The organism is Synechococcus sp. CS-1328 (assembly GCF_025128095.1).
In the GTDB taxonomy this organism is placed as follows: Bacteria; Cyanobacteriota; Cyanobacteriia; order PCC-6307; family Cyanobiaceae; genus CBW1002.
Genome location: NZ_JAHLYT010000072.1, coordinates 1 through 55,884, shown reverse-complemented (window position 1 = coordinate 55,884; position 55,884 = coordinate 1). Strand labels below are relative to the sequence as shown.

The following is a 55,884-nucleotide window of genomic DNA, read 5'->3' as shown; positions in this document are numbered from 1 at the left end:
GGGACCCCCGCAGCTGGCTCGCCTGCTGGTGCGCTGTTGCCTGGCCGATGCCACCCCCGTGGGGTTGCCGGTCCGCTGGCCGGCGGACTCGCCCCTGCCTCGGGCCGATCAGTGGCTCGCTCTCGAAGGGCGCATGGCCCTGGAAGGCCAGAACAGCGGCGAACGTCTGGTGGTGGTGCCCACCCGGATTCGAGCGATTCCAAGGCCAGCCCGGCCCCTGGAGCCATGAGGCACCTGCTGCTCGCCCTTGGGGTCCCGGCAGCCCTGGCGCTGGTGCAGCAGCAATGGCTGTTACGTCAGCCGCCTCGGCTGGAGGCCCTGGAACCTGCGCCCGCCAGCTCCGGGCCTGCGGCGCTGCGCAGCCGCTTCAGCCGGCCGATGGACAGCGCCAGCATCGCCAGCTCCAGTCGGCTGCGACCGCCCCTGCAGCACCGCTGGCTGGGGGAGGGCGATGGCCTGCTTCTGAACCTTTCAGCGGGGCAACGTCTGAGCGAGCCCCTGCGCCTGGAGCTGGCGGGGCGCGATCGGCGCGGCCTGGCCCTGCGGCCTGGTGCCTGGTGGTGGGATCCACGGCCGCGGGTGCTGGCCGTGGTGCCGGTGCCTGGGGGCGAACAGCTCCAGCTGCGGGAGCGGGACGGACGCTGGCATCCCCTCTCGCCGGTGTGGCACCGAATCCTGCAGGTCCAGCCCACCGGCGGCGGCCGGTCGCTGGCACTGGTGAGCCGTTCGCCGGAGGGGGAGCACCGGGTCTGGCGGCTGCCGCTGCGCCAACGCAACCTCGCGCCGGCCGGGCAGGGGCTGGGGCCGGTACAACCGGGCCACCTGGAACCCCTGCTGCCCGACAGTCTCACGTTTGCCCATCTCAGCGGCAACCAGCGTGGCGATCTGCTGGTCCAGTCCGCTACCGGCATGCCGGGGGAATCGGAGCTGCGCCTCTGGTCAGCGGAGGGGGGCTCACGCACGCTCGATCTGGCGGCCTCCGGGGGGGTGCAGTTGCTGCCGGAAGGGGGGGCAGCGGTGGTGCCCCTGCCCGAGGGACTGGCCCTGGTGGATCTGCCGCCCCGGGCTGCCCGGCGCCAGATCCTGCCGGGTAGCCGGGATCTGAGCAGCTTCTGCCCCCAGGCCGGCCGGGCCCTGCTGGTGCGCCACTGGCCCGATTTCCGCCGATCTCTGGAACTGGTGGAGCCCGGCCAGGCACCGCGCCAGCTCTGGGTGGGTTCGCAAGCCCTGATGGCCAGTGCCTGTGATCGGGGCGGCCAGCGGGTCTGGGTGCTGCTGCTGGACGCCACCGGGGCCCAACGTCTCACCCTGCTCTCCCTCGATCGTCAGGGCCGGGTGCTGCGCCGCCGCTCCCTGACGGGCTGGGAACTGGAGCCCGGCACGCCGTTGCAGTACGACCCCAGCACCGACCGCCTGCTGGCGACACTCCGGCCGATCGCAGCGGCAGGCAGCACCCCGGGTTCGACGCAGACCGTGGCGGCGGCGCGGGCCGTGCTGATCGACGCCACTCGCCTGGAACTGGATCCCCTCGATCAGTCCGTGCTGCAGGCGCAATGGCTACCGGCGGGGTAGAACGAACCCCCTCGCCTGTCGCTTCGCGTTCCATGGGTCCGCCCCCCACCACTGATCGGCTTCCGCCTCGCCAGCAGGGTCTGCTGGAGGAACTTGGCCGGGCCGATGCGGAACTGTCCGGCCAGGAGCTCCACGCCCGCCTGCGGGGAGGTCCCCAGGCCATGGGGCTGGCCACGGTCTACCGGCATCTGCGCCAGCTGCAGCAGCGGGGGCTGGTGCGTTGCCGCCATCTGCCCACGGGCGAAGCGTTGTTCGCCCCCACCGAGCGGGATGAACACCACCTCACCTGCGTCGACTGCGGCACCTCCCTGGTGCTGCACCACTGCCCCGTCCATGGCCTGGCCCTGCCGGACGGGGACCTGGCAGGCTTCCAACCCCTGTTCCACACCCTCGAATTCTTCGGGCTGTGCCGCGACTGCCGGCAGCGGCAGGAGAGCGAGGCGGATCAGAAGATGAAGGAGGTCTTGACCAGGCCGCCGAACTGATGAAAGGTGCGGCCGTCCGGGGTGTCCTGCCCGAGCGGGCGGCTGAGGTAGAAGAGCGCCGGCGTCACCGAAATGTTGTCAGTGACCTGCACTTTGTACCACCACTCCCAGACGAAGTTGCCGTCGCGGGGTGTGTCGCCACCCTCGAGACTGGTGGCGAAGGTGGGCTGTCCCACAGCCATGCCGGCGGCATGGCCGCTGGCGAAGGCGTCGAGCCACTGCAGGCCCACGCTCCACGACTGGCTGGTGCGCACACTGCCCGCCGGGGCATCGTCGTAGCGGCTGCGGTTGATGCCCCAGCCGGCGCTGATTGAGGGAATCCAGCCCGTCGTCTGCGGTTGCCAGTAGCCGCTCAGCCCGAAGGCATCGGTGCTCCCAGGCAACCGGTAACTGTCGAGGGTGAAGGGGGTGCCGTAAACCACGAGGTCGTTGCCGTTCTGGATACGTGACCAGATCGCGGCCACGCCCCAGGTCTCCTGGCCGTAGCCGATCTGCACCGTGCCGGTGCCCCCGGCGCCATCGGTGGCGATGCCGCCCTGAGCCGGATTTCCTCCCTGCCCATTGGCCGCCACGTAGCTGGCACTGAGGCTCAGCCCACCGTCGCCCTGCCACCAGAGGCCGGCACCGGCGCCGAGGTTCTTGTTGTAGGCCGCCGGCGCCCCATTCAGGGTGAGCACGTCCAGGACGGTGGAGTCGGGATAGACACTGGGCCAGAGAGCCAGCATGTCTTCCTGGCCCACACGGCCGCCGATGGTGGCGGTGAAGCCGGCCCCGAGCGGCACCTGATAGAAGAGCCGATCGATCCCCACGACATTGGGACCGGCCTCCTCCTGGAAGGCGGTCTCCAGCTGGGAGAGGTTGGTCGGACCGGCACCGCCGAAGCTGTTGCTGTCACCATCGAAGTTGCCGGCCCGCAGGGTGGTGCGCAGCAGGTCCTTGCCGGTGAAGGAGGTGTCGAAATTGAGCTGGACGTCGTAGTTGAACGTGGTGGCACCGAAGCGGCGGCGGCTGTCCTCCACCAGCGCCGAGGCGCTGCCGCCAAAGGCATTGCCCCCCAGCACGAAGGTGGCCAGGCCCGAGAGTTTGGTGGTGGTGGAGAACTGAGTCGACTCCAGCTCCCCCACCTTGGCCTCGAGGCCGTCGACGCGCCCTCGGAGCACAGCGAGCTCCTTCTCGAACTCCTTGATCAGGCGCTTGAGCTCGTCGGTCACCTCGGTGATCCGGTCGAGGCAGGCATTCAGGAGGGCCGCCGCTTCGTAGCGGGTCATGGCCTGGCCGCCCCTGTAGGTGCCGTTGGGGTAGCCGGCGACGCAGCCGTAGCGCTCGATCAGGTTGCTGAGGGCCTGGTAGGCCCAGTCCGTGGGGCGAACATCGGAGAACTGATTGATGCTGGTGACCTGCGCCTGGCTCTCCAGTCCGGCGGCACCGGCGTAGTGGTTCATCTCCTCGAGATTCAGCTCGGTCGCCCCGGCGGCCAGGGGGCTGAGCAGCAGCGTTGCCGCCAGGGGGGCGAGGCTGGCGCGGCGGCGAGCGGCGACGGGGCTGGCCATCGGACGGGTCGGAGGGACTGGAGGGATCGGGGCCATCGGCAGAATCAGGGGGAAGGGCAGCGGAGTGCAGCCTGTCTTGCGAGCGAGAATCATTCTCACCGATCAAGCAGTTTGATGGATCAGGCGGATGTCTCAGTCGCGGCTCCGCCCTGTTGGACGAGTGGTCCAGATGGAGTGGCTCGGCGCAGCCTGTCTCAGAGGGCAGCGGTGCGTTGCTGCACTTCCTGAGCCGTGAGCACCGGTCGTTTGGGCGGCAGCAGATCGGGCCAGGCCGGCTTCAGGCCTGCGAAGGTGGACGCCAGCTTCCGCTCCAGCGCAGGGTCGCTGACTGCCAGTTGCGGCGCGATGCCACGGAAGAGCTGCTCGGCGTAGAGCACGAATCCCCTGGAGTCCTGGTATTCCACCGTTTCGGCGATCCGGCCATCCGTGATAGCCGCCGCGTACTCGCTGGCGGCGGTGTTGAGCAACTCCCGGATCACCTTGGCCACGAAGGCCGGATCGCGTCGCTCCCATTCCGGCAATACGGCCAGGGCCTGATCGATCGAGCGGCGAGCCTCTTTCACGGCTTGCGCCGTGGCCGGTGCCGTGGGAGCTGTGCGGATCAGGTCCTGCAGAACCGAGAGCTTGGATTGGAAGGGCGGCGCCCCCCGGCGGCTGAGTTCCGGTTCCAGGTCACCGTAGAGCTCGTCGGCGGGGTGAGCCAGGTGGGGTTCGGCATCCGCGGCCCGGCCCCGCTGCATCAGCTCGCCGGCCACCAGCAGGTGCCCCTGCATCAGGCCCAGCACGGTGGCATACGTGAGCGGTGAGCCCGGATCCGAGGTCTCGCCATGGCTGGTGCCGCCATGGCCGGTGTCCCCATGGCTGGCCTCGCCCCCCTCGCCGCCTTCTCCACCCTCGTGGTGGCCTGCGCCGGTGCCAGTGGACGTGGCCATGGCGGTAGTGCGGCCGCTCTCGAGCCCCGCCGCGCCGTTTTGATGGGGCAGACCGCAGCCCACAGCCAGGCCCGCCGTGGCGCCGAGGGCGAGAAACAGTTCAATGGCGCGGCGCCCCTGGGCCATGGGATCGGCATCAGATGAATGGGGCGATCCTCCGCCGGCCTCGGCCACGGGCGCTGCCTTCGGTCACACTGAACTGTGACCAAGGTGACCCAGCCGGGTTATCAACCGCTGACCGAGCGCGGCACCACGTTGAAATGCCCCATGCAGCCGCGCTCGGCGATCTGATCCTGGTGGGGATGAAACATGTAGAGACCGGGGTAGCGGTAGCTGAACTCCAGAATGTGACGCTCCGCCATGCCCATGGTGATCACATCACTCACCTCATCCGGAGTGGAGGAGAGGCCGGTGCGGTAGACCTTGAAGAGATTGGCATGGAGATGGAAGGTGAGCGGCCCATCCCACTCGACCATGTTGAGAACATAAAGGCGAATCAGATCATTCTGATAGAGATCGATCGGATGGTCCCGGTAGTAATTCGGGATGCCATTAAAGGCATACAGATCATTGTGACCCTGGCCCTTCAGGTCATAGCCTCCCATCACCAGCACCAGTTCGTCGGCGGGCGGTCGTGGCGTGGCGGGATCCACGATCAACAGGCCATACAACCCTTTGCTCACGTGGCGGGTCACCGGGGCCACGTGGCAGTGGTAGGGATGGATGCCGTGGGGTTCGGCATCGAATTCATAGACAGTGCTGCGGCCGTGGCGCACGGGCCGGATCCCATCCATTGCCGCCGGATGAATGCCATGAAAGTGAAGGCTGTGGGAGGTGCTGTCCTGGTTGCGGAACACGATCCGCAAGCGATCGCCTGCATTGGCGCGCAGGGTCGGACCGGGTACCCGTCCATTCAGGGCCCAGGCCTTGAAGGTCACGGCCGGGTTGAGCGGCAGCAGGGTGGAGTTGGCCGTGAGATCAAATTCCCTCACGATGCGGCCATCTTCCCGGCGAACGGTGCCCGTGTTGAACTCCCGCAGCACTGCCATCGGGTCGTAGGGAAATGCCCCATTGCCGGCAGGAGGCAGCGGTGGATGGCGTTGACCTGTCTGAGGCTGGCGCCCAACAACCCCGCCGGCCCGCTGCAGCAGCAGACCCCCCAGGCCCAGACCCAGGGCTCCGGCCGCAAGGGGAAGCACCTGGCGCCGGCTCCATCGCACCGGTTGGCTGGAAGCCAGCGGACTGGACGACGGCTGACTGAAAGGCAGCTCACCGGAAGGAGGTGGGTCTGAATCGGGTGGGCCTTGCATGCAGGTGCAAAACAATGCCGGGTGGGTGGGACGAGAACACTGAATCCTCTGCGGTGCCCATCCGAGCGCAGAGCGATGATGCTAAGACGCCGTTCCAGTCAGACCGAATGGGAGCCCTGGCCCCCTGACCGGCAGGCTTCTCAGCGCATTCGCGTCGCCGCTTGGCCCTGGATGAGGCCTGCCTGGCTCACGGAAACGTTTCCAATGCCACAAGTCGGCGACCCTTGAGATGATCTTCTGCAAAATGAATGATCTGCGCTGACCACTCGGAGGGCTCGGCAATGGGGCCCACAGGCACTGAGATCGGGTCCACAACCAGCGGCTCCTCGGTGCCTGGACCCAACCTTGAGCCAGTGGCAGGAGCCAACCTTGAGCCAGTGGAGAGATCCAGCTCCGGGCCAGTAGAGCGCTCCAGCCCCGAGCCGGCGGAGCGTTCGTCAGACAGCGACGAAGAGATCCCCGGCGTGATTCTGCGGCAGGACGATTTCTCTGCCGGCCTGGAACCTTTTCTGCTGCTTCCCGGCGATGGCCTGATCCTGGTCAGGGGCCTTGACCCGCAGAGCGATCCCATCGATCAGACCGGCCTGGAGATCCTCTACGCCGATCGCGAGGCCCATGCCCGTCTTGGAGAGGGGCTGAGCGCAGCAATCGGTGGCGCCCTTCTGCCGTTCTGGCCGGCCTTGGCCGAAGCGATTCAGCAGCACGCCCCGGCGGTGACCCACCAGGGACCTCGTGATCTTTGGCTGCCCTGGCAGGACACATCTCTTCTGGTGAGACTGTTTCACACCGACGATGGCGTGGGGGTCGGGCTGCTCGCCGTTGAGGACGGCTTCGCTGGCCCCGACCTGCTCCATGCACAGCGCGGCATGGAGGCGATGGTGCGCCAGCGTGTGGAACTGTTTGAGCGGTTGCTGCATGCGGTGGGCGACGTGGTGCTGGTGACCACGGCTGAGCCCTTTGCCGCTCCTGGTCCCGTGATTCTGTATGCCAATGCCGCACTGCTCTCCCAGACCGGCTACTCCTACCGCGAAGTCCTGGGGCGCAGTCCAAGGATGTTCCAGGGAGCCGAGACCGATGCCAAGGTGCTTGCCGGCATGCGCAAGGCCCTGGAAAGCTGGCGGAGTTTCAATGCCGAGCTGTTCAATTACCGCAAGGACGGCAGCACCTATTGGGTGGACATCGCGATCTCCCCACTGCGGGATGCCAGCGGCTGGTTCACCCACTGGGTTTCGGTCCAGCGGGATGTGACCTCCCGTCATCACAACCTGGAACGACTCCATAACCAGGCCTACCAGGATCCCCTCACCGCCCTGCCCAACCGGCGCAGCCTTGGCAACCACCTCCAGACAGCCATCGATCGCCTGCACGGCGGCTCAGCTCAGGCGGTGGTGATGTTCTGTGATCTCAACCGCTTCAAGGAGGTGAACGACACCTATGGGCACACCATCGGTGACCGCCTGCTGGTGGCCATCACGAAACGGCTGCAGGACGCACTGCGCCCCAACGACGTGTTGGTCCGCTTCGCTGGGGACGAATTCGTCGTGCTCCTGGAGCATTGCGGCAGCCGCCAGCAGGCGCTCTCCATGGCCCATCGGCTGCAGGAGCAGGTGGGCCAGCCGCTGCAGATCGATGGCACTGTGCTGAAACCATGCATCAGCATCGGCATCGCCATGAGCTCCGATCCCCTCACAGCTGCTGCAGATCTCCTGCATCGGGCCGATCTGGCCATGTACCACGCCAAGCGACAGGAGGGTGGTTCCGTGGCGTTCTATGACCCGAGTCTCGAGGGTTGAAACCCTGGGCCGATCAGCGCTGAGAGGTCAGTCGTGATCAGCTCAGAGATGAATAGACAGCAGGACGACGTCAGCAGCAAAAAGTCAGCAGTGCCAATCCTGTCCAGACTGAAGCGACAGAGGCCCCGGGTCGCTCGTCCCCGGCTGCGTTGATGCTCCCCGCGATCGATTACGCCCTGCGGCTGCGCAGCCTCTGGATCTGCTGGTTGCTGGCCACCCTCTTCCACGTCGAGCTGGGCCTGATGCCCCTGTTTCACGGCCAGTCCCCGGAGATCGAGAGCCATGTGGATCCTGCCCAGCTGCCCCTGCTGTTCGGCGCGATGCTGGGCTACTTCCTGCTGCCACTTCTGGCCGTGTTGCTGATCGCCTATGCGGCCAGTGATCCCACGGGATCTCGGCGGTGGCGGCCCTGGCGGCGTGTCCATTTCTGGTTCAGCATTGTTTACACCATCACCAACATTCCCCACCTGATCGCCGACATCGTCGTCCCGGATTCGCGGCTGGATCAAGTGGTGCTGATGGTCGTGCTGGTGCTGCTGGGGCTGGCGATCAACCTGGAGGGCTGGCGCTGGTGGCGGCAGGCACTGCCGACCTGATTCGAGCCGCAGCCACCAGCCCTCCGCGCCCGCTTACCCTGAACGCAGGCTCTGCTTCCCCACCGCGCATGTCTCCCGCCCCAGGCCGTGTCGCCGCCAGCGAAGCCACACCGCCCCTGCAGGATCCGGCGTCCGTAGCGACGATGGAGCCGCTGCCCTCAGGGCTGCCTGTCACGATCTTGACCGGCTTCCTGGGCGCCGGCAAAACCACCTTGTTGAATCACATCCTCTCCAATCAGCAGGGGGTGAAGACGGCCGTTCTGGTGAACGAGTTCGGCGAAATCGGTATTGATAATGATCTCGTCGTCGCCACCGGTGAAGACATGGTCGAGCTCAGCAACGGTTGCATCTGCTGCTCGATCAATGGTGAACTGCTCGACGCTGTGTACCGCATCCTCGATCGTCCCGACCCCGTCGATTACCTGGTGGTTGAAACCACGGGACTGGCCGATCCTCTGCCGGTGGCGATGACCTTCCTCGGCAGCGATCTGCGCGAGCAGACCCGCCTCGATTCGATCATCACCCTGGTGGATGCCGAGAACTTCGGAGAAGAGGTTCTGGCCGGCGAGGTGGGTCGCGCCCAGATCGTTTACAGCGACATGCTGCTGCTGAACAAATGCGATCTGGTGGAGGAGGAGCGGCTCACCGAGCTGGAGCGACAACTGCGCGCCATCAAGGCCGATGCCCGGATTCTCCGGTCGGTAAAGGGGGAGGTGCCGCTGCCGCTGCTGCTCAGCGTGGGCCTGTTCGAAAGCGACAAGGTTGCGACCAGCCAGCAGGCGGAGCAAGAGCGGGCCGCCGCTGCAGCGGATCACGGCTCCTGTGATCATGAGCACGGCCATTGCGTACACGACCACACCCAGCACGAAAACACCGAGCACGATCACAGCGATCACAGTCACGCTGAGCACGACCATGCCGGCCACGGGCATGATCACAGCCATGGGCATCACCACGATCACGGCGCCCACCCCGATCATCTGGCGATTGAAGGGTTCACCTCCCTTTCCTTCGCCGCCGATGGCCCGTTTGCCCTGCGCAAGTTCCAGAACTTTCTCGACAACCAGTTGCCTGGCAGCGTGTTTCGCGCCAAAGGGATCCTCTGGTTCAACGAAAGCGAACGGCGCCATGTGTTCCACCTGGCCGGCAAGCGCTTTTCAATCGATGACAGCGACTGGCCCAGTGGGGAGCGCAAGAATCAGATCGTGCTGATTGGCCGTGATCTTGACCACGCCCGCCTGCGCCAGCAACTCCAGGCCTGCGTGGCCAAACATGCCGGCAAGGGCTTCGCCTGAGACCAGCAACCAGGTCGGCAGAGTCGGGGCTGACTCCATGGCGCTCTCAGCACCACTGTCTCCATTGCTGCGATGCCCTGTCACAGCAGGCGAGATACTGGTGCAGTCAATACTCATGAGGTGCTGTCCCTTGGCAGCCATCTCCGGCCCTGATTCCTGCCGGCACTAAATTCCTGCCGGCACTAGGCCCTGCAGAGATACATCTGCCGGCCCGATCCATGCAGGCCATGGATGGGTCCAGCCTCCCTGAACACCGCTCGCCCTCCCGAACCGCGCTGGCGCGGACCGATTCAGCCATGCCCCTGCCCCCCTCCATCCACCGTTCCCTGCTACCTGCCGCAGCGGCTGGCCTTGGCCTCAGCCTGCTTTCGGCCCTGCCCGCTTCCGCCCACGGCGTCGCCGATGCGGGCTTCGGCAGTGGTTTCGCCCATCCCCTGCTCGGTTTCGACCATCTCCTCCTGCTGCTGGGAGTTGGGGCGGCAGCCTCCTGCATCGGCCCAAGTCTGTTGCTGTTCGCCCTGGTCGGCGCGGTGATCGGTGCAGTGATCGGCGCTGGCGGCGCCCAGTTGCCGCTGGCTGAATCCCTGGCGGCCCTGGCCGTTTCCGGAGTGGGTGCGCTGATCCTGCAGGCGCAGCGTCGCTCCCAGCCGCTCGGCCTGGCAATGGTCGGAGCTCCGGTGGCTCTGGCCGTGGCCATCCATGCGCTGCTGCACGGCCAGGAGGCCGGCGGAGCCCTGACCTGGTGGTTGGGGGTGGGACTCGCCTCCAGCGCGGTCGTGGCCTGCTCCTTCCTGGCTGTCCGCCGTCTTCCTGAAGCCTGGACGGCGCGTCTGGCCCTGCTGCTCACCCTGGCGGGCGGCGTGCTGGCCCTGGCACCCCTGAGCTGAGATCCCAGGGCAGGGAAACCGCCATGTCGGCTACACCCACCCTGTTCAGCGTGGCTACGCTGAGCCGAACTCGCACCGGATGTCATGGCCGAACTGCTTGTCTTCACCGGAGTGCTTGCGCTGTTCGGTCTTGCCTTCTGGCTCACGGCTGACTCAGACGACGACAGCGGCGGCGGCGGTCTGATGCAGCCAGTGCTCATCCCCATCCCTGTGCGTCGCCAACGCTGATCCCAGCTCGGACGACACCATTTCTGCAGATCCCTGAGGCCCGATGTGACCAATGTCACGTCGGGCCGCTTCATTTCTGCCGCGGCCTCTGCTGAACCGCTGCGTAGGGTCCGGCAGCAGCTTCCGGATCTCCAGCGCCGGGCCCCATCTCCATGCCTCGCAGCGATCAACCCCGCCGTCCGGTTTCCATCCCTGTGATCGCCGGGCTTGTGGCCCTGCTGGCCGTGGCGGCGGGGGCCGCCGTGGTGGTCAGCCGGATGGGCCGCACTCCGGTGCAGGAACTCGGGGTCTACTCCGGCCGCCACTACAACACCGACAAGGAGCTCTACCGCCGCTTCACCGAGCAGACCGGCATCCGGGTGCGCCTGCTTGAGGGCAAGGACGATGCCCTGATCGAACGGGTTCGCACCGAAGGTGCCAACAGTCCGGCCGATGTGCTGGTGCTTGTGGATGCTGCCCGCCTCGACAAGGCCGCGGGCATGGATCTGTTCCAGCCGGTGAGCTCCAAGCAGCTGGATCGCGATGTGCCCGCCAACCTCCGCGACCCGCAGGGCCGCTGGTTCGCGCTCACCCGTCGGGTGCGCATGCTCGTGGTGAATCCAGCCATGGTGGATCCAGCCACGATGCGCACCTATGCCGATCTGGCCAAGCCCGCCCTCAAAGGCAAGCTCTGCCTGCGCAACAACCGCAGCGTCTACAACCAATCCCTGGTGGCCGATCAGCTCATCCAACATGGTGAACCGGCCACCGTCAGCTGGATCAAGGGCATGGTGGCCAACATCAACCAACCCTTTTACACCTCAGACACCCCCCTAGCCCGGGCGGTGGCCAAGGGTGAATGTGGCGTGGCCCTGGTGAACAGCTACTACGTGGCCCGCATGATCGCCGGCCTCAGCGGCGAAGCGGATCAGACCCTGGCCAAGCAGCTGAAGGTCGTGTTTCCCGATCCGTCCCATGTGAACGTCAGCGGTGCCGGCGTCACCCGCTATTCGCGCAAGGCCGAGGCCGCCACCCGTCTGATCGAGTTCCTGGCGTCGCCCAGCGGCGGGGATGGCTACGCCGAGGCCAATTATGAATATCCGCTCAAGGGTTACGGCAGCAGCCCGATTCTGAGGGGCTTCGGCTCCTTCCGCGATGATGGGGTGTCGGTGCAACAGATGGGCGAGAACAATCAACGGGCTGTGGAGTTGATGCAGGCCAACGGCTGGTCATGATTACTGGCGCCTGAGGATTGCGTGGCTTCGTCTTTGCCTGTGGTTGCACCCGGCTCTTTGCCCCCCAAAGCCGCGTTGGGCCCAGGTCCGCCATCGCCTGGCGAGCGCCTGGCGAGCAGACCGCCGCGGCGCCTGCTGCTCGCGCTGGCGGTCTGGCTGATCTGCCTGCTGGCCCTGGCCCCCCTGGTGGGGCTTGCCCTGTACGCCTTCTCCGGTGCCGCCGCAGAACCTCTGGATCTCGGCCCTGGCGGTCTGCTGCAGCTCGGGAACACCCTGGCGCTGCTGCTGCTGGTCGGCGTGCTTGGCGCCATCCTCGGCACCACCACCGGTTGGCTCACGGCCAGTTGCAGCTTTCCAGGGCGCCGCTGGCTGGCCATTGCCCAGCTGTTACCCCTGGCAACGCCGGCCTACCTGCTGGCCGCGACCCTGGTCGATCTAGGCAGCCGCAACGGTCTGCGCGTGCATGGGCTGGCCTGGTCTGTGCTGGTGCTCACCCTGAGCACCTACAGCTACGTCTTCCTGCTCGGCAGTGAGAGCTTTGCCGTGAGTGGGCGCCGCCAGATCGAGGCGGCCCGCAGTCTTGGCGTGGGCCCGTGGGGCAGCTTCCGCCGGGTGGCGCTGCCGATGGCCCTGCCGTCGATCGGGGCGGGCATCGCCCTGAGCGGCATGGAGGTGGTGAATGAGCTGGGAGCTGTGGAACTGCTGGGCGTTCCCACCCTCTCGGTGGGCATCCTGCAGCGCTGGCAGAACGATGGTGATCCGCAGGGGGCCGTGGGGCTGGCCCTGGCCGCGCTGGTGATCGTGAGTGTGCTGGTGGCGGCCGAACGTCAGCTCCGCCACCGCAGCCGTCGCTGGGGGATGGGATCACCGGGGGATCGGCTGCAGCCCTGGCCCCTGTCCGGCTGGCGGGCCGCTCTGGCCCAGGTGATCACCCTGTCGCCTCCCCTGCTGGCCCTCGGCTTTCCACTGCTGTGGGCCGTGTCGAGCTGGGATCAGATGCGCGGCGAGTCGATCGACGACCTGATCGCCCTGACCTTGCGCAGCTTCGCGCTGGCCCTGCTGGCGGCCCTGCTCACGGTGGCGGCAGGGCTGGTGCTGGCGATCTCCAAACGCTGGATTCCCCAGGTGCTGCTGCGCCGGATCACCTTTCTGGCCGGGATGGGCTATGCCGTGCCGGGGGCCGTGCTGGCCCTGGCCCTGATGCTGCTGGGCGGTCCCTGGGCCTTGAGTCCCCTGTTGCTGCTGGTGTGGGGCTATGCCGATCGCTTTCTGGCGGTGGCCAAGGGTGGACTGGATGCGGGGCTTGAGCGCATTCCCCCCAGTGTCGATGAGGCGGCCACCGGCCTCGGCTGCAGCTGGCTGAAGGTGCTGCAGCGGGTCCACCTGCCCCTGCTGCGTGGTCCGCTGTTGGTGGGAGCCCTGCTGGTGTTCGTGGACACGGTGAAGGAATTGCCCCTCACCTTTGCGCTACGACCCTTCGATTTCGACACCCTCTCGGTGCGGGTGTATCAATATGCCAGCGATGAACGGGTGGGGGCGGCCATGCTGCCGGCCCTGCTGATCCTGCTGCTCGGGCTGGCGGCAGCGATGGCGCTGGTCCCCACCCTCGAACGGCAGAGGGGCCCGCACTAATCGCGGCCGCAGCGGCACTGGCCGCCCTTCCATTTGGAGCATTTCGACTTCTTGCAGCCTTTCTTCTTGGCGACACAGAGATTGGCGACACGCGCAACCGGCTCTCGGGCCTGCATGCATGGATCGTCACTGGGGCCGAGGGGCTGGGACATGGCAGGAAATGGCGGAAAGGAGAGGGAAAAAAAGGGGGGACAAGCAGAACGTGTTTCAGGTCAGGAGTGTTCCGACAAGCGTGTTCTGAAAACCTGTTTCTGAAAACCTGTTTCTAAAAACCGTGTCTTAAAAACCGTGTCCTGAAAACGGGATGTCTGACCGCCATCGTAGGAACGATTCCAGGGCAATTCACCACTGGCCAGGCCTGATCACCTGGCCGCGTGACCAATGGCACAGGGCGGGCCATGGCCGGTCTCTGCCTGGTCTGGGTACGCTGAACTCCACTGAACGACGATGCATGGGACCAGCCGAGACCAGCCTTTCCGCCGCCGCAGACGCGAGCCTGCCAGCCATCGGCATCGGGGCCTTCCGAAGACCCGTGGCCCAGGCCATGGAGCCCTCCTTGCTGGAGGCTCTGCAGGAGCATCTCATGTTGGAACTGCAGGCCAGCCTGTCCTACTGGGCCCTGGCGATCTGGTTCGGCGAGCGGGATCTGCGCGGCTTTTCCAGCTACTTCAAGCTGGAATCCGAGAGTGAGCGCCAGCACGCGGCCCAGTTTGCCGACTATCTCGTCGCCCGCGGCCAGGCGGTGCCCCTGGGCGCCATCCCCGCCCCCCGGCAGGGATGGATCGGGCTTGAGGAGATCCTCACGGCCGTCTTCCAGATGGAAGCCGATCTCACCACATCGCTGCAACAGATCTATGCGATGGCTGAACGAGCCGGCGATACACGCACCACCGTGTTTCTCGATCCCCTGATTCAGGGCCAGACCAACGCGGAAAACGACGTTGCCCATCTGCTGGGCCGGGTGCGGCTCAGCCAGAACCAGCCGGCTGCCGTGCTGCTGATTGATGGAGAACTCGCTGCGGGCCATCACAGCCCGGCGCAGCTGGCCTGAGCGGATCTGAGCTGGGGGTCGGGTCAGCTGCAGAGGGGACGACTGCAAAGTTCCAGCAGCAAAGCCAGGCTGATCGACTCCCTCAGTCCCTGGCGGCGGAGCACCAGGCCGGTGGCGCGCAGATCCTGCAGCCGCTGCAGCAGCAGCGTTCGCTCCCGCTCCAGGCGAAGGATCAGCCGCTGCTCCTGCGTGGAGCCGAGCGCTGCGATCACCTGACGGCAGCGTTGGCGCACGCCATCGGCTTCGCGGCAGAGGTTGGCGATCAGGCTGTCGCTGCAGCAATCGACTGAGGTCATGCTCAGGCGGCCGCCAGGGGTGCCGATTCCACCAGCTCAGGTGCCAGGCGCAGCACCGATTCGCCACTGGGCACCTCCAACAGCCGGGCCTGGCGGATGCGCGAGATCAGGCGGGTGGTGGTGACACGGGTGGTGCCGATCAGTTCGGCAATGCGCTCGTGGGTGAGGCGAAAGGGCAGATCACACCAGTTGCCGCAGCGCCGCCCCAGACGCCGTACCAGCAGCGACAACAGGGCATGCAGACGCTGTTCGGCGTTACCGAGATGGCGGATGCGCAGCAATTGCAAGGTCCATTCATTCACCGGATCGAAACCGCTGTCGGCGGCTTCGGTGTCGGTGCGGAACACCAGGGGGGTCAGGGCTTCGACGCAGACCCCTTCGCTGCAGAGACGATCCGTGCAGAGCTGGTCGCCGGGCTGGAGAAAGGCGAGGGTCATGCCTTCGGTTTCCTCGCAGGGGCAGTAGACGCGGGCAATCCCTTCCAGCACCTCGATGCAGCTGCCTTCGGCGCGCAGACCGGGATCGAGCAGCACGGTCTGGCCGATGGAGACCCTCACGCTGGAGGCAGGAGCGTCGGGCAGGAAACGAAAGCTCATGAATGGGAGTGGCCACAGGGAGCGCCAGGCGACCTGCGGGCTTAATGCGAATGACTCGCAACCTAAACAACAACGCTCCCTTTTTGCAAGCGATTCTCAATAACAACTGCTAGTTGCAAGGGCTTCGGGTCATGGGGTCCGTGCAGCGGGGCCTCGCCATGGGTTCCTCGTAAGGAGTCCTTGCCATGGGTTCCTCGTAAGGAGTCCTTGCCATGCGTTCCGGCCTGGCAGCGGGATCCGTGCGTGGGATGCGCGCAACGGTGCCATCGGTTGCCCGACGCCGTCGCATCCGTACCACCTGAGCCGCACTGCCCTTCCAGGCTGAACCCGACCAACGCACCGCACCGATGTTTCGTCTTCGTGGCGACCGGGCCAGCCTGCTGGCCGCACTCACGGCCCAGTGGGCCGAACAACAGTTGCAGCTTCCCGGGGCCTCTCCTCTCTCGGAGGCGTGGCTCTCCGCCCCAGGCTCCCCCAACGGTTCAACCAGCAGGGCCGCCTTCAGGTCGACTCGGCGGCGCAGCTCGGACAGAGGGCTCGCACGTTGAGCACGCACTCCAACATTCGAAAACCCTGCAACGTGGCTGCCGCCTCGCCGGCCGCCAGCACGGCACCGTTCTCGAACTCCTCGGTGCGGCCGCAGCGGATACAGACCAGATGGTGATGATCCCGATGCGTATCGCCGGTCAGCTCGAAGCGGCGTCCCCCCTCCGGCAGCTCCAGCTCCTGAAGCAGCCCCATCGAACTGAGCAACCGCAGGGTTCGGTAGACGGTGGCCAGGGAGACGCGCTCCTTGGCCCGCAGCAGGCTCTGGTGCACGTCTTCGGCGCTGAGGTGGGTTCCCTCACCGATCCGCTCGAACAGGGAGAGCACGCGCTGGCGCTGGGGGGTGAGGCGCTGGCCGCGGTCGTGCAGGCTGCTGCGCAGGCCCACCGTGCTGGGATCGAGGCCGGCGGGGCTGCCAAGGCCTGTGACGGAACGGGAGGGCACCGGAACTCGACAGATCTTCTCAACAATAGGCCCTGTTGAGAACAGCGGGTCCTGTTGAAACGTCGCGAGTCGATCAGGAGCGGCTGAAGCGCCCATAGCGCGCCACCAGGCCCAGGGCGCTGAGGCCATGGGCCACGATGCTGAGCAACACGGTGGATGCCGCAATGGAGGCGATCGTGCTGGCGTGGGGAAGCTCGCTGTCGAGCACCAGCAGACCGAACACCGTGCTGGCCAGGCCGCGCGGACCGCACCAGCCCACGAACCGGGTGGTCCAGAGTCCGATCCGTAGACCAACGGTCGCCAAAGCCACTGGCACCATCCGCACCAGCGTCAGGCTGAGCAGGCCATACAGCAGGGTGATGCTTGAAAGCTGACGGAAGCTCAGGGCCACCACCGCGCAGCCGAAGGCCACCCAGGTGAGCAGGGAAAGCACATCTGCCGTGGCTTCGGCGGCCATCAGGTCCTCCTGCTTACGCTCTTGCGGCGTCAGACCACCGAAGGTGAGACCGCCGCAGAAACAGGCGATGAAGCCGCTGCCTCCAAGCTGCTGGGCCAGGGCGAAACAGCAGACCGGCAGCGCGATCGCCAGAACCGGCTGCCAGTCGCTGGTGATCCAGCGACGCCTGAGGCAGAGATCGCGGCACCGGGCGGCAACGAAGGCCAGACCGCAACCCAGCAACAGCCCCAGTCCCACCTGCTCCAGGAACAGCCAACCCAACAGCACCACCCCATCGCCGGCGCCACTGCCCTTCTGCGCCATGGCCAGAAGGGAGAGCAGCACAGGCACGGGGGCACCGCCGGATTGGTCACCACCGATTGACCGAGGGCGGCATCGGTGGGGGCGAGCACAACTGACAGAATCGCCGCCTCAACCGGGCTGAGCTGAGGCAGCAGCCACTGGGCCATGCCCATGCCCATCAGGATGGTCAGGGGCAATCCAAGCGCCAGCAGGCGGATCGGCAGGCGCCGGCTGTCACGCAGAACCTGCAGATTGGCGCTCGCGGCATCGGTGAACAGGATCGACGCCAGGGTGAGTTCGGCGATGGTCCGCAGGTTTTCCGACGACACATTGATGCCCAGCCAGCCAAGACCCGCCGGCCCCAGGATCAGACCGGTCAACAGAAACACCACCGCTCCGGAGATCAGGGTCTGCTTCAGCCGCCCGGCCACCAGGCCGTAGGCATACACCAGGATCGCCAGAATCGCCCAGTCGAGAGACGACGTGATCATCGAAACCGGATCGTCGAAGCCGGATCATCGAAAGCGTGCTGGCTGGATTGCCAGCAGGCCACCTGGATCAACCCAGGTAACCCGTGGGAGCAGCAGAAGCGAAAGTCGAAGGTCCATCGACGTTACTCAGTTGCACCCCTGAACGGAGATGCGATAGCTGAAGCCGAGTGCGCCGGGATCACTGCTGGCACCCACCTTGAAGTTCATCTGGCTGGCCTGCTTGCCAGGAACCGCCTTGAAGGGGCCGAACATGCGACCGGTACCGATCGGCGGGTTCATGGATTCGTTGATCACCTGCAGGGAAGTGCCATCAGTGAACTTCATAAATCCCTCCACCGGATACTTTGCATTCGGATCAGAGGAATTGGCTGTAAAGAAGAACTTGAAGCTGCTGAAGGGCTGATCCACGATGAAATCCGTGTTCCAGTTCGGCCGGGTGAAGGGCATCACCTTGCCGCGCCCCACAGACTTGGACACGATCGGTGTGGCACCGTTGCCGCCGATCGGCTGCAAAAAGGTGCAACGCTCCTGCGCCTGAGCACCACCCATCAGACTCAATCCACCCAGAGCCAGGCCGACGGAGGAGAGCACCAGGGAACGCAGAACAAGGGCCATGGATCTGGGAGATGGGATCAAGAGCAGCCAGCGGCGAGACCGCCGCAGGCCAGAGATTAGCGGGGCCGGTTGTGCCGGCCCCGGATCTCCCAGATCTGCACCTACCCTCCGAAGCTCAGGCCAGGAAGCAAGGCCTGAACGGCCAAGGAGCTCAGACCGAACCGAAGGCCACCTGACAGGCCGCATTGATCAGTTCAGCTTCCTCGGCGCTGTTGGGGTTGCGTCCATCCAAGGTGCCGCGATTGCAATCGGCGGTGAGCTGGTAGGTCTCATCATCGGCCGTGACCGCGAAGGTCACCGCTGAGCTGCCGCTCGGCTGGACCGACCCATACAGCAACTGGTAATCGGTGTTTGGCACAACGATGTAGGTGGTGTTGCTGTTCATCGCATTGTCGACAGCGTTGTTGATGATCGATGCCGTCGCCAGGGTGCCGATCCCCCAGAGGGCCGCGCTGGCTCCCCACCAACCCCAGGAAGATGATCGAGAACCGTTATACCAGCCGGTATTCCAGGGACGGGCATAACCCCAGCCGGGGCGAGCCCAGCCGGCGTGGATGTTGACATCCCGCACATTCACCCTGCGGTTCCAGTTGACATCGCGATTGACATTGCGGTTGACGTTGCGGGTCACATCGCGATTGACGTTGCGATTGAGATCCCTGTTGGTGTTCAGATCCCGGTTAACGCTGCGGCTGCCAGTGTTGCGGTTGCCCATGCTGCTGGGGCGATTGAGGCTGGGGGGGCTCGGCGAGCTGACTCGGTTACTCCAGCCACCGGAAGGCCTGCTGGAACCACGGTTGAGAGTCGTGCCGGAACCACTGAAACCCGTGCGGCGAGTTCCACCCCCGCCGGAGCGCACACCACTGCCACCGCCGGCACGGACACCGCCGCCACCACCGGAACGCACACCACCACCTCCTCCACCCCGAGATCCACCGCCGCCGCGGGCGATCAGCGCATCAGCGGACGCTTCAGTCGATGCTGCAGTGGATGTCTTATCCAGGGGCTGTAGAGCCAGAGCCGGGGCAAGGGGAGCAGCCATGAAGCCGGCCAGAAGCAGGGACAGGCCTGCGAGACGTGTCATTTCTTCTCCACCTCGTGCTTGACCACGTCGCAGCCATCGTCGTAGCAGGTCACATTCACACGGCCGGCCTGATTGAAATGGACAATCACCAGATCACGGCCATCCAGGGAGGTTGGATTATCCTCCCGCACACTGTTGAGATAATTCGGGTTCACCACGCACAGATCCCGGTTGTTGAAGCAGATCGTGTTGGTGGAGAAGCGTGCACCAGCATTCACCAGAGTCTTCCAACCGCCACCCGACGTCTGCAAGGCCATAGTCACCGGTTGATCCGTGACACGGATCGTTGCAACCGTCTTGCCGATCGTGTGCCGATAGAGGGTGGCCTCGCCCTCGTCGATCGCCTCAACCGTGCAGGGCTGGGGAGCGCCGCCCTTGACGGTGCAGGTCGTCTCGAGCTTGTAGAGAGGTTCGGCGCGAACAGGTGTCGGAGACAGCAACAGAGCGGCCATGCCGGAGGCGATCAGGCCACCGGCCACGAGCCAGGAGTGTCGAGTGGGCATGAATGGAGCGAGCCTCAGCAAATCGCGGGGAATCGCTTTCATCGTGGCAAGGGGCGACAGATCGTCCACAACAAACTGCTGAACCTGAGGGATTTGTGACCTCATCGATGCGGCAGACCTGACCATGCCCCTTTGGTCAGCTCAGCGGGAGGCCCCAGTCATACCGGCCAGAGCCGCAGGCCGGTCGGCCCGGGCGGTCGCTGCCCCCAGCAGATCGGCGGCCGTGGTCACGGCGCGGTAACTCAGGGCCACCGCCAGCAGCGGCGCCTCCGGCAGCAAGCCGCCGAGGCGCAACAGCAGCACCGCCTCGAACACCCCCAGACCACCCGGCGCACCGGGCACCACCAGGCCCACCGTCCAGGCGAGGGCAAAGCCCGCCAGCCAACCAGTCCACTCCAGGGCGTTCTGCTGATCGAAGGCCAGCACGCAGCAGGCAAATCCGCCGAAGCGCAGCAGCACGAACAGCAGCATGGCCCCAAAAGGAAGCCAGGGCACACGAGCCGGCGGAGCAGTGCCTGGGTCGGCTGGCTCAGAGGCGTTCTCTGCAGACGATTCGGAGAGGGCCAGTTGACGGGCCCGTTGCTGTTCGAGCCGCAGCAGCAGGGGCTTCAGCCAGCGGGGAACCAGCAGGAGCAGGGGTAGTAGCCAGGGCAGGGCGCTCCACCAGCGTCCCTGGAGCAGGGCTTCCGGCGCCACCAGGGCCAGGGCCGCGATCGCCCCCAACAGGGGGTCCAGCAGCACTGCCAGCAGGGCCTGGCCAAGGCTTGCAGGGGTCGCCAGCAACGGGCTGTCGCCCCTGCGCAGGACCTGCACCCGGCCGGCCAGATGCCAGATCCCTCCTGGCAGGTACTTGCGCAGGTTGGTACTCAGATAGACGAGCGTCGCTGCGGCCCAGCGGGGCCGCAATCCCAGCCAGCGCAGGATCACGCCCCAGGCCAGGCCATTCACCACCAGGCTGAGCAGGCTCACGCCCACCCCGAGGGTCAGCCACCACCAGCCCTGGCGATCGAGGCCGTAGCGCAGCAGCTGGCGGCCATGCCCCTGCAACGCCGCCAACAGAAAGCCGAAGCTGAGCAGCGTCACCCAGAGCCGGGTTCCGCCGGGCAAGGGCGGCAGGGCCGGCAGCCTCCGGCTCCAGGCCTGCAAGGTGGCAACCAGAGACGCGAACCGCTGCTGCGTCCGGCTCAGCAGGTTCACAAGGGCGGGGGGCAGCGACACGGCGAGGGGGGAAGGGGAGCAAGGAAACGGGCGCCGCCGCGCCGTGGGACTCAGCGTTTCGCGTCCGGTTCGGGGGCTGCTCCGAAGGTGCCGAGACTATCGCCGCAGAACTCCGGCAATTCACCCTTCCCATCGCACAGCTCCAGGCAACGTTCCGCAAGCGCACGCACAACAGCCAAGGGCAGGCCATGCTGTCGAGCCAGGGCGGCCAGGTCGTCGTGTTCAGCCTTGTGCTGTTCACGGCCTTCGGGCCGCAGGTGACGCTTGAACCGCACCGGACCCAGGGGCGTGGCGAGCTGCTCAATGCCACGGGGCAGCACCCAGCGTTGCTGCGCCTGTTCCCGCAGCCCAAGGCTGGTGCTGTGCCGCCACCACACCTGCCGCAGGGCGGCCCGCTGGCCCTCGCTGACCAACGCGGTGATCAGGCTGCCCTGCCGCCCCTTCTTCATGCCGATCGGCTGGCTGAACACCTCAAGGGCACCGGCCTGGCGCAGCTCCTCGGCCAGGAACGCCAGATCTTCGGCGGTGGCATCGTCGATCTGGGCCTGCTGCTGAACGATCGTCTCCAGGCGGGGCTGAGGTCCAGGCGCCTCAAGCTCCAGTGATGGATCGCCGGCGGGCACTTCCACCGCACGGGCCAGGCAGAGGCGCAACAGGTTGGGGCGGTCCAGGCTGCGGCTGCCCAGCCCCACTCCGATCTGCAGGGGCACATGACTCGGCGCCGGACCGAAACCATTGCTCCAGCAGGCCGCCAGAGCCAGGCCCGTGGGGGTGGTGAGTTCCCCGGCCGGAAAACCCTCACTGGAGCCGAGCGGACAACCACAGCGCCGGGCGATCTCCAGCACGGCCGGTGCCGGAAGCGGCAGCACACCATGGGCCGTCTGGACTGTGCCATGGCCCGCCGGCGGCACCGTGCACCGCAGCGTCGTCACACCGAAATGAAGCAGCCCGGCGCAGACGCCCACCACATCCACCAGGGCATCGAGGGCACCCACCTCATGGAAATGCACCTGCTCGGGGGCATGGCCGTGAACCGTCGCCTCCGCCTCCGCCAGCAGGGTGAACACCGTCAGCACCCGCTGCCGCAGGGCCGGATCGAGTGGGCTGCTGCTCAGTTGTTGGCACAGGGCGCCCCAATGGCGATGCGGGGGCTGGGCCTCAAGGGTCTCCACTTCCAGATGCAGACCCCGCAGGCCACCACTGCGCCGCTGCTCAATCCGTAACTGATAGTGATCCGCCAGGCCGAGCTGCGCCAGGGGTGTATGGATGGCGGCCTCCGGCAGGCCCAGATCCAGCAGCGCAGCCAGCAGCATGTTGCCCGCCAGGCCGGTGGGGCAATCCAGCAGTGCCAGGGCCATCAGGTCGGGGCGGAAGCGGTGCGACCCAGGCGTGGCGCCGCTTCCAGCAGGCGCTCAGCAGTGGCCTCCAGGGCGCTGCGCTGCTGACGCAGCACCTGATCCACCTCACGGCGGGCCCGTCGCAGTTCCAGCTGGGCCGTGGCCACATCGAAGCCGGAGATACCCCAGAGGCGTCCGAGCAGGGCCCGGTCATCGGCGCCGCCACGCTCCTCGCCATAGAGCAGGGCCTCGGCAGCCATGCCGGCCTGAAGCACCCGGCTCCAGCGCCGCAGCTCCTCTGCCGGCAGTTTGGCGTGCTCCGGGGGATCGAACTCGGTACAGCCGGCGCTCTGCAGCCCTGACTGCAGGCAGGCCAGGCTGCCCACAAGGACCCGTTTGACCGGCAGGTCCTCGGCTTCCGCCACCAGCAGGTGGCCCGCTTCATGGACGGCGATGCGCCGCAGCCGCCCCTGACCGCCCGGAAGGGCTTCAGCCAGCAGGTGGCCGCCGCGGCCGCCGAAGCGGGCCGCATCGAAGCTGAGACTGCCCAGTCCCAGGGCCGCCAGCAGGGTGATCCACCAGGGCGAGACACCCAGCGCAGGGCCGACCAGAGCCAGCACGCTGACCAGCAGCACCGCCAATCCGGCCACGAGCGGCTGGGTCATGGTCGTCAGCGGCTGGGACGGCTGATGGCGCCGCGGTGCAGGCTGCCGGAGCTGCTCTCTCCAGGCGTTGGTACGACGGGGAGCATTGGGCCGCCGCGACCTGGCTCGTTACGGGCTGCCTCGTTACGGACTGGTTCCTTGCGGCCAGCCTCGTTGCGGACTGGTTCCTTGCCGCCAGCCTGCATGCGGCCTGGCTCACCGCCGCCACCACCGGCGCCAGCGCCAGCGCCACGGCGACCCTTGCCGCCGCGGTTGCCGCGTTGGCTCACCGGACCGATCACCTCGATCTGCTCCACATGCAGCTCCTGGCCACGCCGGCGCCCCTCCAGGGCCAAGAAGTGGCGCAGATGCTGCAGGGGCACATCGCCCTTGAGCTGGACCTTGAACGGAGTGGGGCGGCTGCCGTCGGGCTTGGGCAGCACCCGCACCTTGATCACGAGATCGTTGGATTCGGGCTTGGTGAAGATCAGTTCACCGCGGATCGAGAAGTAGTCATCCCCCTCCGGCAGGCTGTCGGAAGGAGGCTCGTCAGCGGTCTGGGCTTCGCTGTCGAGGGTGCTCGGCTCCCACACCCCCACCAGCTGAAGGTGCAGGGTGCCTTCATCACGGGTGCGGGGGTAAACCACCCAGAGATGGGGTTCGGCCAGATCGAGATGGCGCCGCATCAGCGTCAGCAGCCGCCCCAGCACCACGGCCTCCAGTTCGCCACCGTCGTCGGTGAGCAGCCGGCCACGGGTGAGCTGCTCTGGATCTTCCGGTTGATAGACGCCCCGCACCACACCGATGGCCCGGTACTGCAACGGCTCGGTGACCGGGGAAATGGGGTGTTGGCGCATCAGGGTTCGGGTGGGGGCCGGCCCATGAAGGCCACCCGGTGCAGCCCAATGTAGCCAGCGGATGTGGGGAGATCGACCGTCCAGGCCCACCCGGTCCAGAGCCAGTCCGTGCGGAGCCAGGGCAGACTCGGAGCCGCTGCCACCAACGCCACGATGTCCAGCCGCAGCCAGGTTCTGCGCCCAAGAGGCCTGCTGGTGCTGCTGCTGGCCGTGCTGGCCGTGGCCGGTGGCTGGAGCCTGGGCACGTGGCAGGCCAGCCGCCAGGGCAATGCGCAGCCCCGCGATGCCTTGCTGCAGCAACTCACCACCCTGGAGAGCCGCCATGCCAAGGGGCAGTCCAGCGAAGCGGAGCAGCAGCGGCTGCTGGAGCTGCTGGTCGCCCTGGATCGCCGGCCCGAGGCGATCGCCCTGCTGGAACCCATGGCCGATCGCCAGCCGGAACGCTGGAGCCTGAGGCTCCTTCTGGCCGAGCTGCGCCGCAACCAGAACGACCTGCCCGGCGCCGAGCGGGAGGTGCGCCAGTTGCTGAATCTCAAGCCCGATCGGATCGAAGCTCTGCAGCTGATGACCCTGTTGCAGCTTGAGCAGGGCCGCGGCGATCAGGCCCAGGCCCAGCTGCAGGCCACCCTCGAGCGCCTGAGCAAGCCCCAGGTGCGGCCCGAGGCGATGGGTGTGGGGCTGCTGCTGGCCGATCTGCTCCAGAAACGTGGCCAGCCAGGCCAGGCCAGGGCCATCTATCTGCGGCTCGGGGCCGCCTTCCCCAGGGATGTCCGGCCCATGCTGGCTCAGGCTCTGCTGCTGCAGGAAAAGGGAGACACCAAGGGGGCCCAGGAGCTGCTCGCCCAGGCCCGGCAGCTGCAGCCGGAGACCGTGGACCGGCGCCTTGACAAGGTTGCCGCCGCCTGGGGCCTGGCGCCCCTCAGGGGCTTGTCACCGTCTGGCTCGGCCCCGAAGCCGCCGGACGCTGCTGCACGTCAAAGTCCTTGAGGGCCTGATCCACCGCGTCGCCGGGCGGTGTGGCGTCATCCATGGCGGTGCCTTTGCGGATCTTGTTCATCAGATCCAGGGGGTTCGTGGTGTCGAGGATCGAGTCGCCCCGGCCACTGCCCGGGCCGTAATCGAGCAGATCCTTCTCCTGCTTGCTCATGCCGTAGGGCTGGTTCCAGCTCTGCTGCTGCGACTGGGCCTGGGCCTCGATGGAGGGCGCCAATGTGAGCAGCAGGGTCAGCAGAGCCAAGCCGCCACGGCACTCAGGCAGTCCCAACCTGGCCGGTGCGGTCATCGGGTGCGCGATCCGTCGCGGAATCTGCTGGTTGACCATGGCCACGCTCCATTCCAGGCCAACGATGCTAATGGCGATCTGCTAGTGGTCCGGAGGTCTTCGCTGCCGGTTCTCGATGCGCATCGCCACCTGGAACGTGAATTCAGTGCGCACCCGCCTGGAGCAGGTGCTGGCCTGGCTGGAGCAGGAACGGCCTGACGTGCTGTGCCTGCAGGAAACCAAGGTGGCCGATGACCTGTTTCCGCTGGCGGCCTTCGAGGCACTCGGCTATGCGGTGGCGATCAGTGGCCAGAAGGCGTACAACGGCGTCGCCATCCTCAGCACCTTGCCGATCGAGGACGTTCAGGTGGGCTTCACCGCCCTGCTCCCCGAGGATCCCGAAGCCCAGGGCCTGAGTGAACAGAAGCGGGTGATCAGCGCCTGGATCGATGGCGTGCGGGTCCTCAACCTCTACGTTCCCAACGGCTCCGCGCTCAAGTCAGAGAAGTACCCCTACAAGCTCGCCTGGCTCGCCTGCCTGCAGCGGTATCTGGATGTGCTGACGGAGCAGGGTGAACCCCTCTGTGTCGTGGGCGACTTCAACATCGGACTGGAGGACCGCGATCTGCACGATCCGGCTCGCCTCAGCGGCGGCATCATGGCCAGCGAGCCGGAACGCCAGGCCCTGCGCCAGCTGCTTGCCGAGCGGTTGGTGGATGCCTTCCGGCTGTTCGAGCCCGAGGCCGGCCACTGGAGCTGGTGGGACTACCGCAGCGGTGGCTGGGAGCGGGACCGGGGCTGGCGCATCGACCACATCTATCTCGACGACGAGCTGCAGGCCCAAGCCACCGGTTGCGTGATCCACAAACAGCTGCGGGGGAACGTGCAACCCAGCGACCATGCCCCCGTGGTGGTGAACCTGGCCTGGCCACCAGATGCGGATGGGGATGACGACACCGCCGCGGAATGACAGCGCAATGACGGGGGAATGACGGTGGATCTCAACACCGGATCTCTACACCCTGTCGTTCTCAAGACCCTGACCTGCTGAGCAGACTCTCCAGGGAATCCTGCACAGCAGCCGTGAGTTCCTGCACGGCCTGGCGCCGGTCGCGGTGATAGCCCTCCAGTCGCCCGTCCAGGGGCAGAGCGTCTCCCACCGTGACGGTCACAGTCCGGGGTCCGAAGGAGGGCCGGCGCGGCAGGGGCCGCTCTTCGATCCAGGCGATCGCGTCTTCGAGGATCGTGATGACCTCGGCAAAGCGATCGAAGCTGGGTCGTTCCGCCACGTAGGCGCCGCTGACACTGGCGAAGTACTCCACCAGGCGCATGTGACCCATGCGCAAGTCCGCTTCACGGGCTTCCCAGTCCGCCAGGCTGCGCTCCACCGGCAGGAGAGCGGCGAGATCCTCGCGGTAGATCCGCTCCCAGCCGGCCTGCTCAATCCGGCGACACCGCTCCTGCAACGTACCCCTGGGCGGCAGGCCGAACAGCGACTCCGCCACCGCCAGGGCCCGCTGGCGCAGAGCATCGATCCTCGCGGCCAGCTGGGCCGAGGGGCTGAGGGCGGCCTCCGCCGCTGGCGACGATGCCGGCAGGACATCGGGCAGGTCATGGCGGCGGGCATAAAGGCCCTCGAGCACCGCCAGCAGCCGTTCCCCCAATCTCTGCAGGCGGGCATAACGGACCTCCGCATCGCCGATGCCGGCCCCATCCAGCTCCAGCCCGAGATGCTGCATCAGCCGGGCCAGGCGCCGGTCGAGGGCCTCCCAGTGGGGCTCGATCCAGTGGTAGCGAATGGCCACCGGCACGATCTCCACCGCTTCGCAGCGCTGCCGGGCCGCCAGATCTCCGGCGCACCAGAAGGCCAGCTGGGCCAGGCCCGATTCCAGCGGCGCCATCTGGCCGGAGAGATTGTTGTTGGCGCCTTCAGGGGCAACCGCCAAGGGGTGAGGCCCATCCAGCAGCACCGCCCGGGCCGCCGCCAGGGCAGGGCGATCAACCCGCCCCCGCCGGATCGGGATCCCCCCCAGGAGAGACAACAGCCAGCCCACCCCGGCACCGGCCCAGAGCGGTATGCCGCGGTCGTAGAGGAACTGGCTGTGCACGGGGGACTGCAGAGTCAACCCCAGTCGCCGGGCGGCTGCCGGAACCGCCTGCCACAGCAGCTGGGCCATCACCAGCGGATCGGTGGTGCTGGGATGCCGGAAGCCGATCAACAATCGGCAGCGACCGTTCTGCTGGGCCTCGATCCGGCGGGCCAGCGCCTCAACACCCTCGATGCGACAACGCTGCAGACCGCGACTGCGCAGCAACAGCGGCAGCAGCAGCCCCAGGAAGCGCCGCAAACGGGGGCTCTGACGGGGCGGCAGGAAGCGCAGAGGCGGCTGAGCCGCCCGGATCGAGGAGCGGGGCATGGCGGAAACCGCGGCTGAACTCCAGCCTCGGGCAGGATCGAGCCCAACACCTGTCCATGGCCGCACGGAATCAGCCGCCCGGAAGCAGCCATAAGGTGCAGGGACTTTCAGCGACCTCTTCTGATTTCCCCCTCCCCCCTCTCAGACGACGCGACGGAACCGCGGCTGCGCAAGGCCCCCACCGGCATTGGCGGTTTCGATGCCATCACCCGGGGCGGTCTGCCGCGGGGACGTCCCACCCTGGTGACCGGAGGGGCCGGATCAGGCAAGACCCTCTTCGCCATGGAGTTTCTGGTGAAGGGTGCACGCGACCACGGCGAGGCGGGCGTGATGCTCAGCTTCGAAGAATCGCGCCAGAACATCCTCGAGAACATGGCCTCGCTGGGGTTCGGCCTGCCTGCCCTGATCGAGGCCGGCCAGATCCTGATCGAACCCTGCCTGATCCAGCCCTCGGAGATGGTGCAAGCGGGCAGCTTCGATCTAGACGGGCTCTTCCTGCGGCTGGAGCGGGCCGTGGAGCGGATCGGCGCTCAGCGGGTGGCGATTGACACGATCGAACTGCTGCTGGGGGCGTTCAGTGATGATTTCACCGTACGCAGTGAGCTCGACCGATTGTTCGGCTGGCTCAAGGAGCGTCAGCTCACCACGGTGCTCACCGGCGAGCGGGGCCGGGGCGACTCGCTGACTCGCTTTGGATTGGAAGAGTATGTCTCCGATTGCGTGGTGGTGCTGGATCACCGCGTCAAGAATCAGATCTCCACCCGCCGTCTGCGGGTGATGAAATATCGAGGTTCGGAGCATGGCACGAACGAATACCCATTCCTGATCACGGAACGGGGCTTTCTGGTGCTGCCGATCACCTCCCTGGGGCTGGAGTACAAGGCCAGCAATGAGCTGGTCTCTAGCGGTGTTGCACGCCTTGATCACATGCTGGGCGGAGGCATCTATCGCGGCAGCACCGTCCTGATCAGCGGCAGTGCCGGCACCGGCAAGACCACCCTGGCGAATTATTTCCTGGATGCCGCCTGCCGGCGTGGCGAACGGGCGCTGTTGATGTCGTTTGAGGAATCCCCTGCCCAGCTGATCCGTAACATGTACTCCGTCGGGATCGATCTGCAGCCATGGATCACCGCTGGTCTGCTCAGAATCTCCTGCCATCGTCCCACCAGCTTCGGCCTTGAAGAGCATCTCGGTCGATTGGAGCAGCAACTGGAGGATCACCAGCCGACTGTGGCCGTAATCGATGCCATGGCCAGCGTCGCCCATGTGGGCGCCAACGACGAGGTGGCCGCGATGGTGACCCGGGAGATCGACCTGCTCAAAAGCCGCCAGATCACCTTCATGTTCACCACCCTGATCCAACCCGGTAAGGAAACCTCCAGTGCCATCGGGGTCTCCTCGCTCACCGATACCTGGCTGGAACTGCGCAATGTGGAGCATGATGGCGAGCGCAACAGGCTGCTCTATGTGATCAAAAGCCGTGGTATGGCCCACTCCAATCAGGTTCGAGAGTTTCTGCTGACCGATCAGGGCCCTGAGCTGCTCGATGTGGAGGTGGGGCCGCAGGGAGTGATCACAGGCTCCGGTCGCCAGACTGAGCAGGCACGCCGCGCCGCATCCATCGCCAGCCGTGCCGCCGACATCGAGCGGCGACGACGAACCCTCGCCAGCCGAAGGGCAGCCGTACAGGCCCAGATTCTCGCCCTGCAGAGTGAAATCGAATCGGAGACGGCTGATTTTGAAGCCGAACTGCAGGATGAGCAGCAGCGCCAGAGTGCCTTGGAAGCCGACACTGCGTTTGTGGTGCAGAAGCGGGAGGACAGGGCATGACGGAGACCATGCCGCGTCATTGGCAACTGACCCTGTATGTGAAGCGAGGGTCGCTCCGCTCAAGCCAGGCGATCACCACGATTCGCCGGATCTGCACAACCGAGCTGGCCGGCCGAGTGGAGCTCAAGGTCGTGGATATCGAGCTTCACCCAGAGGCGCTCGAGCAGGATCACATCCTGGCGATTCCCACCCTGGTGAAACGGCTGCCAACGCCGCTGCGCCGGATCGTCGGTGATCTCACCAAGGAGGATGTGGTGCGGGCGGCGCTGGACATCACGCCGATCGAAGACTTTCTGAGCGACGAGATCTACGACAATGAGACTGAAGAGGCCGACCCTTCCATCACGACGGAGATGAGTTGAAGCACGGCTGAGTTCAGCCTCAGATCAGCTCTTGCAGAGAATCAGTTCAGCCTCAGATCAGTTCGGGATGCAGCGGATCCCCCTTGAAGGGTCCGATCAGATCCGGGGTGATCCAGCCGCCGTAGAAGCCACCGGGCTGGGGTAGCACCAGCTGGCCATCCACCCAGCACCCATCCATCAGAGCGGGATAGAGCGCGAACCAGCCAGCCAATGCAGCAAACGCCGCCGTTGGGTTGGGGTAACACCAGACAGCCCGCTCGAGGCGCGACGCAGAACCCACCAGATCGAAATAGCGGGCAACCCCCTTCCATTCGCAAGTGCTGGAGCCAGCTGCCGGCTCCAGCAGCGCTTGGTTGACGGCCTCGGGCGGCAGGTAATAGGTGGGTGGATGGAAGGTCTCCAACACCCGAAGGCTGGAGTGCGACTCGCACAACACCATCCCCAGAGCCTCCACCCGGATGTGCCGCTGGCACTGCTCGAGCCGAGGCGGCCGGGGGTAGGCGTCAACCCGCTCCATCTGGCCCGCTCAGGTCACGATCAGGGCGACACCAAGCCCTGTGACCATCACGGCGATGGCTCCCACAGCCCAGTAGGCGTGCATCTGGGCATCGGCTCGAGTTTCTCCGGCCACCATCTCCACCTCATCGGCGTAGAGGTTGTCGTGGTTTTCCATGTCGTGGGTGTGCATGGCGTCCGTGCGGATACCCGGAACCTAATCAGCCGATTCCGGGTTGTCCACGGACCCACGCATTCCCAGGCAACCCCCTGAAGAAGCGAGACGGCGAAGTCACAACGAGGAGCCTGCGAGCAGCGAATCAGAGCCACCACGGGGTGGTTTTCCACAAAACGCAGTGGCTTTCCCCAGAAAATCGGCTGTTTTCCACAGTTCAGGCCGAACATGGGTTGGCGGATCGGCTGGCTGAACCAGAGCCTGTGGAAAACCTCAGGCGCCACTGAGGCATTCAGAACAGCTCGCCTGAGCCTCAGCCGGCGGCCATCGCCCCGATTGCCTGCCGCAGCGAAACCAGACCAAACGCCAGAAACAGACCACCGCTCAGCCGATAGAGCAGCCGTTCCTGAATGCGCTGGCCAATCCATTTCCCGGCCAGGATCGCCAGGGCTGTGACCAGGGCATGGCCCAGCAGGGTGCCGGCCACCAGGCCCAGCAGGGTGAAGGCCGGGGCGGTAGCCAAGAGGATGGTGGCAATCTGGGTCCGATCGCCCAGTTCAGCCAGAAACACCAGGCTGAAGGCCTCCCAGATCACCCCTCCGGCCTTGTCGGCGGCCCCTCGCCCCTCCGCCTGCTGCACGAGGGCGGCCGCTTCCTCCTGCTCGTCCGATCCGTCGTCTACCGGCAGGCGTTGCGCATCGAACAGCAGCTTGGCGCCAAATCCCAGAAACAACAGTGCGGCCAGCCAGGGCATCAACGCAGCCGGCAGCACTTCCCGTAAGCCATAGCCCACGCCAAGCGACAGGAGCGTCACGGCGCTGAGCGCCGCAAACGCACCCACAAAGACGGAGCGGCCGCTGTGCCGGGCCGCCAGCAGCAGGGCCACGAAAAAGGTCTTGTCCCCGATTTCCGCCAGGGTGATGGCCGTCAACCCCGATCCAAATGCCGCCAGGCCGGGATCGCTGAACAAGGGCGTACTCATGGCGCCATTTTCCCCCATGGCGGTCGATAGGATCGGGTCATGCAAACCCCCGATTCCCCGTCAATCCTGGAGCCGCGTCGCCAGATCCTGGTTGATTCCTTGCGGCAGCGTTATCAGGAGGCCCTGCAGCACGGCGATGACGCCACCCGGCAGGATCTGTTTCGTGAAGCGGCCTATCTCGGCATCCTCCCCGAACACTTCCAGGACCCCATCGCTCCAGAGGGTGGCCCTGGGTCAAGCCAAGGCTGACCTGCTGGCTCAAGGCTCGTGATCATCTCACGATGCTGGCGCTGAAGCTGCGGCGTCCAGCTGACGCAGGCTGCGGGCCAGCTCCTCCCGTAGCTCCAGGAAGCGCGGGGTGACGCGCAGGTGGGCCAGATCACTGCGGTCCAGATCGGCTTCCACCGTCTGAACCAGTCGACCCGGTCGCGGCGCCATGATGTGGACCCGCTGTGCCAGAAGCAGGGCCTCCTCCAGATCGTGGGTGATCAGGAGTGCCGTCAGGCCGGTGCGCCGCCAGAGATCGTGCAGAAATTCCTGCATCGACTCGCGAATCTGCAGGTCCAGGGCGCCGAAGGGTTCATCCAGCAGCAGCACCTTGGGGTCAGCCGCCAGGGCCCTGGCAATGGCCACCCGCTGCTGCATGCCGCCCGAAAGTTCGCGCGGCAGCCTGCGGGCCGCATCCGCCAGGCCCACCACCTCCAGAAAGTAGGCGGTGCGTTCTTTCACCTCTCGGGCAGCCAGCCCCTGCAAGCGCATGCCGAACGCCACGTTGGCAGCGGCACTCATCCAGGGATAGAGGCTGTATTTCTGGAACACCATGCCGCGGTCGTGACCGGGCCCCCGCACCGGTTTCCCGTCGACCAGCACCTCACCGCTGCTGGGTCGCTCCAGGCCTGCCACCAGCCGCATCATGGTGGATTTCCCCGAGCCGGAGCTGCCCACCAAGGCCACGAACTCGCCGGAGTGAAGATCAAAGGAGATGTTGTCAAGCACCAGCTTGGCAGTTGATCCGTGGCCGAACCACTTGCTGATGCCGCAGACCGAGAGATGCATGGGGAAGAAGGCGATGGAGCGACGAAGTCAGTTCGCCCAGGCACAGGAGCGTTTCATCACAAATCGAAAGCCCAGATCGATCGCAAGCCCGATCAGGCCGATCACGATCAGACCGACAAAGATCTCATCGGTTCGCAGAAAACGCTGGGCCAGACTGATGCGTTTTCCCAGGCCTTCATTGGCCGCCACCAGTTCGGCCACGATCACCAAGTTCCAGGCTGCCGCCATGTTAATGCGATAGGCATCAAGCACCTGCGGCGCAATGCAAGGGGCCACGACCTGCAGCAGGATCTGACCGGATCGCCCGCCCAGGGTACGAGCGGTTTCGATCAACTCGGTGGGTACGAACTTCACGGCATCCATGATCATCAGCGTGTTGAAGAACAGGGTGCCAATGAAAATCAGCAGGATCTTGGGTAATTCACCCAAGCCGAAGTAGATGATCAGCAATGGGATGAAGGCCGGTGCCGGCATGTAGCGGATCAGTCCCAGCAAGGGCTCCAGCAACTGACAGATCACCCGGCTGCTGCCCATGGCGATCCCCAGCGGCAGGGCCACGATCGCCGACAGTGCAAATCCGCCGATCACCCGGCCAATGCTGGCCAGGGCATCCTTGAGCAGAATGCCCTCGTGGGCCTGCGCCGAACCGGCCGCCCACACGGCAGCCGGACTTGGCAGAAACAAGCGATCCACTACGCCGCTAGAGGCGATCAGCTGCCAGGCCAGCAGAACCACCAGGACACCAGAGACTCCGAGAATCCAGGGTTGATCAATGGCCCGTTGAATGCGGCGCAGTGGGGTACTCATCGCGTCAGCAGCGGTTGGGGTTAGGGGACATCAGGGGGTGGCGTCGACGAACCTGGACTCGAGCAGTCCGTCGAGCTTGGGAGGCGTCTTGGCCAGGCCCACCTCCTGGAGGAAGAGGCTGATCTGATCGGCCGCGAAGGGCAGAGAGGCCATGGTGTTGCCAGGCTTGAACGCTTCCCGGTTCTGCTCCAGGGTGAGAATGGTGGTGCCGGCGTCGTAGGCTTTGTAGTCCGCCTCGCTCACACCGGCACGCTTGGCCAGGATGGCGAGAGTGGGGCCCGGTTCCGCCTTTATCGTGGCGAGCGTGGCAAACCAGGCATCGACGACTTTCTGGATCTTCTCAGGATTTTTGGCCACGAATTCCGTACGGCAGACCAGGTGGTCGCTGATCGCACCGGGGAAGTCCTTGGAGGAGAACAGGGTGGTGCTGCCCTCACGCTTGAGGGCCTGGGTCGTGAAGGGTGCAAAGACGCCCACCGCATCGACCTGACCGGCCACGAAGGCGGCGGCGGCGGCACCGGTCTCGAGGGGAACGAAGGTGATGTCGCTGGAGGAGAGGCCCGCCTTCTTGAGACCGAGAAGCAGCAGATAGTGATCCACAGTGCCCTCCTCAGCGGCCACCTTCCTGCCCTTGAGATCAGCCACGCTCTTGATCCCCGGGGCCACGATGATCTGGTCGTTGCCGGTCGAGTTGTCGTTGGTGAGCACCACCTGCAGATCGGCGCCACCGGCAATCGAACTGATCGTGTCAGCGAGCGTCTGGCTGTTGCAATCGAGCTGGCCGGCATTCAGCGCATTGATCGAGTCGAGATACCCGTCGAACCACTGCAGCGTCACCGGCACACCGGCGGCGGTGAACAATCCCTTCTCTTCGGTCACCTGCCAGGGAATCCAACCCGGCCAGGCGCTGAAGCCGATCCGAACCGGCACCTCAGTGCCGCTGGGTTTCTGGCAAGCCGCCAGCAGGCCGCTGCCAAGCGCCGCCATCAGAATCAAAGACAAGCTACGGAGGCGGCCCCTGCGGGCGCCGCGACCAGCAGAGCTCTGGGGGGGAAGCGGAAATCGAAGACGCATGGGGAATCAAAGAATCAGGGAACAGGTGAGCAGACGTGTGTAGAAATCAGGAGCTGACCGGCTCGATCGTCTGGAGAGTGACCGGGACGGGGATGTGACAAGCCATTGGTTTCAGCCGGGCTGATGGAACCATGGAGGAGTGCTCAGAAGAACTCGAGATAGCGCTGCCGTTCCCACTCGGAAATGGAGCCGTGATAATCGGCCCACTCCTGACGTTTGTAGGTCACAAAGGCCTCGAACATGGCATCACCGAATACAGAGCGGCATAATGGATCGGCTGCAAAAGCATCAATCGCTTCCTCCAGGGTGCGCGGCAGCAGGGTCAGGCCTCGACGCTGCCGTTCCTCTGGGCTGAGGGTGTAGGCGTTATCGAGGTTGGGTGGGCCAGGATCGAGTTGCTCCCGGATTCCCTCCAGCCCTGCCGCCAGCATCAATGCCGAACCCAGATAGGGATTACAGGAGATATCTGCAGCGCGGCACTCCACTCGCGATCCCGCCGAGGGAATCCGCAGCATATTGGTGCGATTGTTGTTGCCATAGCTGATGAACACCGGTGCCCAGGTGAAGCCCGACATGCTCCCCTGCATCACCAGCCGCTTGTAGCTGTTCACCGTGGGGGCGATCACCGCACAGATCGCCGGGGCATGGCGCAGCACACCGGCGATGAACTGACGGGCCAGCTGGCTGATGCCACCAGCGTCGCCATCCTCCGGCGCGAACAGATTGCGGCCGCTGACGAGATCCGCCAGCGACATGTTGTAGTGGGCGCCGCTACCGGTGCGGTTCGCGAACGGCTTCGGCATGAAGCTGGCGATCAGTCCGTGGCGGTGGGCGATCTCCTTGGCCATCAGGCGAAAGAAGATCAGCCGATCCGCCATGGTGAGCACATCGGCGTAGGCGAAATCCACCTCGAACTGGCCATTGCCATCTTCGTGATCGAAGGAATACACGCCCTAGCCGAGGCTGTTCATGGCCTGCACCAGCTCATCGAGCCAGTCGAGGTTGTCAAGCAGGCCGATCAGGTCGTAGCAGGGTTTGTCGAGATTGTCTCGGCGACTGGCAGGTTCCAGGGTTTCGTCTGCACCGCGGCGCAGCACGAAGAATTCCGTTTCGATGCCCAGCTGAAAGCGAAACCCCATCGCCGCGGCCTGCTGACGCACGCGGCCCAGGATCGAACGGCTGCAGGCCTCGAAGGGCTGGCCATGCAGATGCAGATCGCTGGCCATCCAGGCCACATCAGGCCGCCAGGGCAACACCGTGGTGCTGGCAGGATCGGGGATGGCAGCGACTTCGTCGTCACTCACGTCCTGGGGCACACCATCGAGGGCGGCTCCGGTGAACAGCTCCGATCCCGCCAGCATGTCGGGGAGATGGTCGAGCGGCACGGCCTTGGCCTTGCCGATTCCGTGCAGATCCACGAAGCTGGCCAGGGCGTAGCGAACCCCACGCTGCTGCAGGTGGATCTGCAGGGCGGCCGGATCGCTGGGAAGCGAGCCAGGGATGACGACCGGAGCCTCAGACTGGGCCTGGGCCTGCGCCTTGGACTGAGCTTCGGCCTGGCTCTGGGTCAATGGAGACACCATCAAGCCCCCACAAGTGCGGCGGCACTGGCCTGATCAGATCGCACAGGATGGGACACGGCGATGGCGGAAGCCGTGGTATCGCGTTGCCGCTGCAGCCAGTCATGCCAGGCCGCGAAGCCGACACCACTGATCGCCGAGAGCTGAAAGACCTCGGCGCGGGGATTGACCTGATGGATATGCGCTTCGATCCGCTCGACCTCCACCGGCAGATAGGGCAACAGATCCACCTTGGTGATCAGCACACAATCCGCTTCGCGGAACATCACCGGATATTTGAGCGGCTTGTCGTCGCCTTCGGTCACGCTGAGCAGAGCCACCTTGCGGTGCTCGCCCACCTCGAATTCAGCCGGACAGACCAGATTGCCCACGTTCTCCACCCAGAGCAGATCCAGATCGGCAGGATCAAGGCGTTGACGTAGCAGGGTCAGGCCTCCACTCACCATCGCCGCGTCGAGATGGCAGGCACGGCCGGTGGTGATCGGCACCACGGGCACACCCACCGCCTCCAGTCGCTCGGCATCAAGCTGGGTGGTCATGTCGCCCTCCAGCACGGCCATCTGCCAGCGGCTGGCCAGATCGGCGAGGCTGCGCTCCAGCATGGCGGTCTTGCCGGCACCGGGGCTGCTCATCACGTTGAGGCACAGCAGATTCCAGGCATCAAAATGGGCGCGGTTGTGCTCCGCCTGGTGCTGATTGGCCGCCAACAGGTTGAGTCCGAGGCTGTCCTCAAGGGGCATGTGCATGGGGGTCAGCAAGAATGAAGAATGGGATCGATCAGGAGTCGCCCAGGAATCAGGGATTACAGGGTCACCGGGGAGTGCGCACTGGGGAAAAGCCTACGAGGAGAGCGTCGAGAGGCTGGCGCGGATGGATGTCCGCAGGGGCGGTCTCGACCTGAGGCCTCAGGCGACAGGACAGGGCTCGGGTGCGATCGCTTCGGCCTGCTGCCGATGGCTCGCCGACAGGCGTTGGCTGGCCTCGCCGCCAGAAGCGACTTGGGCTGGATCAGCCGCCTCTGGGAAGACGTAATCGATGGAGCGGATCTTCAGTTCCCGGCCACTGAGAATCTCCTCCATCGGATGATTGCAGCAGGGGGACTGATAGGCCTGCTGGGGATTCGGGGTGTAGGTGGCCTGGCAGACCACACAGCGTGCCTGCAGGGGAATGGGCTCGATCCGCAACTCCGATCCCGCCAACCACGTCGTCTGCACTGCAGCGGCATAGGTGAACCGCAGGGCATCCGGCTCGACACAGGTGAAATCACCCACCTGAAGATGCACCACCTTCACCACCGGAATGCGGGGAGCGTGCTGAAGCTTCCACTCCTGCAGCGACAGCAACAGGCACTTGGTCATATCGACTTCATGCATGGCTCACCTCCAGGCCTGATCCACATGCATGTTGCAGTCCGGGGAGATCCAGGCGGGCTTCTCGCGGCGTGGCAGCTGACCACTCACGACCAAGTGAGCCATGGTGTCGCAGATCACCCGCGTGGCCATCAGGGAGGTCATGTCGCTGATGTCATAGGGAGGGGAGACCTCCACGATTTCAAGCCCGCAGACCGGCACGTTGCGCACGATCAGCTCGAGCAGTTTCAGGGCCTCGCGCGGCAGCAAGCCACCCGGCTCCGGCCAGCCGGTGCCGGGCACGAAGCCGGCATCAATGCAATCAATGTCGAAGGAGATGTAGACACAATCCGTGCCGTCAGTGGCCCGCTCGATCGCGAACTTGGCCGCCGCCTCTAACCCCATCTCGGTGATGTCGGTGACGGTGAGCACATTGGTGCCGCGCTCACGGCAGACCTTCACCCCTTCACGCGGCACCTGCCAGCCCCCGATGCCGAGCTGCACCAGGTTCGGGGCCGGAGCATTGGCCATGTTGGTGGCATGGAACCAGGGGCAGGTATGCATCCGCTCATCCAGATCGATCTCCTGCGTATCGACATGGCGATCGAAATGGATGATGCCGACTTTCTTGTCGCCCAGATGGCGGCAAACGCCACGCACGGTCGGGAAGCCGATCGAATGGTCGCCGCCGAGGATGATCGGGAAGGCGCCACTGGCGAAGACGTGGGCAACGCCCTTGGAGATCTGATCGAAGCTTTTCTCGTTGTTGGCCGGAATCGTGAAGATGTCGCCCACGTCGCAGAGCTTGATCGACTCGCGCAGGTCCACCCCCATTTCGTAGTTGTAGGGGGTGTAGAGGGCCGAGATGCGGCGGATACCCTGCGGACCGAAGCGGGTTCCGGGGCGGTAGGTGGTGCCCGAGTCGTGCGGCACTCCCACAATCGCCACATCGAACTCACCAACCCGGTGGACATCTTCCAGGTAGGGAGCCTTCATGAAGGTGTTGATGCCCGCGAAATGGGGCAACTCACCGCGCGAGAAGGTGGAGATGCGCCGATCGACGATGCTCTCGGCTGCCTCAAGACCCCAGGCGTGGGCCTGATCCACCTCCATCTGCCAGCCCGTCAGCGGCAGGGCCGCTTCCTTCTCAAGGGCCTGGCGCCCTTGCATACCCAAAGAGGGGTTGCCGCCGGGGCGCCGGTCAAAGGCACCGCTGGCGCCACTGGAATCAGTCATGGCACGGGAGTTGGTTGGGCGTTTTGCGGTCTCCCGGGCTTTTCTCCCTCCGTGCCGCCGTTGGTGCCGTTCTCCCAGGGGACAACGGCACCAACGGTGAACCCCTCTCGGACCAGTCATCCCTGAAAAGGGACCGGAACCCTAGGGGCATCATCCGCCAATCAATGGTGACCGAGGTCGGTGAGCGGCAAGGTTCGATTCGCTACCGAGTGGTGCCGATCGTCAAGGATCAGAACTGTTGTGAATTCGAGGTTTTCCCCTGTTCTTGGCTGTTTTCCCCCGTTTTTCGGGGTTTTTCCACAGGTTTCCGCATGAGACGCACCCATTGGCGGTCGATCTGTAGGCGCCTTGGGGGAAAGGATACACGCCTTGGCCGATGTCCCTCGGGGCTCTGCGTTCGCTGTCCAGGCCCCGCCTGTGGGGTGTCGAACAGGACGGGTGCCAGAGCAACCTGCAACCTGCGAACGGCACCCATACGAGACCCCCCCCCAGGATCTCTTGGAGGTCCTGGGGGGGGGGTGATCGGACTGATCGATCCAAGTGATGGATCAGTCCAGTTGTTGAAGCCAGTCCTGCGGGTTCAGAACCACTCCATGGCAGCCATGTCCTTGGGATTGGTGTGCTCCTCGGGGGTCTTGCGCTCGAACTGCAGGGTGATGTGGCGACGCTGCTCACCATCGGCGGCCACGGCTTCGATCGCGTACAGCTGCTGCCCATCGCGGAAGGGAACCTGAAGCCGGAAGGTGCCGTCTGCTGAGAGGGGCACCGTTTCACCACCGATGCTGAGGGTCGCAGCCGGATCGGTGGCGCCATAGACGATCAATTCAGCATCCGCCACCAGCCAGAAACTGCGCTGACGCGCCTTCACTCCACCCACACCAGAGGCCTGACGGCCGCTGGCCCAGAGTCCGGCACCGGAATCGGTGAGATCAGCGCGACCGGCTCCATGCAGGGCATCGGTGGCGTCCTGGAAAATCTCGGATCCCACACGGCGCACCTGGCGCATCGACTGCTGATAGATCCGCTCATGCTGGCCAGCTGGTGCTACCGGGATGGTCGCTTCAGCGATCGCATCCGTCATTGGGAGAGACTCGAGCTCGAACGGCACAAAGGCATCCGCCACCTCCAGGCTGGGTTCAGCGGCGGGCATGCGAGCGACCGAGGAAAAGGCCAGGGAGAGCCAACCACCGGCGGGCAGACGGGCACCCAGCTCGATGCGGTAGTCGCGATCGGGCAGGGGCACCGGCAGGAACCACTCGCTGCTCTTCGAGTCGACCACCACTTCCTGAAGGGCATGGGGGTGGACCGTGCCGCCGGCCAGGCCTGTCACATCAGCCACCCGCAGGCAGAGGCTGGTGGCACCCGAGGAGGCCATCCGGTCGCGGTCAGCGGTTGACACGCTCCAGAAGCAGTAGGCCCAGGAAGGATCCCGTGGCAGGAACACCACCTGGGTCTGGGAGGGTTCAGCAACCGCGGCCATGACCGGGGCTGCAGTGAAGCCAACGGTGGGCTCTGTGGGCGCAGAGATGGGAGTGGAAATGGCCGCTGGCATCGCCGCGGTGATTTGTGCCTCAGGACTGCTTTCGCCGTAGGGAATCTGGGTGCGCTGGCCAATCGCCTGCACCAGCCCCTCTTTGGTGGCAAGGCTGTAGCGCGGTAACCCCAGGCTGCTGGCGAGCTGACGGAGCTGTCGAAGGGTGAGGTTGGAGAGATTGGCTACGGCTTTACCCAGGGACTCCATCGGCTTCGTTCAGATTTGTGACACCATCGTCGGGGAATCAGGCCGTTTTCGGATCACGCTGTCAGCAGATCGCCACCGGATCCGGGATCGTGATCCCCGCGACGGTGGGCGAATCGGAATCACCCCCCTCATTCCCGATGCACCGCCAGCGCGGCCAGCACGCCTCCGGCAAAACCCGAGGCGTGACCGATCCAGCTCACCCCCGGCGGGGTGAGAAAGGGCAGGAGGGTCGGGACCAGGCCTCCATAGCCCACCAGAGCAATCAACGACAGCAGGATCGAGACCGGACGCCGCTCCAGTACACCGATCAGCAGCAGATAACCGAGCAGGCCATACACAACCCCAGATAATCCGTGGCTGCCGATCGGCCAGAACAGCCACACAGGAATGGCGGTGAGATACACGCCGATCCAGACTGCCAGATAATCACGATGGCTTTTGGTCAGCACCAGCCAGGAGAGCGGCAGGAACCAGAGGGTATTGCTGAGCAGGTGTGCGAAACCGCTGTGGCTGAAGGGGGCGGTGAGCACCCCGAGAAACGATCCGCCACGCACCATCGGCAGATTCCAGGTTCCGCCGAAGAAGAGCTGATCGATCAGTTCCTGGGTCCAGGGAATCGCCAGGATCAGCAGGGGCAGCACCGCCGTCGTTCCAGCCCGGGCCAAAGCCCGATCCAGGCGTTGAGAGAGGCTGTCGGCCATGGACGGAAGGATTGGACGTTCAGTCTGAACCCGCCGGCCGTTCTCCTGACGACACCATGATGGGCACAGCCTGACTGTTCGAGCGTGCCCACCTGCGCCGGCCATTTGCCCCCCGACACCCCTGCTGGTGACAAGGCCGCCGAGCCTGGCGATCAGCCGTTGCTGCTGAGCAGTGAGCAGCTCGCCGTGCTCAATCGGCGCCGCGATGACGAGGGCTGGGCCCAGCTGATCGGCCATCTCAGCCTGCTGGGGCTGGGCGCGGTGTTGTGGATCACTCCAACCGCTCTGATCCCCGCTGCTTCGGCACCACTGGTGCTGGTGCTGAAGCTGGTGGGGCTGCTCCTGCTGGGCTGGGCCCTGGCCTTCGGCTTCTGCGCCCTGCATGAATGCGGCCATCGCACCGCCTTCGCCAGCCGTTCGATCAACGATGCGGTGGCCTGGTGGATGGGCGTGCTGAGCTTCTACAACGCCGATGTCTACCGCCGCTATCACCAGTGGCACCACCGCTTCACCCACCAGGTGGGTCTTGATCCGGAACTGGACGATGCACCACCGAGCACCCTGCCGGCCTATCTGCTGGAGCTGAGCGGCCTGCCCTGGTGGCTCGGCAAGATTCGGGGCCATTGGCGTGCACTCCGGGGTGACTTCGCCGGCGCCCCCTACATCCCTGCGGAGGCCACCGCCGCAGTCACCCGTTCGGTGCGCTTGCAATTTGCTGTCTACGCCGCGGTTGCGTTGGTCTCCATCCCACTGGGGAGGCCATTGCTGGTGTTGGACTGGCTCCTGCCCCTGGCGGTGGGCCAGCCGCTGCTGCGATTTGTGCTCCTCGCCGAACACGGGGGCTGCAGCACCAGCGCCGATGGGTTGCGCAATACCCGCACCACCCTGACTCTGGCGCCGCTGCGGTGGCTGATGTGGAACATGCCGTTCCATACCGAACACCATCTCTACCCCTCCCTCCCCTTCCACGCCCTGCCCCAGGCCCACGACCAGCTGGCCCCACAACTGGTCCATTGCGCCCCTGGTTATCTGGCGGTGCATCGCGGCTTCCTGGGCAACCTGGCGGCTCTGGCCCTGTGAGCAGCGGCGACCAGCGCACCAACCCTGATCAAACCTTCGCGCTGGGTGATTTTCTGCTGGCCTGCGGCCGCGTCCTGCCCCAGGCCCAGCTGCGCTACCGGGTCTACGGAAGCCTGGCCCCTGATCGTTCCAATCTGGTGCTCTATCTCAGTTCCTACGGAGCCCGGCCGGACGACATCGCCTGGGTGGTGGGACCGATCCTCGATCCCGAGCATTGGTGCATCGTGCTGGTGAACCAGTTCGGCAACGGAATGTCGAGCAGTCCCAGCAACAGCGACCTCGGCTTGCCGGAGAGCGGCTGGCAGCTCGATCACCGCGACAACCTGCGGGCCCAGGTGCGCCTGCTGGAGGAGGTGTTCAAGGTGGAGCGTCCTGCCCTGGTCTACGGCTGGTCGATGGGGGCCCAGCAGGCCTATCACTGGGGAGTGCTGGAACCGGAGCGGGCTCAGCGCCTCTGCTGCCTTTGCGGCACAGCCCGCACCACCCCCCACAATCGCCTCTTCCTGCTCAGCCTGCGCCAGGCGCTCACGGCAGATCCCCACTGGAACGGCAAGGGTTTTGAGGGGGTTCCGGAGGCGGGGCTGCGCACCTTTGCGCTGATCTACGCCAGCTGGGCCGCCAGCCAGCCCTTCTACCGGGAGGAGCCCTACCGGCGGCTGGGCTACAGCAGCGTGGAGGACTACGTGGAGCAGGCCTGGTTGCCGGCCTACCGGCGCCACGATCCTCATGATTTGCTCACCATGCTGGATGTGTGGCTGGCCAACGACGTGGCCGCCGCTGCAGGTTGTGGCGATGATCTCGCGGCAGCCCTGGGCCTGATCACGGCCGACACCCTGGTGATGGCCGGCAACCACGACCTTTATTTCACGCCGGACGACTGTGCCGCCGAGGCCTGCCTGATCCCCGGAGCGCAGTTCCACCGGATCGAATCGGTGCTGGGCCACCGGGCCGGCAACCCCCGCGATGCACCGGAGGTGCAGGCCGTGATCCGAGCGGCACTGGACACTCTGCTGTCAGATGCCCTGGCGAACGCCTGATCCCCGTTCGCCCTTCTCGCCTCATCTCGTCTCCGAACCACCCCTTCACTGTTGAGCCCCCGCATGACCGACCTGGCTCGCTACGCCGCCGACCACAACCTGCGTCACATCCTGTTCTCGTTCTGCGATCTGTTCGGCGTGCAGCGGGCCAAGCTGGTGCCGGCAGCGGCGGCGGCGGCGATGGCCAGCAGCGGGGCGGGCTTCGCAGGCTTTGCCGCCTGGATGCACATGAGCCCAGCCGATCCGGATGTGCTCGCCATCCCGGATCTCGCCAGCCTGATGGTGCTGCCCTGGCAACCGACTGTGGCCTGGGTCGCCACCGATCTGGTGGTGGGGGGAACACCGCTGGAGCAGTCGCCACGGCGGGTGCTCCAGCGCCAGCTGGAACGGGCGGCGGCCCAGGGCCTGCATTTCCGCACCGGCGTCGAGCCCGAGTTCTTCCTGCTCGATCCGGAACGGGGGGTGATCGCCGATCGCCACGATCAGCAGACCAAGCCTTGCTACGACCAGCTCGCCTTGATGCGTCAGTATCCGCTGATCAGTGAACTGCTCGATGGCATGGAGACCCTGGGCTGGGGTCCATACCAGGCTGACCATGAAGATGCCAACGGACAGTTCGAGATCAACTGGACCTTCGCCGATGCCCTGGTCACGGCGGATCGCCATGCCTTTTTCCGGGTGATGGCCCAGTCCGTGGCGGAGCGCTACGGCCGCTGGGTGAGTTTCGCCCCCAAGCCGATCGCCGAACTCACCGGCAACGGCGCCCATCTGCATTGCTCCCTCTGGGACGATCAGGGCCGCAACCTCTTCCACGACGGTGCGGGGGCCCTGGGCCTGTCAGAGCTGGCTTATCACTTTCTGGGAGGGCTGCTCGCCCATGCGCCCGCCCTCTGCGCCCTCACCAATCCCGTCACCGCCAGCTATCGGCGGCTGGCCCGCACCAACACCGCATCCGGCTCCAACTGGTCGCCGGGCTGGATCAGTTACGGCGGCAACAACCGCACCCACATGGTGCGGATTCCAGACGATCAGCGGCTGGAGCTGCGTCTGCCCGATGGTGCCGCCAATCCCTACCTGCTGCAGGCAGGGGCGCTGGCCGCCGGTCTGGACGGCATTGCACGCCAGCTCGATCCCGGTCCGCGCAGCGATGCTGACACCGATGCCACGCCACCGTCCGCCGATCAGGCGGCGCGCCTGCCATCCAGCCTGGCCGAAGCCCGCGACGCCTTCCGGCAGGACACGATCCTGCGTGAGGCGCTCGGTGCTGCGTTCTGCACGGCGTATGAGGCCCTGCAACCGGCCTGAGCCGTGCCGCTTGGCAGCGGGGCCGCCATGCTTCAGGCTTGAGACCAAGGCAATGCAGGCCTGAGGCCCATGGCGACGACGATCCACCTCACTGGCACTCCCTCCGGAGCTGATCCCTCACCAGCCCGTCGTCAGGCCTTGGGGCTGGGGGCTGCTCCGCTGCTGGCGCTGCTGCTGCCCTTAGGGCTGGCGCTGCAGCCGGCAGGCGTGGCGGCGATCGAGGCCCAACCGGGTGGTGCCACTGCAGCCGCAGCTCCAGCCGCCACGCAACCAGCTGCCGCTCAGCCACCTGCCACTCAACCCGCTGCCACTGAACCCGCAGCCACTAAACCCGCAGCCACGGATGACAGCGAGGCACCCGGAGCCCGCGAGAAGGCCCTGCTGGAGAAAATCCGCAGTCTCAAGGCACCGCGCTGGCGTGTGTTTGGCGTCTGCCGCTACGACTGGGCCGGCTGGCGGCTGGCCGAGGGCAACGTGCGCACCACAGCAGTGGAATGCGGCAGCCCGCCGGTGAGCAGCAGCGTGGCGGTGCATTGCGACACCCTCAAGCTCACCCGCCGGGTGGGTGATGCCGCCTGGGAAACCTGGCGGCTGCCCTTCTCCCGCGACGAATCCACCACCCTGGGCGGAGAGGACGAAATGATGGCCAGCCTCTGCGCCAACGTGACCCCAGCCTCGACCCCAGCCACGCTGCCCCCGGCGGCCCAACCTGCCGGGGACAATCCGGCCCCCAAATCAGCGACACCGCAGACAGCAGCTCCGAAAACGGCGCCTCCGAAAACGACGGCTCCAACCACAACAGCACCGAAGAGCACCGCGCCAAAAGCCGCTGCACCGAAAGCGGCGGCCACCAAAACCGCAGCCCCAAAGCCAGCGACCGCCAAACCCGCTAGCTCCAAACCAGCGGCCCCCTGATTCGGGCAGAAAGCCCTTACTTCGCCTCCATCCAGTTCGGTCCCACCCCTGTCTCCACCTTGAGCGGCACCGAGAGGGTCACAGCCTCTTCCATCGTGCGGCGGGTGAGGGCCAGGACCTCCTCCAGCACCTCCGGGGCGCTTTCGAGCACCAGTTCGTCGTGCACCTGCAGCAGCAACCGGGCTGGCAGGGCGCGGCTGTGAAGCTCCCGCTGCAGCTGGATCATCGCCAGCTTGATGATGTCCGCCGAGGAGCCCTGGATCGGTGCATTGGCCGCCGCCCGCAACTGCTGGGCCTCGAGGCCGCCGCGATGGGCCACCTCCAGGTCGATCGCCAGCGGATCCTTACCGAGCAACCGCCCCAGCCCATGGGGATCGAAGGCGAAGGGCCGGCGGCGGCCCAGGATCGTTTCCACATAACCGCGGGAGAGGGCCAGCCGTTCCTGCAGTTCCAGGAAGGCAAACACCCTTGGATATCGCTGCTTGTACTTGCTCAGGAACTCCTTGGCGACAACCTGGCTGACGCCGGTCTCACGCGCGAAGCGCTGGGCGCCCATGCCGTAGATCACCCCGAAGTTGATCGTCTTGCCGAGGCGGCGCTCTTCAGGCGTGACCTCCTCCTTCTCCAGCAGCAACCTGGCGGTGAGGGCATGCACATCGTCGCCGCTGCGGTAGGCCTGCAGCAGCACCTCCTCGCCGGAGAGGTGGGTGAGGATGCGCAGCTCGATCTGGGAGTAATCGGCGCTGATCAGCTGCCAGCCCTCCTGGGGTAGAAACGCCTTGCGAATGCGGCGGCTGAACTCGGTGCGGATCGGAATGTTCTGCAGGTTCGGGTTGCTGCTCGAGAGCCGCCCGGTGGCGGTCACGGCCTGGTTGAAATCGGTGTGGACGCGGCTCGTCTCCGGCTCCATGAGGGCCGGAAGAGCATCCACGTAGGTGCTCTTGAGCTTGCTGAGGGTGCGGTGTTCCAGCACCAGCGGCACAACGGGGTGAGCCTCTTCGAGCTTTTCGAGCACGGTGGCATCGGTGCTCCACCCCGTCTTGGTCTTGCGGGATTTCTTGCGATCGAGGCCGAGGGTGTCGAACAGCAGTTCGCCCAGCTGTTTGGGGCTGGCCAGGTTGAAGTCCACCCCTGCCACCGCCTTCGCCTCGCTCTCCAACCGCTGCAGGGTGGCGCCCAGCTCAACGCTGAGGGACTCCAGATAGGCGGTATCGATGCGAATGCCGGTGGCCTCCATCAGCGCCAGCACCGGCTCAAGCGGCAGTTCCACCTGGTCGAGAAGCTGCGGCAAGGCGGGACCCAGCTCCGCCAGTTGGTGGCGCAGCAATGGGGTGAGGCGGCGGGTCACGTGGACATCCATGCCGCAGTACTGGGCCGCCGCGGCGATCGGCACCAGCGCAAAGGTGGCTCCCTTCGGGACCAGCTCGGTGTAGCTGGTGGGGCTGAAGCCGAAGTTGCGCTGTGCCAGCACCTCGAGGCCGTGCCGGGCATTGGCATCGCGCAGGTAATCGGCCAGCAGGGTGTCCATCACCACCCCCCCCAGCTCGAGGCCGTGGCGCAGCAGGATCAGGCGGTCGTACTTGGCGTTCTGGAGGGTCTTGGGGTGCTCCTGGCTGGCCAGCCAGGGAGCCAGGGCGGTGAGCACCTGATCCAACGGCAGCTGGGGGGCCACCATCGGTGGATCGCTGAGCAGGTCTTCCACACCGAGCGGCTGGTGGCCGATCGGGATGTAGGCCAGATCGGCGGGGCCTTCCCCCCAGGCCAGGCCGATCCCCACCAGCTCCGCCTGAAAGGGATTGAGGGCCGTGGTCTCGGTGTCGAGCGCCACGGGGGCCGCTGGATCGGTGAAGCGATACAGCCGGTCCACCAGGGCGGAGAGCGCCTCGGTGCTGGTGACCAGCTGGGGCAGCAGCGCTGGCAGGGCCGGCGCTGCATCGCTGTCGGGGTCAGGGTCCGGGTCGGGATAGGGATCTGAGTCGGAGCCAGTTGACTGGTGCCCGGGGGCTGGCGTTTCCTCCCCGGCGCTGGTGGACGGCACCTCAGCGGCACGGGCCTCCTGCTGGGACTCCGGCGGCAGCGCTGCTGAAAACAGCTGGGCGAAGCTACCCACCTGCTTCGCGAGGCTGTAGAGCTCCAGGCTCTCCAGGCTGCTGCGCAGCGCCTCGGCGTTCACCGTCCCGAGTTCAAGGCGCGGCTCGCTCGGCAGAGGGATGTCGACAAGGATCTCGGCGAGCATGCGGGAGCGGTAGGCACTGCTGCGGCCCTCCTTCAACTTGCCGAGCAGGGCTCCTTTCAGGACCCCCTTCGGATCCTTGGCCTTCGGTCCTGCTTGCTCCAGGGCTTCGAGGGCGCCATACACGCCATCCAGGTGTTCAAAAGCAGCCAACAGGTTGATGGCGGTCTTGGGGCCCACGCCTTTGACACCCGGGATGTTGTCGCTGCTGTCGCCGGTGAGGGCCTTGAGGTCGACGACCTCCTCCGGCGTGACGCCCAGCTTGGCGATCACGCCCTCGCGCCGCACCTCCAGCGGGCCTGCATTCTTCGCATAGGGTCCGCCACCCATGTAGAGCACGGCAATGTCACGCTGGTCGTCCACCAGCTGGAACAGGTCGCGGTCGCCGGAGAGGATGCGCACCCGCCAACCACCTGCGACGGCGCGGTTGGCCAGGGTCCCGAGCACGTCGTCGGCCTCGTAGCCGGGGGCCATGCACAGAGGGATATCGAGGTTGTCGCGAAGGATCTGCTGCAGGTTGTCCAGGTCCGCGAAGAAGTGTTCCGGCGCTTCGTCACGGTGGGCCTTGTAAGCCTCGTCGGCCTGATGCCGGAAGGTCGGCTCGGCCGTGTCGAACGCCACAACCAGCCCCTGGGGAGTGAGGCCCCGACAGTGATCCAGCAGCGCCTTGAGGAAGCCGTAGGTCACCGAGGTCGGCACGCCGTCCTTGGTGCTCAGCCCGCCTTCGCCACCCTTGCTGAAGGCGTAGAAGCTGCGGAAGGCCAGCGAGTGGCCATCGATCAGCAACAACAGCGGCTTTTCGCCTCCAGATCTCGCTGTTGCCACGCCGTTGCCTGCATTGCCTGGAATCCAGCCTGCCATCAGGCCCGTTCCTGGAATCGCAATGAGCCAAACAGCATCGAAATCACCATAACCGTCACTGGATCTGGCCATCGTCGCCCCAAGGCAACGGCGCCAGTAATTCCATCAGGTTGGCAAGTGGACATGGCTCGGAGATGCCAACAGGAACTCGGATGACCTGACGAGCCATCAGGCGGATTGACTGGATGATCACTTCCATGGCGCACGTCTCTATGGTGCGCATCTTCAGAGAGACTGCCCTCAGTTATCATAATGTCATTCGACAAGGCATCAATGGACGACGCAAGAAGGAAGAGTCGCCCATCCCAATCAATACAGAACTACTCCTTCGACCCTACCAGATGCTGAATGGAATCCACGAAGAGATTGAGCCAGTCATGGCGCGCCTGCAACGGCAAAGTCGATCAGGACAGTCTCGAGAAAATCGCCATCAGAACGACATCGAGGCTCTTACCAAGTAGCGAGTCTGGCAGGGATTTGTCGTGCACAATCCCTCAAGGTAGTCGGGAGTGTTACCGAGGAAGTCGGTAGCATAGATTGTGAGCGTGAAAGGGATGTCCCGCAGAGGAAGCACTGAGATGCCCGCACCGATGCCATAGCCAAACCACTCCGCTCCGATCGAAAGATGGGGACCGAAGAAAAGATTCAGGGATCCAATCGGTCCCCATCGGCAATCGTTGCCCTCTGGATAGTTAGGACTGCTGATGTTATTACCACTCAGGCAGTTCGTGGAGCCGATCACGCCATTGCCCTTGTAGCCGAAGAAATCAGAGCCAATTCCAACAGTCGCAACAGCGAGGAAGGGATCAGGGCCGCCTCGGAAGGGGATAGCCTGAGAGAGCACGAGATAGAAGTTACGCCCTTGATCAGTATTGTTGTCGAACTGGATGATGTGCTCACCACCAAAGGCTAAACCAGTGGTAGGAGTGAGGTTCACTGCGGTCCGAAAGCCGAGGCTTTGCGCTGCAAATTGAGGGGTGCCACCATCTCGACCAGAGAGGCTCTGGGTTGTCCACTGAAGGCCGAGACTGGCGGACTCACTGCGAAAGGGTGTAAGAAAGATATCTGCTTCAAGATCAGCGCATTTCAAAGGGTCGCCTGAAGCTTCGGGAAAACAATCCCGGGTCCGAGAAATGCCTAACAGCGTTGTTGTGACAGTGAATTCCGGATCAGCGGCAAAGCCGTTGTGAACATACAAAGCCGTGTCGGGGTAGGGGGCGCCGTTGACAGTGATGCCATTGGCAAGGTTGCGCACCTCTGGCACCGCCGGTGGAAGGATCTCGGGCAAGCGGGGAGGGTCGGGGCGCTCGCTGGTTGCCACCATGTCTGGGGTGATCACCTCCTCCTCCGGAACAAGGGTCCAGGCCAGCAGGTAGCTTTGAACGGGATCTGAAGATTGCCCCTCAGCAGCATTGGTACCTTCAGGCATCAGGGAGTTCGGTAGCGCCAACAAAGGCACCTCTTCCCAGATGAGGTGCTGTGGTGGTGTGTTGGAGGCCTGTTCGGCAGAGTGAGGCTCCCAGCGCAGAGGAAGGGAAGCAGGTTGAGCAGACGCCCTCGGGCCCAGCACGGGTGCCAGGAGCGAAAACGCAACCGTTATAGGCGCCAGGAATGCAACGGATTCCCGTGCTTGCACTGGAGGGCGTCTCAACTTGGATCAATGTATCGGGACTGTCAGGGATGCGTCGCCGACCCTCATCAAGCAACCCAGGCCATCCATGGCAGCATGCCGAGGGATTGCTGACGGAACCGGAACCCGAGATGGCCAACCAGGGGAGAAAACGTCCCGGCAGAGGCCTGTCCCTGCTGGTTCTGGGGCTGGTCAAGACGTTATGTCTGATGGCGACCGTGCCGGCCCTGGCACAAACCGCTGATGCGCTGGCGCCGGCATCAGGGCTGACTCCGGCTGGAGAATCATCCCGGAAAGAGATTGAAGAATCTTCTGCCATTGAAGACGATCCCTATATTCTTGGAGCAGGCGATGGCCTCAATCTGCGTTTCCTGGCCGTCTCGGAACTATCGGGTCCACTGGAGATCCTTAACGATGGAACCGCCTCGCTCCCGTTGGTGGGCAACGTCTATCTCAGCGGACTCACCTTATCGCAAGCCAGCCTCTGGCTGGAGACACTGTATCGGAAGCAGTTGCAGCGACCCACCCTTCAATTAAGTGTGGTACGACCGCGCCCACTACGAATAGCTCTGGTTGGGGAAGTGGAGCGCCCTGGGCTCTATACCCTCACCACAGCCGAGGCCTCCAATACCCAGGTCGGTGTCTCGATCAGCGGTCCTCCCACCTTGGTGGACGCGATTCAGAAAGCGGGCGGCATCACCACGATGGCGAATCTACGCAACGTGTGGCTCCAACGACGCATGCCGGGCACGAAGCCTCGTTTCAAACGAGCGAAGGTCGATCTTCTGGCCCTAGTTCGCGACGGCGATCAGGTTCAGAATCCACTTCTATTTGATGGTGACACGATCAGAGTTGAGCGGGTCACAGAGGAATCAGTAGAGACCGCCGTGGAGATTGCCGCCACCACCTTGGCGCCACCAGAGATCACCGTCAATGTGGTAGGAGAAGTGAAGTCTCCGGGTAGGCTGGCTCTCCCTGCCAACACGTCATTAATGAAGGCGATCCTCTCGGCAGGTGGTCTTCAGAGCTGGAGGGCAAACAAATCCAAGGTCGATCTGGTGCGGATCAACCGCAACGGCAGCGCCATGCAACGCACTTACCGGCTCGACTACAATGCAGACGTATCCATCGACAAGAATCCCCCCTTGGTAGATGGCGACACAGTGATCGTGAACCGCAGCCGCTATGCGGTGAGTTCCGATGCGATCCGAGCGGTGAGTGATCCGCTCAGTGGCCTCGTGAATGTGCTGACCCTGTTCCGGCTGCTCGACAACACCAACTGATCTACGCGACATGATCCGCAAAAACTGATCTGAGATGGGCTTTCAATTCAGCTGGGTCTTGGTGAACAAGCTGGCCCTGGGTCGGGCACCCCGTCAACCGGAAGACCTCCAGTGCCTGGAGCAAGCTGGTCTCAGGAGCGTGTTGAGCCTCTGCTCCAGGGAGGAAGCAGCCTTGCCGCCCGACGCGGAGACCCGATTCCGTTGCCATAGGGTGGCGCTGCCTGATCCCCGCAAGGGCCTGGCACCCCTGCCGCAGCAACTGAGGGCGGCCGTAGCAGAGCTCGATTCTCTGTTGCTCTCTGGTCCGGTGTACCTGCACTGTGTGGCCGGAATGGAGCGCTCCCCCCTGGTGGCCATGGCCTGGCTGATGCAGCACCGCCGCATGGACCTGCACGCTGCCTTGGTCTATCTGAGCGAGGTCCACCCCGCCAGCCGGCCCCAGGTTGATCAACTGGCGGCATTGCAGGCCTGTGGCTTCGGGGCCCAGGCCGTCTGAGATGGACAGCGAAACTTGAGAAGGGCTGGTTCAATGGGTTCGGATCGAGATGCTTGAGCCCTGCTCGCGTCCGCCCACTCGAGTCACCTGTGGTGTGCCTGAATACCATCAGATTGGGACGAGCTGCCTGTTGACTGCTGCCATTACCACAATCATGACTCCAGCTCACCACTGCTACGCCTCGAACCCTTGAAGGACGAACCAATAGACACCCCAGAACAAGACCAGCCGATCTATGTGACCAAGCCTCATCATCCCTCACCAGAGGAGGTGGCAAGGTCGCCAATATGGGTCTGGGAACACCCTATCTTTATGGCAGCATCGTAACCGATGAAACCACAATCAACCCGATTGGGCTAGGTGACACAGCAGATTGCAAATATTCAGGACCACCGCAAAAGAAACGACACTAGTTCAGAACAACATCCGTTGATCGCAGTGCAAGTCGACAGGCGAAGCATCCGCCGAGCTTTTCAAAGTATTTCTGTGAAGATCATTGGACAGGTTGCTGGCCTGCCCGTGGAGTTTCCGAAAGGTAAGACCACCTGATGTCCCGAATTAGCACACGGTTTTTCATCTCGAGTCTGAAGCGGTTATCCCGGAAGTTGACTGCAGTTCTGGGTATCCAGTTCAGCCAGGAACCGGCCTCGCGGCTGATCCGGTTCACGGCGCTGAAGCAGTGGAAACTGCTGGCACTCGCTACCGCGAGCAATCTGGGCCGGGCGGCTCTGGAAGGGGCCAGCCTCGGCACAGTGTTCCTGGCGGTGGATCTGCTCAGCCAGGGCACCGGTGGTGCGGTGAGCTGGCAGACCAAGCCGCTGATTTCGGGGCTTCCGGCGCTGGTGGGGTGGCTTGAGGGGGTAGAGCCAACGAGCCTCTTTATTGGATTGATCCTGCTGGCAGTGGTCTTGAAACTGATGCAGGCCATGCTGCAGTTTCTCAACAGCGTGAGCGTGGGCTGGTTCGCGGCCCGCTGCAGACGACGCATCAGTGGTCTGATCCACAGCCGCATCACGGCCCTGAGCTTCGCCTGCGCCAGCGGATTCCGGGTGGGCGACTTGAATGAACTGGCCGTCAGCGCTCCCGATACGGTGCGGCTGGAGATCGAGATGAGCAACGCCCTCATGATCCAGCTGCTGATGGCCCTCACCTACCTGGCGGTGCTGGTGACCCTTTCGCCCTGGCTGCTGCTGGCCGCCGCGCTGATCGCCCTGGTGGTGGTGGCACTGCAGAAGCAGCTGCTGCCGCGCATCCGCCGCACCGCCGGGCTGCTCACGGCGGCGGGCGTGGCGATCAGCAGCCGACTCACCGAAACCATCCAGGGGCTGCGGCTGCTGCACAGCCAGGGCTGGCTGGAGGCCGCTGATGCCGACTTCCACAAGGGGCTCGGGGAGCTGGAGGAGGCCCAGCGGCGCCAGGCTCGGCTGCTGGCGGTGCTCGAGCCGGTGAGCGGCCTGATGCCGCTGCTGGCCATCGCCGCCATCACCATCGTGAGCGTGCTGGCTTTCGGCGCTCGGGCGTCAGGGGCCCTGCCGCGGGTGGTGGTGTTCATCCTGACGCTGCAGCGGCTGAACGGTGCGGTGAACGGCATGGCGTCGAGCTACACACTGCTGAGCGCCAATGCGGCAAACCTGCAACGGCTGAACGGCTTTCTGCGCCCCGACGACAAGCAGTTGCGCCGGCTAGGTGGTGTGCCCTTCACGGGGCTGGGCGAGGGCATCCGGCTGGAAGGGGTTGGGCTCCGTTACGGCGCCGACCGCCCCTGGGTGCTGCGCGGCATCGATCTGGAGATCCCGAGGGGCCGCACCGTGGCGCTGGTGGGGCCCAGCGGGGCGGGCAAGAGCTCGATTGCCGATCTGCTTGCAGGGCTTTACGAGCCCAGTGAGGGGCGCATCATGATCGACGGGGTAGAGCTGGGCGAGCTGGATTTACCCAGCTGGCAGCGCCGGCTGGGGGTTGTGAGCCAGGACACTTTTCTGTTCAACGCCACCTTGGCCGAGAACATCGGCTTCTGTTGCCTGGGAGCGAGACCTTCAGCGATCGAGGCGGCGGCGGCGCGGGCTCAGGCTGCCGGCTTCATTGAGGAGCTGCCAGAGCGCTACGACACGTTGATCGGTGAGCGTGGCTATCGGCTGAGCGGCGGCCAGCGGCAGCGCATCTCCTTAGCTCGCGCGTTTCTGCGCGACCCAGGGCTACTGATTCTAGATGAGGCCACCAGCGCCCTAGATTCAGCCAGCGAGCGAGTGGTGCAGCAGGCGATCGAAGCGTTCGAACGGGAACACACGGTCCTGGTCATTGCCCACCGGCTGAGCACGGTCGTCAATGCAGATCATATCGTGGTAGTTGATGGCGGAAGGATCGTGGAGCGAGGTAGCCATTTTGAGCTGCTGGAAAGCCCTTATGGCCTCTACCAGGAACTGTGGTTAAGGCAGAGCAGGGCTGGGAGTGACTTTATGGAAACGCTTGCACATGTCACGGTCACGGGCCCCGTGGAAAAGGGTAATCCAGAAGAATAAACAATGAAGGTATCCATCATTACACCCTCGCTTAACTCTAGACTCTGGATACGAGAGTGTGTCGAGAGCGTTGCCAGACAGAGCGTGAAAGATTGTGAGCATCTTGTTATTGACGGAGGGTCCTCTGATGGCACTATTAATGAGCTGGAAGAACTTGCGCGAGAGCACCCACGGCTTAGATGGCACTCATCGGTAGACAGAGGGCAGTCAGATGCCATGAACCTGGGCTTTTTAGCTTCTACTGGACTAATCATAGGCTTCTTGAATTCCGATGACTATTTAGCCGATAATGCACTGACATCGGTTTTGGAAGCCTTTGAGTCAAACCCTAAAGCAGATATAGTCGTCGGCAATTTGATTATTATTAACAACGAGGGTGCAACACTTCTTCGCTCGTCAATTCGCATGATTGATCTGTTGCTCTATCAATCCTACAAGTGGCCACTTAATCCATCGTGTTACTTCTACAGGCGGCAAGTGCAACATGCCGTGGGGTCTTTCCCAGTGGATGAGCATTTTGTGATGGACTACTGGTTCCTCCTTCATGCATTTCGTGACTTCAGAAGAGTCAAGATTGACAAGTTACTTGGCTATTTCAGGACTCATGATCATAATAAGTCACGAATTGAAAATACTATTAGAAGCAGGCTTGAGTCAAGAAGGAGAGAATTCTTGGTGGAGCGAGAGTCACTCGCATGGCGGCTATTGTGGCAGTTCTGGAATGCCGTATTGGCGTCTAAGTTAATGATGCTACGTCTGTTGCGGTACTCTAAACGATCTTTGACAAAGATATAATCCCATGCTTGGTGCTAAGTTGTATTCTCGTAGCACCCAAGACGCGATAGTCTTGCCCTCTCACGCCTGGTCTAAACGCATGACTTATCATGCGCTCATGAGGATTAGATGCCTAATGCCCTGGTTGTTAGTACTGCTGTCATTTCAGTGACATAAAATGCAATCCCGCCTCTGAGATTGCCATTCGAGACAAGTGAACAGATCTTCCTACTCAGCGTGAAGACTTATCGGTGTAGAATTATTGGGATGCCTTCTACGCGCACTCTCTTTAACTTCTGAATTCAGATGACCAAAAAACTGTTTCGTAAGCTCCTAGGAATGCTTGGATATAGTATTCAACGCAAAGGTGGAATTCCTCCTGAAGCGGATCCCTTTACCGTGATGCAAAGACTATGTGTCGGCAACACTGAGCCTATCATTTTTGATGTTGGCGCGCATCATGGCGAAACAGCATTACTGTTTCGAAGAATTTTTCCAAATTCTATGATTTATTGTTTTGAGCCATTTCTTGAGTCCTACAATGCTTTGACTCTTGCTGTAGGATCTGATCCGAAGATAAAGCTATTCGATTATGGATTGGCTGCCATCAATGGAATCCACAAGTTTCACTCTAAGGAACCTCTGGACAACGAGTCCTAAAAGAGAGTCTGGAGCCGCGGTTTGTTCGGGATGAACTATTTGAGGATGGATCGGGTGTTGATCAGCCTGAATTCACCTTTGTGGACGCTGAATCTTGCCCATTTGGGGTGGTG

Annotated in this window: 54 protein-coding genes, 3 pseudogenes and 1 riboswitch (1 of these 58 only partly in view); of the genes and pseudogenes, 25 read left to right on the top strand and 32 right to left on the bottom strand. The window is 64.6% G+C overall.

Annotated features, from left to right (window positions below; all coding sequences use genetic code 11):
* The 3 genes in view from KQ310_RS15650 to KQ310_RS15640 are tightly spaced (at most 32 nt apart) and all read left to right on the top strand, a layout consistent with a single transcriptional unit that may run on beyond the window.
* Positions 1-229, top strand: the final stretch of a protein-coding gene (locus tag KQ310_RS15650) for a TIGR03943 family putative permease subunit (protein WP_399238689.1). It extends 524 nt beyond the left edge of the window; the window shows 229 of its 753 coding nt (coding positions 525-753); the start codon falls outside the window, past its left edge; it ends in the stop codon at positions 227-229.
* A complete protein-coding gene (locus KQ310_RS15645; RefSeq protein WP_259722657.1) occupies positions 226-1,572 on the top strand; it encodes a hypothetical protein in 1,347 nt (448 codons plus the stop codon). The genes KQ310_RS15650 and KQ310_RS15645 overlap by 4 nt, the downstream gene beginning before the upstream one ends.
* A 32-nt stretch (positions 1,573-1,604) precedes the next feature.
* Positions 1,605-2,057, top strand: a complete 453-nt coding sequence (locus KQ310_RS15640) for a Fur family transcriptional regulator (protein WP_259722656.1) — start codon at positions 1,605-1,607, stop codon at positions 2,055-2,057.
* Here the strand turns inward: KQ310_RS15640 and KQ310_RS15635 are convergent.
* The 3 genes from KQ310_RS15635 to KQ310_RS15625 form a co-directional block, all read right to left on the bottom strand.
* Complete coding sequence (locus KQ310_RS15635) at positions 2,018-3,607, bottom strand: iron uptake porin (protein ID WP_259722655.1); 1,590 nt, start codon at positions 3,605-3,607, stop codon at positions 2,018-2,020. The two genes, KQ310_RS15640 and KQ310_RS15635, sit on opposite strands and share 40 nt — an antisense overlap.
* A 194-nt stretch (positions 3,608-3,801) precedes the next feature.
* Entirely contained in the window at positions 3,802-4,665 is an 864-nt protein-coding gene (locus tag KQ310_RS15630; protein WP_259722654.1) for a hypothetical protein, read from the bottom strand.
* Between the two features lie 101 nt (positions 4,666-4,766).
* Positions 4,767-5,738, bottom strand: coding sequence for a multicopper oxidase domain-containing protein (locus KQ310_RS15625; RefSeq protein ID WP_259722653.1), 972 nt, complete (start codon positions 5,736-5,738; stop codon positions 4,767-4,769).
* A gap of 440 nt (positions 5,739-6,178) precedes the next feature.
* On the opposite strand from KQ310_RS15625, the gene KQ310_RS15620 reads away from it, so the two are divergent.
* The 8 genes from KQ310_RS15620 (at position 6,179) to KQ310_RS15585 (ending at position 14,545) form a co-directional block, all read left to right on the top strand.
* Positions 6,179-7,642: a diguanylate cyclase domain-containing protein gene (locus KQ310_RS15620; RefSeq protein ID WP_259722652.1), complete on the top strand. Its 1,464-nt coding sequence runs from the start codon at positions 6,179-6,181 to the stop codon at positions 7,640-7,642.
* Between the two features lie 152 nt (positions 7,643-7,794).
* Positions 7,795-8,238, top strand: coding sequence for a hypothetical protein (locus tag KQ310_RS15615; RefSeq protein WP_259722651.1), 444 nt, complete (start codon positions 7,795-7,797; stop codon positions 8,236-8,238).
* 143 nt (positions 8,239-8,381) lie between these two features.
* Positions 8,382-9,533, top strand: a complete 1,152-nt coding sequence (locus KQ310_RS15610) for a GTP-binding protein (protein WP_259722690.1) — start codon at positions 8,382-8,384, stop codon at positions 9,531-9,533.
* Between the two features lie 296 nt (positions 9,534-9,829).
* Positions 9,830-10,420: a HupE/UreJ family protein gene (locus KQ310_RS15605; protein ID WP_259722650.1), complete on the top strand. Its 591-nt coding sequence runs from the start codon at positions 9,830-9,832 to the stop codon at positions 10,418-10,420.
* A gap of 84 nt (positions 10,421-10,504) precedes the next feature.
* Positions 10,505-10,648, top strand: a complete 144-nt coding sequence (locus KQ310_RS15600; RefSeq protein ID WP_259722649.1) for a hypothetical protein — start codon at positions 10,505-10,507, stop codon at positions 10,646-10,648.
* A gap of 152 nt (positions 10,649-10,800) precedes the next feature.
* The gene (locus KQ310_RS15595; RefSeq protein WP_259722648.1) at positions 10,801-11,862 is read left to right on the top strand and encodes an extracellular solute-binding protein; all 1,062 of its coding nucleotides are present in this window, start codon (positions 10,801-10,803) and stop codon (positions 11,860-11,862) included.
* 75 nt (positions 11,863-11,937) lie between these two features.
* Positions 11,938-13,494 carry an iron ABC transporter permease gene (locus KQ310_RS15590; RefSeq protein ID WP_259722647.1) on the top strand — a complete coding sequence of 519 codons (1,557 nt, stop codon included), beginning with the start codon at positions 11,938-11,940 and terminating at the stop codon, positions 13,492-13,494.
* Positions 13,495-13,945: 451 nt separating this feature from the next.
* Entirely contained in the window at positions 13,946-14,545 is a 600-nt protein-coding gene (locus KQ310_RS15585; RefSeq protein WP_399238678.1) for a ferritin, read from the top strand.
* 23 nt (positions 14,546-14,568) lie between these two features.
* Here KQ310_RS15585 and KQ310_RS15580 read toward each other — a convergent pair whose 3' ends face one another.
* The 12 genes and pseudogenes from KQ310_RS15580 to KQ310_RS15530 form a co-directional block, all read right to left on the bottom strand.
* Positions 14,569-14,841 (bottom strand): hypothetical protein, encoded by a 273-nt coding sequence (locus KQ310_RS15580; RefSeq protein WP_259722646.1) that lies wholly within the window; start codon positions 14,839-14,841, stop codon positions 14,569-14,571.
* A gap of 2 nt (positions 14,842-14,843) precedes the next feature.
* Positions 14,844-15,437, bottom strand: a complete 594-nt coding sequence (locus tag KQ310_RS15575) for a Crp/Fnr family transcriptional regulator (RefSeq protein ID WP_259722645.1) — start codon at positions 15,435-15,437, stop codon at positions 14,844-14,846.
* A 501-nt stretch (positions 15,438-15,938) separates the two neighbouring features.
* On the bottom strand, positions 15,939-16,370 hold the full coding sequence (locus tag KQ310_RS15570) for a Fur family transcriptional regulator (RefSeq protein WP_399238716.1): 432 nt from the start codon (positions 16,368-16,370) through the stop codon (positions 15,939-15,941).
* A gap of 130 nt (positions 16,371-16,500) precedes the next feature.
* Positions 16,501-17,214 (bottom strand): cation:proton antiporter, encoded by a 714-nt coding sequence (locus KQ310_RS15565; protein WP_259722644.1) that lies wholly within the window; start codon positions 17,212-17,214, stop codon positions 16,501-16,503.
* Between the two features lie 32 nt (positions 17,215-17,246).
* A pseudogene (locus KQ310_RS16080) lies at positions 17,247-17,657 on the bottom strand (cation:proton antiporter); the annotation flags it as partial.
* Between the two features lie 126 nt (positions 17,658-17,783).
* On the bottom strand, positions 17,784-18,272 hold the full coding sequence (locus tag KQ310_RS15560; protein WP_259722643.1) for a hypothetical protein: 489 nt from the start codon (positions 18,270-18,272) through the stop codon (positions 17,784-17,786).
* 151 nt (positions 18,273-18,423) lie between these two features.
* Positions 18,424-19,314 (bottom strand): hypothetical protein, encoded by an 891-nt coding sequence (locus KQ310_RS15555; protein WP_259722642.1) that lies wholly within the window; start codon positions 19,312-19,314, stop codon positions 18,424-18,426.
* Between the two features lie 38 nt (positions 19,315-19,352).
* A complete protein-coding gene (locus KQ310_RS15550) occupies positions 19,353-19,859 on the bottom strand; it encodes a hypothetical protein (RefSeq protein ID WP_259722641.1) in 507 nt (168 codons plus the stop codon).
* A gap of 141 nt (positions 19,860-20,000) precedes the next feature.
* Positions 20,001-21,077 carry a lysylphosphatidylglycerol synthase domain-containing protein gene (locus tag KQ310_RS15545; protein ID WP_311134759.1) on the bottom strand — a complete coding sequence of 359 codons (1,077 nt, stop codon included), beginning with the start codon at positions 21,075-21,077 and terminating at the stop codon, positions 20,001-20,003.
* Positions 21,078-21,127: 50 nt separating this feature from the next.
* A complete protein-coding gene (larC, locus tag KQ310_RS15540) occupies positions 21,128-22,435 on the bottom strand; it encodes a nickel pincer cofactor biosynthesis protein LarC (protein ID WP_259722640.1) in 1,308 nt (435 codons plus the stop codon).
* On the bottom strand, positions 22,435-23,079 hold the full coding sequence (locus tag KQ310_RS15535; protein ID WP_259722639.1) for a hypothetical protein: 645 nt from the start codon (positions 23,077-23,079) through the stop codon (positions 22,435-22,437). The genes larC and KQ310_RS15535 overlap by 1 nt, the downstream gene beginning before the upstream one ends.
* A gap of 218 nt (positions 23,080-23,297) precedes the next feature.
* Positions 23,298-23,915, bottom strand: a pseudogene (locus tag KQ310_RS15530) (hypothetical protein); the annotation flags it as partial.
* A 153-nt stretch (positions 23,916-24,068) separates the two neighbouring features.
* Between KQ310_RS15530 and KQ310_RS15525 the strand changes: the two are divergent.
* Entirely contained in the window at positions 24,069-24,902 is an 834-nt protein-coding gene (locus tag KQ310_RS15525) for a tetratricopeptide repeat protein (RefSeq protein ID WP_259722638.1), read from the top strand.
* Here KQ310_RS15525 and KQ310_RS15520 read toward each other — a convergent pair.
* Complete coding sequence (locus KQ310_RS15520; protein ID WP_259722637.1) at positions 24,835-25,152, bottom strand: hypothetical protein; 318 nt, start codon at positions 25,150-25,152, stop codon at positions 24,835-24,837. The genes KQ310_RS15525 and KQ310_RS15520 overlap by 68 nt on opposite strands.
* A 160-nt stretch (positions 25,153-25,312) precedes the next feature.
* Here KQ310_RS15520 and xth point away from each other — a divergent pair, with 160 nt between their 5' ends.
* A complete protein-coding gene (gene xth, locus KQ310_RS15515; protein WP_259722636.1) occupies positions 25,313-26,146 on the top strand; it encodes an exodeoxyribonuclease III in 834 nt (277 codons plus the stop codon).
* 61 nt (positions 26,147-26,207) lie between these two features.
* On the opposite strand, the gene KQ310_RS15510 is transcribed toward xth, so the two are convergent.
* Positions 26,208-27,593: a 1-acyl-sn-glycerol-3-phosphate acyltransferase gene (locus KQ310_RS15510; protein ID WP_259722635.1), complete on the bottom strand. Its 1,386-nt coding sequence runs from the start codon at positions 27,591-27,593 to the stop codon at positions 26,208-26,210.
* A gap of 36 nt (positions 27,594-27,629) precedes the next feature.
* On the opposite strand from KQ310_RS15510, the gene kaiC reads away from it, so the two are divergent.
* Both kaiC and KQ310_RS15500 read left to right on the top strand, forming a co-directional pair.
* Positions 27,630-29,423: a circadian clock protein KaiC gene (gene kaiC / locus KQ310_RS15505; protein WP_311134761.1), complete on the top strand. Its 1,794-nt coding sequence runs from the start codon at positions 27,630-27,632 to the stop codon at positions 29,421-29,423.
* A complete protein-coding gene (locus KQ310_RS15500) occupies positions 29,420-29,785 on the top strand; it encodes a circadian clock KaiB family protein (protein WP_259722634.1) in 366 nt (121 codons plus the stop codon). Before kaiC ends, KQ310_RS15500 begins: the two co-directional genes overlap by 4 nt.
* Positions 29,786-29,837: 52 nt before the next feature.
* On the opposite strand, the gene KQ310_RS15495 is transcribed toward KQ310_RS15500, so the two are convergent.
* From KQ310_RS15495 to KQ310_RS15485, 3 genes are all read right to left on the bottom strand, one after another.
* Positions 29,838-30,302, bottom strand: a complete 465-nt coding sequence (locus KQ310_RS15495) for a DUF427 domain-containing protein (protein ID WP_259722633.1) — start codon at positions 30,300-30,302, stop codon at positions 29,838-29,840.
* 9 nt (positions 30,303-30,311) lie between these two features.
* Positions 30,312-30,473 carry a hypothetical protein gene (locus KQ310_RS15490; protein ID WP_259722632.1) on the bottom strand — a complete coding sequence of 54 codons (162 nt, stop codon included), beginning with the start codon at positions 30,471-30,473 and terminating at the stop codon, positions 30,312-30,314.
* A gap of 295 nt (positions 30,474-30,768) precedes the next feature.
* The gene (locus KQ310_RS15485) at positions 30,769-31,437 is read right to left on the bottom strand and encodes a TMEM165/GDT1 family protein (protein ID WP_259722631.1); all 669 of its coding nucleotides are present in this window, start codon (positions 31,435-31,437) and stop codon (positions 30,769-30,771) included.
* 39 nt (positions 31,438-31,476) lie between these two features.
* On the opposite strand from KQ310_RS15485, the gene KQ310_RS15480 reads away from it, so the two are divergent.
* Positions 31,477-31,686 carry a hypothetical protein gene (locus tag KQ310_RS15480; RefSeq protein WP_259722630.1) on the top strand — a complete coding sequence of 70 codons (210 nt, stop codon included), beginning with the start codon at positions 31,477-31,479 and terminating at the stop codon, positions 31,684-31,686.
* A 27-nt stretch (positions 31,687-31,713) separates the two neighbouring features.
* Here KQ310_RS15480 and KQ310_RS15475 read toward each other — a convergent pair whose 3' ends face one another.
* From KQ310_RS15475 to KQ310_RS15430, 9 genes and pseudogenes are all read right to left on the bottom strand, one after another.
* Positions 31,714-32,493, bottom strand: a complete 780-nt coding sequence (locus KQ310_RS15475) for an ABC transporter ATP-binding protein (RefSeq protein WP_259722629.1) — start codon at positions 32,491-32,493, stop codon at positions 31,714-31,716.
* 27 nt (positions 32,494-32,520) lie between these two features.
* Positions 32,521-33,300 (bottom strand): ABC transporter permease, encoded by a 780-nt coding sequence (locus KQ310_RS15470; RefSeq protein WP_259722628.1) that lies wholly within the window; start codon positions 33,298-33,300, stop codon positions 32,521-32,523.
* Between the two features lie 30 nt (positions 33,301-33,330).
* Positions 33,331-34,287: an ABC transporter substrate-binding protein gene (locus KQ310_RS15465; protein ID WP_259722627.1), complete on the bottom strand. Its 957-nt coding sequence runs from the start codon at positions 34,285-34,287 to the stop codon at positions 33,331-33,333.
* A gap of 230 nt (positions 34,288-34,517) precedes the next feature.
* Positions 34,518-35,600, bottom strand: a pseudogene (glnT, locus tag KQ310_RS15460) (type III glutamate--ammonia ligase).
* A gap of 356 nt (positions 35,601-35,956) precedes the next feature.
* The gene (gene hypB, locus KQ310_RS15450) at positions 35,957-36,700 is read right to left on the bottom strand and encodes a hydrogenase nickel incorporation protein HypB (RefSeq protein WP_259722624.1); all 744 of its coding nucleotides are present in this window, start codon (positions 36,698-36,700) and stop codon (positions 35,957-35,959) included.
* 159 nt (positions 36,701-36,859) lie between these two features.
* Positions 36,860-37,327, bottom strand: coding sequence for a hydrogenase maturation nickel metallochaperone HypA (locus tag KQ310_RS15445; protein WP_311134758.1), 468 nt, complete (start codon positions 37,325-37,327; stop codon positions 36,860-36,862).
* A 3-nt stretch (positions 37,328-37,330) separates the two neighbouring features.
* The gene (speB, locus tag KQ310_RS15440; protein WP_259722685.1) at positions 37,331-38,473 is read right to left on the bottom strand and encodes an agmatinase; all 1,143 of its coding nucleotides are present in this window, start codon (positions 38,471-38,473) and stop codon (positions 37,331-37,333) included.
* Positions 38,474-38,567: 94 nt separating this feature from the next.
* Positions 38,568-38,695: riboswitch (guanidine-I (ykkC/yxkD leader) on the bottom strand.
* 424 nt (positions 38,696-39,119) lie between these two features.
* Positions 39,120-40,280 (bottom strand): DUF4912 domain-containing protein, encoded by a 1,161-nt coding sequence (locus KQ310_RS15435; protein WP_259722623.1) that lies wholly within the window; start codon positions 40,278-40,280, stop codon positions 39,120-39,122.
* Positions 40,281-40,408: 128 nt separating this feature from the next.
* Complete coding sequence (locus KQ310_RS15430) at positions 40,409-40,981, bottom strand: rhomboid family intramembrane serine protease (RefSeq protein ID WP_259722622.1); 573 nt, start codon at positions 40,979-40,981, stop codon at positions 40,409-40,411.
* 84 nt (positions 40,982-41,065) lie between these two features.
* On the opposite strand from KQ310_RS15430, the gene KQ310_RS15425 reads away from it, so the two are divergent.
* From KQ310_RS15425 to KQ310_RS15410, 4 genes are all read left to right on the top strand, one after another.
* Complete coding sequence (locus KQ310_RS15425; RefSeq protein WP_259722621.1) at positions 41,066-42,061, top strand: fatty acid desaturase; 996 nt, start codon at positions 41,066-41,068, stop codon at positions 42,059-42,061.
* Entirely contained in the window at positions 42,058-43,098 is a 1,041-nt protein-coding gene (locus KQ310_RS15420; protein WP_259722620.1) for an alpha/beta fold hydrolase, read from the top strand. Before KQ310_RS15425 ends, KQ310_RS15420 begins: the two co-directional genes overlap by 4 nt.
* A gap of 63 nt (positions 43,099-43,161) precedes the next feature.
* Positions 43,162-44,403, top strand: coding sequence for a type III glutamate--ammonia ligase (glnT, locus tag KQ310_RS15415; protein WP_259722619.1), 1,242 nt, complete (start codon positions 43,162-43,164; stop codon positions 44,401-44,403).
* 69 nt (positions 44,404-44,472) lie between these two features.
* Complete coding sequence (locus KQ310_RS15410) at positions 44,473-45,318, top strand: hypothetical protein (RefSeq protein WP_259722618.1); 846 nt, start codon at positions 44,473-44,475, stop codon at positions 45,316-45,318.
* A gap of 16 nt (positions 45,319-45,334) precedes the next feature.
* Here the strand turns inward: KQ310_RS15410 and polA are convergent, their stop codons facing one another.
* From polA to KQ310_RS15395, 3 genes are all read right to left on the bottom strand, one after another.
* Entirely contained in the window at positions 45,335-48,412 is a 3,078-nt protein-coding gene (polA, locus tag KQ310_RS15405; protein WP_259722617.1) for a DNA polymerase I, read from the bottom strand.
* Between the two features lie 55 nt (positions 48,413-48,467).
* A complete protein-coding gene (locus KQ310_RS15400; RefSeq protein WP_259722616.1) occupies positions 48,468-48,635 on the bottom strand; it encodes a hypothetical protein in 168 nt (55 codons plus the stop codon).
* A gap of 207 nt (positions 48,636-48,842) precedes the next feature.
* Positions 48,843-49,841 carry a hypothetical protein gene (locus KQ310_RS15395; protein WP_259722615.1) on the bottom strand — a complete coding sequence of 333 codons (999 nt, stop codon included), beginning with the start codon at positions 49,839-49,841 and terminating at the stop codon, positions 48,843-48,845.
* 182 nt (positions 49,842-50,023) lie between these two features.
* Here KQ310_RS15395 and KQ310_RS15390 point away from each other — a divergent pair, with 182 nt between their 5' ends.
* The 5 genes from KQ310_RS15390 (at position 50,024) to KQ310_RS15375 (ending at position 55,771) form a co-directional block, all read left to right on the top strand.
* Positions 50,024-51,325 carry an SLBB domain-containing protein gene (locus KQ310_RS15390; protein ID WP_259722614.1) on the top strand — a complete coding sequence of 434 codons (1,302 nt, stop codon included), beginning with the start codon at positions 50,024-50,026 and terminating at the stop codon, positions 51,323-51,325.
* A 34-nt stretch (positions 51,326-51,359) separates the two neighbouring features.
* Complete coding sequence (locus KQ310_RS16075) at positions 51,360-51,821, top strand: dual specificity protein phosphatase family protein (RefSeq protein ID WP_399238654.1); 462 nt, start codon at positions 51,360-51,362, stop codon at positions 51,819-51,821.
* A gap of 605 nt (positions 51,822-52,426) precedes the next feature.
* A complete protein-coding gene (locus KQ310_RS15380; protein ID WP_259722612.1) occupies positions 52,427-54,337 on the top strand; it encodes an ABC transporter ATP-binding protein in 1,911 nt (636 codons plus the stop codon).
* Between the two features lie 3 nt (positions 54,338-54,340).
* On the top strand, positions 54,341-55,132 hold the full coding sequence (locus tag KQ310_RS16070; protein ID WP_399238650.1) for a glycosyltransferase family 2 protein: 792 nt from the start codon (positions 54,341-54,343) through the stop codon (positions 55,130-55,132).
* 285 nt (positions 55,133-55,417) lie between these two features.
* Positions 55,418-55,771: an FkbM family methyltransferase gene (locus KQ310_RS15375; protein WP_259722611.1), complete on the top strand. Its 354-nt coding sequence runs from the start codon at positions 55,418-55,420 to the stop codon at positions 55,769-55,771.
* The last annotated feature ends 113 nt before the right edge of the window (positions 55,772-55,884 follow it).

What these genes read in the sequence shown, in the direction of transcription:
- KQ310_RS15400 (WP_259722616.1), bottom strand. Translation starts at nt 48,635, where the DNA reads ATGCGCACCATAGAGACGTGCGCCATGGAAGTGATCATCCAGTCAATC.
- KQ310_RS15395 (WP_259722615.1), bottom strand. Translation starts at nt 49,841, where the DNA reads ATGCCTGAAGGTACCAATGCTGCTGAGGGGCAATCTTCAGATCCCGTT.
- KQ310_RS15465 (WP_259722627.1), bottom strand. Translation starts at nt 34,287, where the DNA reads ATGGCGGCGCTTGGCAGCGGCCTGCTGGCGGCTTGCCAGAAACCCAGC.
- KQ310_RS15430 (WP_259722622.1), bottom strand. Translation starts at nt 40,981, where the DNA reads ATGGCCGACAGCCTCTCTCAACGCCTGGATCGGGCTTTGGCCCGGGCT.
- KQ310_RS15390 (WP_259722614.1), top strand. Translation starts at nt 50,024, where the DNA reads ATGCAACGGATTCCCGTGCTTGCACTGGAGGGCGTCTCAACTTGGATC.
- KQ310_RS15640 (WP_259722656.1), top strand. Translation starts at nt 1,605, where the DNA reads ATGGGTCCGCCCCCCACCACTGATCGGCTTCCGCCTCGCCAGCAGGGT.
- xth (WP_259722636.1), top strand. Translation starts at nt 25,313, where the DNA reads ATGCGCATCGCCACCTGGAACGTGAATTCAGTGCGCACCCGCCTGGAG.
- KQ310_RS15495 (WP_259722633.1), bottom strand. Translation starts at nt 30,302, where the DNA reads ATGGAGCGGGTTGACGCCTACCCCCGGCCGCCTCGGCTCGAGCAGTGC.
- KQ310_RS15615 (WP_259722651.1), top strand. Translation starts at nt 7,795, where the DNA reads ATGCTCCCCGCGATCGATTACGCCCTGCGGCTGCGCAGCCTCTGGATC.
- KQ310_RS15550 (WP_259722641.1), bottom strand. Translation starts at nt 19,859, where the DNA reads ATGCCCACTCGACACTCCTGGCTCGTGGCCGGTGGCCTGATCGCCTCC.
- KQ310_RS15635 (WP_259722655.1), bottom strand. Translation starts at nt 3,607, where the DNA reads ATGGCCAGCCCCGTCGCCGCTCGCCGCCGCGCCAGCCTCGCCCCCCTG.
- KQ310_RS16070 (WP_399238650.1), top strand. Translation starts at nt 54,341, where the DNA reads ATGAAGGTATCCATCATTACACCCTCGCTTAACTCTAGACTCTGGATA.
- KQ310_RS15375 (WP_259722611.1), top strand. Translation starts at nt 55,418, where the DNA reads ATGACCAAAAAACTGTTTCGTAAGCTCCTAGGAATGCTTGGATATAGT.
- KQ310_RS15600 (WP_259722649.1), top strand. Translation starts at nt 10,505, where the DNA reads ATGGCCGAACTGCTTGTCTTCACCGGAGTGCTTGCGCTGTTCGGTCTT.
- KQ310_RS15580 (WP_259722646.1), bottom strand. Translation starts at nt 14,841, where the DNA reads ATGACCTCAGTCGATTGCTGCAGCGACAGCCTGATCGCCAACCTCTGC.
- speB (WP_259722685.1), bottom strand. Translation starts at nt 38,473, where the DNA reads ATGCAAGGGCGCCAGGCCCTTGAGAAGGAAGCGGCCCTGCCGCTGACG.
- polA (WP_259722617.1), bottom strand. Translation starts at nt 48,412, where the DNA reads ATGGCAGGCTGGATTCCAGGCAATGCAGGCAACGGCGTGGCAACAGCG.
- KQ310_RS15610 (WP_259722690.1), top strand. Translation starts at nt 8,382, where the DNA reads ATGGAGCCGCTGCCCTCAGGGCTGCCTGTCACGATCTTGACCGGCTTC.
- KQ310_RS15525 (WP_259722638.1), top strand. Translation starts at nt 24,069, where the DNA reads ATGTCCAGCCGCAGCCAGGTTCTGCGCCCAAGAGGCCTGCTGGTGCTG.
- KQ310_RS15435 (WP_259722623.1), bottom strand. Translation starts at nt 40,280, where the DNA reads ATGGAGTCCCTGGGTAAAGCCGTAGCCAATCTCTCCAACCTCACCCTT.
- KQ310_RS15595 (WP_259722648.1), top strand. Translation starts at nt 10,801, where the DNA reads ATGCCTCGCAGCGATCAACCCCGCCGTCCGGTTTCCATCCCTGTGATC.
- KQ310_RS15645 (WP_259722657.1), top strand. Translation starts at nt 226, where the DNA reads ATGAGGCACCTGCTGCTCGCCCTTGGGGTCCCGGCAGCCCTGGCGCTG.
- KQ310_RS15630 (WP_259722654.1), bottom strand. Translation starts at nt 4,665, where the DNA reads ATGGCCCAGGGGCGCCGCGCCATTGAACTGTTTCTCGCCCTCGGCGCC.
- KQ310_RS15480 (WP_259722630.1), top strand. Translation starts at nt 31,477, where the DNA reads ATGCAAACCCCCGATTCCCCGTCAATCCTGGAGCCGCGTCGCCAGATC.
- KQ310_RS16075 (WP_399238654.1), top strand. Translation starts at nt 51,360, where the DNA reads ATGGGCTTTCAATTCAGCTGGGTCTTGGTGAACAAGCTGGCCCTGGGT.
- KQ310_RS15585 (WP_399238678.1), top strand. Translation starts at nt 13,946, where the DNA reads ATGGGACCAGCCGAGACCAGCCTTTCCGCCGCCGCAGACGCGAGCCTG.
- KQ310_RS15605 (WP_259722650.1), top strand. Translation starts at nt 9,830, where the DNA reads ATGCCCCTGCCCCCCTCCATCCACCGTTCCCTGCTACCTGCCGCAGCG.
- KQ310_RS15475 (WP_259722629.1), bottom strand. Translation starts at nt 32,493, where the DNA reads ATGCATCTCTCGGTCTGCGGCATCAGCAAGTGGTTCGGCCACGGATCA.
- KQ310_RS15535 (WP_259722639.1), bottom strand. Translation starts at nt 23,079, where the DNA reads ATGACCCAGCCGCTCGTGGCCGGATTGGCGGTGCTGCTGGTCAGCGTG.
- KQ310_RS15510 (WP_259722635.1), bottom strand. Translation starts at nt 27,593, where the DNA reads ATGCCCCGCTCCTCGATCCGGGCGGCTCAGCCGCCTCTGCGCTTCCTG.
- KQ310_RS15490 (WP_259722632.1), bottom strand. Translation starts at nt 30,473, where the DNA reads ATGCACACCCACGACATGGAAAACCACGACAACCTCTACGCCGATGAG.
- hypB (WP_259722624.1), bottom strand. Translation starts at nt 36,700, where the DNA reads ATGCACATGCCCCTTGAGGACAGCCTCGGACTCAACCTGTTGGCGGCC.
- glnT (WP_259722619.1), top strand. Translation starts at nt 43,162, where the DNA reads ATGACCGACCTGGCTCGCTACGCCGCCGACCACAACCTGCGTCACATC.
- KQ310_RS15445 (WP_311134758.1), bottom strand. Translation starts at nt 37,327, where the DNA reads ATGCATGAAGTCGATATGACCAAGTGCCTGTTGCTGTCGCTGCAGGAG.
- KQ310_RS15555 (WP_259722642.1), bottom strand. Translation starts at nt 19,314, where the DNA reads ATGGCTGCTCCCCTTGCCCCGGCTCTGGCTCTACAGCCCCTGGATAAG.
- KQ310_RS15575 (WP_259722645.1), bottom strand. Translation starts at nt 15,437, where the DNA reads ATGAGCTTTCGTTTCCTGCCCGACGCTCCTGCCTCCAGCGTGAGGGTC.
- KQ310_RS15560 (WP_259722643.1), bottom strand. Translation starts at nt 18,272, where the DNA reads ATGGCCCTTGTTCTGCGTTCCCTGGTGCTCTCCTCCGTCGGCCTGGCT.
- KQ310_RS15485 (WP_259722631.1), bottom strand. Translation starts at nt 31,437, where the DNA reads ATGAGTACGCCCTTGTTCAGCGATCCCGGCCTGGCGGCATTTGGATCG.
- KQ310_RS15410 (WP_259722618.1), top strand. Translation starts at nt 44,473, where the DNA reads ATGGCGACGACGATCCACCTCACTGGCACTCCCTCCGGAGCTGATCCC.
- KQ310_RS15470 (WP_259722628.1), bottom strand. Translation starts at nt 33,300, where the DNA reads ATGAGTACCCCACTGCGCCGCATTCAACGGGCCATTGATCAACCCTGG.
- larC (WP_259722640.1), bottom strand. Translation starts at nt 22,435, where the DNA reads ATGGCCCTGGCACTGCTGGATTGCCCCACCGGCCTGGCGGGCAACATG.
- KQ310_RS15500 (WP_259722634.1), top strand. Translation starts at nt 29,420, where the DNA reads ATGACGGAGACCATGCCGCGTCATTGGCAACTGACCCTGTATGTGAAG.